This is a genomic window from Solibacillus ferritrahens (assembly GCF_037027585.1).
GTDB classification, from domain to species: Bacteria; Bacillota; Bacilli; order Bacillales_A; family Planococcaceae; genus Solibacillus; species Solibacillus ferritrahens.
Genome location: NZ_JAXCLE010000016.1, coordinates 1 through 57,671 on the forward strand (window position 1 = coordinate 1; position 57,671 = coordinate 57,671).

53 protein-coding genes (1 of these 53 running past the window's edge) are annotated in these 57,671 nt (G+C 38.3%); 41 read left to right on the plus strand and 12 right to left on the minus strand.

Going from position 1 to position 57,671, the window contains the following annotated elements:
* Positions 1-176 precede the first annotated feature (176 nt).
* Both SNE38_RS14630 and SNE38_RS14635 read right to left on the minus strand, forming a co-directional pair.
* Entirely contained in the window at positions 177-1,091 is a 915-nt protein-coding gene (locus tag SNE38_RS14630; protein WP_191704802.1) for an EamA family transporter, read from the minus strand.
* Between the two features lie 16 nt (positions 1,092-1,107).
* On the minus strand, positions 1,108-1,668 hold the full coding sequence (locus tag SNE38_RS14635) for a GNAT family N-acetyltransferase (RefSeq protein ID WP_191704803.1): 561 nt from the start codon (positions 1,666-1,668) through the stop codon (positions 1,108-1,110).
* 150 nt (positions 1,669-1,818) lie between these two features.
* Between SNE38_RS14635 and SNE38_RS14640 the strand changes: the two genes are divergently transcribed.
* The 5 genes from SNE38_RS14640 (at position 1,819) to SNE38_RS14660 (ending at position 5,900) form a co-directional block, all read left to right on the plus strand.
* Positions 1,819-2,766: a carbohydrate kinase family protein gene (locus tag SNE38_RS14640; protein WP_191704804.1), complete on the plus strand. Its 948-nt coding sequence runs from the start codon at positions 1,819-1,821 to the stop codon at positions 2,764-2,766.
* Between the two features lie 145 nt (positions 2,767-2,911).
* Entirely contained in the window at positions 2,912-4,030 is a 1,119-nt protein-coding gene (locus tag SNE38_RS14645) for a helix-turn-helix domain-containing protein (RefSeq protein WP_191704805.1), read from the plus strand.
* A 1-nt stretch (position 4,031) separates the two neighbouring features.
* Positions 4,032-4,232 (plus strand): PLD nuclease N-terminal domain-containing protein, encoded by a 201-nt coding sequence (locus SNE38_RS14650; protein WP_191704806.1) that lies wholly within the window; start codon positions 4,032-4,034, stop codon positions 4,230-4,232.
* Positions 4,229-5,131, plus strand: coding sequence for an ABC transporter ATP-binding protein (locus SNE38_RS14655; RefSeq protein ID WP_336046783.1), 903 nt, complete (start codon positions 4,229-4,231; stop codon positions 5,129-5,131). Before SNE38_RS14650 ends, SNE38_RS14655 begins: the two co-directional genes overlap by 4 nt.
* Entirely contained in the window at positions 5,118-5,900 is a 783-nt protein-coding gene (locus SNE38_RS14660) for an ABC transporter permease (protein ID WP_336046784.1), read from the plus strand. The genes SNE38_RS14655 and SNE38_RS14660 overlap by 14 nt, the downstream gene beginning before the upstream one ends.
* Before the next feature lie 57 nt (positions 5,901-5,957).
* Here the strand turns inward: SNE38_RS14660 and SNE38_RS14665 are convergent, their stop codons facing one another.
* Positions 5,958-6,641, minus strand: a complete 684-nt coding sequence (locus tag SNE38_RS14665) for a YetF domain-containing protein (RefSeq protein WP_191704879.1) — start codon at positions 6,639-6,641, stop codon at positions 5,958-5,960.
* A gap of 107 nt (positions 6,642-6,748) precedes the next feature.
* Between SNE38_RS14665 and SNE38_RS14670 the strand changes: the two genes are divergently transcribed.
* Positions 6,749-7,954: an MFS transporter gene (locus SNE38_RS14670; protein WP_336046785.1), complete on the plus strand. Its 1,206-nt coding sequence runs from the start codon at positions 6,749-6,751 to the stop codon at positions 7,952-7,954.
* A gap of 54 nt (positions 7,955-8,008) precedes the next feature.
* Here SNE38_RS14670 and SNE38_RS14675 read toward each other — a convergent pair whose 3' ends face one another.
* On the minus strand, positions 8,009-8,692 hold the full coding sequence (locus tag SNE38_RS14675) for an adenine nucleotide alpha hydrolase family protein (RefSeq protein WP_191704810.1): 684 nt from the start codon (positions 8,690-8,692) through the stop codon (positions 8,009-8,011).
* Positions 8,693-9,033: 341 nt separating this feature from the next.
* Between SNE38_RS14675 and SNE38_RS14680 the strand changes: the two genes are divergently transcribed.
* The 13 genes from SNE38_RS14680 (at position 9,034) to SNE38_RS14740 (ending at position 19,262) form a co-directional block, all read left to right on the plus strand.
* Positions 9,034-11,445 (plus strand): Na+/H+ antiporter subunit A, encoded by a 2,412-nt coding sequence (locus tag SNE38_RS14680; RefSeq protein ID WP_191704811.1) that lies wholly within the window; start codon positions 9,034-9,036, stop codon positions 11,443-11,445.
* A complete protein-coding gene (locus tag SNE38_RS14685; protein ID WP_191704812.1) occupies positions 11,432-11,854 on the plus strand; it encodes a Na(+)/H(+) antiporter subunit B in 423 nt (140 codons plus the stop codon). Before SNE38_RS14680 ends, SNE38_RS14685 begins: the two co-directional genes overlap by 14 nt.
* Position 11,855: 1 nt before the next feature.
* Positions 11,856-12,194, plus strand: a complete 339-nt coding sequence (locus tag SNE38_RS14690) for a Na(+)/H(+) antiporter subunit C (protein WP_191704813.1) — start codon at positions 11,856-11,858, stop codon at positions 12,192-12,194.
* Positions 12,187-13,671, plus strand: coding sequence for a Na+/H+ antiporter subunit D (locus SNE38_RS14695; protein WP_191704814.1), 1,485 nt, complete (start codon positions 12,187-12,189; stop codon positions 13,669-13,671). Before SNE38_RS14690 ends, SNE38_RS14695 begins: the two co-directional genes overlap by 8 nt.
* Before the next feature lie 15 nt (positions 13,672-13,686).
* Positions 13,687-14,169, plus strand: coding sequence for a Na+/H+ antiporter subunit E (locus tag SNE38_RS14700; RefSeq protein ID WP_191704815.1), 483 nt, complete (start codon positions 13,687-13,689; stop codon positions 14,167-14,169).
* Positions 14,166-14,450, plus strand: coding sequence for a Na(+)/H(+) antiporter subunit F1 (locus SNE38_RS14705; RefSeq protein WP_191704816.1), 285 nt, complete (start codon positions 14,166-14,168; stop codon positions 14,448-14,450). The genes SNE38_RS14700 and SNE38_RS14705 overlap by 4 nt, the downstream gene beginning before the upstream one ends.
* Positions 14,428-14,835 carry a Na+/H+ antiporter subunit G gene (locus SNE38_RS14710; protein WP_191704817.1) on the plus strand — a complete coding sequence of 136 codons (408 nt, stop codon included), beginning with the start codon at positions 14,428-14,430 and terminating at the stop codon, positions 14,833-14,835. The genes SNE38_RS14705 and SNE38_RS14710 overlap by 23 nt, the downstream gene beginning before the upstream one ends.
* Positions 14,836-15,202: 367 nt before the next feature.
* The gene (locus tag SNE38_RS14715; RefSeq protein WP_191704818.1) at positions 15,203-15,574 is read left to right on the plus strand and encodes a GntR family transcriptional regulator; all 372 of its coding nucleotides are present in this window, start codon (positions 15,203-15,205) and stop codon (positions 15,572-15,574) included.
* A 4-nt stretch (positions 15,575-15,578) separates the two neighbouring features.
* The gene (locus SNE38_RS14720) at positions 15,579-16,475 is read left to right on the plus strand and encodes an ABC transporter ATP-binding protein (protein ID WP_336046787.1); all 897 of its coding nucleotides are present in this window, start codon (positions 15,579-15,581) and stop codon (positions 16,473-16,475) included.
* On the plus strand, positions 16,432-17,145 hold the full coding sequence (locus SNE38_RS14725) for a silver transporter (RefSeq protein WP_336046788.1): 714 nt from the start codon (positions 16,432-16,434) through the stop codon (positions 17,143-17,145). Before SNE38_RS14720 ends, SNE38_RS14725 begins: the two co-directional genes overlap by 44 nt.
* A complete protein-coding gene (locus tag SNE38_RS14730) occupies positions 17,142-17,813 on the plus strand; it encodes a glucose-6-phosphate isomerase (RefSeq protein WP_336046789.1) in 672 nt (223 codons plus the stop codon). The genes SNE38_RS14725 and SNE38_RS14730 overlap by 4 nt, the downstream gene beginning before the upstream one ends.
* A gap of 40 nt (positions 17,814-17,853) precedes the next feature.
* Positions 17,854-18,669 (plus strand): metallophosphoesterase, encoded by an 816-nt coding sequence (locus SNE38_RS14735; protein WP_336046790.1) that lies wholly within the window; start codon positions 17,854-17,856, stop codon positions 18,667-18,669.
* Between the two features lie 236 nt (positions 18,670-18,905).
* A complete protein-coding gene (locus SNE38_RS14740) occupies positions 18,906-19,262 on the plus strand; it encodes a rhodanese-like domain-containing protein (RefSeq protein WP_191704822.1) in 357 nt (118 codons plus the stop codon).
* A gap of 51 nt (positions 19,263-19,313) precedes the next feature.
* On the opposite strand, the gene SNE38_RS14745 is transcribed toward SNE38_RS14740, so the two are convergent.
* Positions 19,314-20,489: an alanyl-tRNA editing protein gene (locus tag SNE38_RS14745; protein WP_336046791.1), complete on the minus strand. Its 1,176-nt coding sequence runs from the start codon at positions 20,487-20,489 to the stop codon at positions 19,314-19,316.
* Positions 20,490-20,621: 132 nt separating this feature from the next.
* Between SNE38_RS14745 and SNE38_RS14750 the strand changes: the two genes are divergently transcribed.
* The gene (locus SNE38_RS14750; protein ID WP_191704824.1) at positions 20,622-20,930 is read left to right on the plus strand and encodes a DUF6509 family protein; all 309 of its coding nucleotides are present in this window, start codon (positions 20,622-20,624) and stop codon (positions 20,928-20,930) included.
* A gap of 90 nt (positions 20,931-21,020) precedes the next feature.
* On the opposite strand, the gene SNE38_RS14755 is transcribed toward SNE38_RS14750, so the two are convergent.
* Together SNE38_RS14755 and SNE38_RS14760 are read right to left on the minus strand one after the other, a co-directional pair.
* Positions 21,021-22,622, minus strand: coding sequence for a gamma-glutamyltransferase family protein (locus tag SNE38_RS14755; protein ID WP_336046792.1), 1,602 nt, complete (start codon positions 22,620-22,622; stop codon positions 21,021-21,023).
* Positions 22,623-22,764: 142 nt separating this feature from the next.
* Positions 22,765-23,700, minus strand: a complete 936-nt coding sequence (locus tag SNE38_RS14760) for a Gfo/Idh/MocA family protein (RefSeq protein WP_336046793.1) — start codon at positions 23,698-23,700, stop codon at positions 22,765-22,767.
* A 161-nt stretch (positions 23,701-23,861) separates the two neighbouring features.
* Between SNE38_RS14760 and SNE38_RS14765 the strand changes: the two genes are divergently transcribed.
* The 12 genes from SNE38_RS14765 (at position 23,862) to SNE38_RS14820 (ending at position 37,663) form a co-directional block, all read left to right on the plus strand.
* Positions 23,862-25,193, plus strand: a complete 1,332-nt coding sequence (locus SNE38_RS14765; protein ID WP_336046811.1) for an FAD-dependent oxidoreductase — start codon at positions 23,862-23,864, stop codon at positions 25,191-25,193.
* Positions 25,194-25,642: 449 nt separating this feature from the next.
* Entirely contained in the window at positions 25,643-25,885 is a 243-nt protein-coding gene (locus tag SNE38_RS14770; protein WP_191704830.1) for a spore protein Tlp, read from the plus strand.
* Positions 25,886-26,092: 207 nt separating this feature from the next.
* Positions 26,093-28,684 carry a cation-translocating P-type ATPase gene (locus tag SNE38_RS14775; protein ID WP_191704831.1) on the plus strand — a complete coding sequence of 864 codons (2,592 nt, stop codon included), beginning with the start codon at positions 26,093-26,095 and terminating at the stop codon, positions 28,682-28,684.
* 211 nt (positions 28,685-28,895) lie between these two features.
* Positions 28,896-29,927: a nucleotide kinase gene (locus SNE38_RS14780; protein WP_336046794.1), complete on the plus strand. Its 1,032-nt coding sequence runs from the start codon at positions 28,896-28,898 to the stop codon at positions 29,925-29,927.
* 30 nt (positions 29,928-29,957) lie between these two features.
* Entirely contained in the window at positions 29,958-30,524 is a 567-nt protein-coding gene (locus tag SNE38_RS14785; RefSeq protein WP_191704833.1) for a cupin domain-containing protein, read from the plus strand.
* Positions 30,525-31,076: 552 nt separating this feature from the next.
* Positions 31,077-31,952 carry a LysR family transcriptional regulator gene (locus SNE38_RS14790; protein WP_191704834.1) on the plus strand — a complete coding sequence of 292 codons (876 nt, stop codon included), beginning with the start codon at positions 31,077-31,079 and terminating at the stop codon, positions 31,950-31,952.
* A gap of 106 nt (positions 31,953-32,058) precedes the next feature.
* Complete coding sequence (locus tag SNE38_RS14795; RefSeq protein WP_191704835.1) at positions 32,059-33,351, plus strand: CitMHS family transporter; 1,293 nt, start codon at positions 32,059-32,061, stop codon at positions 33,349-33,351.
* Positions 33,348-34,688 (plus strand): acyclic terpene utilization AtuA family protein, encoded by a 1,341-nt coding sequence (locus SNE38_RS14800; protein WP_191704836.1) that lies wholly within the window; start codon positions 33,348-33,350, stop codon positions 34,686-34,688. The genes SNE38_RS14795 and SNE38_RS14800 overlap by 4 nt, the downstream gene beginning before the upstream one ends.
* Positions 34,675-34,977, plus strand: a complete 303-nt coding sequence (locus tag SNE38_RS14805) for an AtuA-related protein (protein ID WP_191704837.1) — start codon at positions 34,675-34,677, stop codon at positions 34,975-34,977. Before SNE38_RS14800 ends, SNE38_RS14805 begins: the two co-directional genes overlap by 14 nt.
* A 53-nt stretch (positions 34,978-35,030) precedes the next feature.
* Entirely contained in the window at positions 35,031-35,729 is a 699-nt protein-coding gene (locus SNE38_RS14810) for a CoA transferase subunit A (RefSeq protein ID WP_191704838.1), read from the plus strand.
* The gene (locus tag SNE38_RS14815; protein WP_191704881.1) at positions 35,726-36,358 is read left to right on the plus strand and encodes a 3-oxoacid CoA-transferase subunit B; all 633 of its coding nucleotides are present in this window, start codon (positions 35,726-35,728) and stop codon (positions 36,356-36,358) included. Before SNE38_RS14810 ends, SNE38_RS14815 begins: the two co-directional genes overlap by 4 nt.
* Before the next feature lie 522 nt (positions 36,359-36,880).
* On the plus strand, positions 36,881-37,663 hold the full coding sequence (locus tag SNE38_RS14820; RefSeq protein ID WP_191704839.1) for a glucose 1-dehydrogenase: 783 nt from the start codon (positions 36,881-36,883) through the stop codon (positions 37,661-37,663).
* Positions 37,664-37,738: 75 nt separating this feature from the next.
* Here the strand turns inward: SNE38_RS14820 and SNE38_RS14825 are convergent, their stop codons facing one another.
* The gene (locus SNE38_RS14825; protein ID WP_191704840.1) at positions 37,739-38,092 is read right to left on the minus strand and encodes a YbgA family protein; all 354 of its coding nucleotides are present in this window, start codon (positions 38,090-38,092) and stop codon (positions 37,739-37,741) included.
* Between the two features lie 209 nt (positions 38,093-38,301).
* Between SNE38_RS14825 and SNE38_RS14830 the strand changes: the two genes are divergently transcribed.
* The 3 genes from SNE38_RS14830 (at position 38,302) to SNE38_RS14840 (ending at position 41,886) form a co-directional block, all read left to right on the plus strand.
* Complete coding sequence (locus SNE38_RS14830) at positions 38,302-39,663, plus strand: acetamidase/formamidase family protein (protein WP_191704841.1); 1,362 nt, start codon at positions 38,302-38,304, stop codon at positions 39,661-39,663.
* 74 nt (positions 39,664-39,737) lie between these two features.
* Positions 39,738-40,256, plus strand: coding sequence for a hypothetical protein (locus SNE38_RS14835; protein ID WP_191704842.1), 519 nt, complete (start codon positions 39,738-39,740; stop codon positions 40,254-40,256).
* 169 nt (positions 40,257-40,425) lie between these two features.
* Complete coding sequence (locus SNE38_RS14840) at positions 40,426-41,886, plus strand: Fe-S-cluster redox enzyme (protein ID WP_225223865.1); 1,461 nt, start codon at positions 40,426-40,428, stop codon at positions 41,884-41,886.
* Positions 41,887-41,952: 66 nt separating this feature from the next.
* On the opposite strand, the gene SNE38_RS14845 is transcribed toward SNE38_RS14840, so the two are convergent.
* Positions 41,953-43,137 carry a CaiB/BaiF CoA transferase family protein gene (locus tag SNE38_RS14845; RefSeq protein ID WP_191704843.1) on the minus strand — a complete coding sequence of 395 codons (1,185 nt, stop codon included), beginning with the start codon at positions 43,135-43,137 and terminating at the stop codon, positions 41,953-41,955.
* A gap of 346 nt (positions 43,138-43,483) precedes the next feature.
* A complete protein-coding gene (locus SNE38_RS14850) occupies positions 43,484-44,335 on the minus strand; it encodes a CAP domain-containing protein (RefSeq protein ID WP_336046795.1) in 852 nt (283 codons plus the stop codon).
* A 766-nt stretch (positions 44,336-45,101) separates the two neighbouring features.
* Here SNE38_RS14850 and SNE38_RS14855 point away from each other — a divergent pair.
* From SNE38_RS14855 to SNE38_RS14875, 5 genes are all read left to right on the plus strand, one after another.
* On the plus strand, positions 45,102-49,481 hold the full coding sequence (locus SNE38_RS14855) for an S-layer homology domain-containing protein (protein ID WP_336046796.1): 4,380 nt from the start codon (positions 45,102-45,104) through the stop codon (positions 49,479-49,481).
* Between the two features lie 496 nt (positions 49,482-49,977).
* The gene (locus SNE38_RS14860) at positions 49,978-51,096 is read left to right on the plus strand and encodes a DUF418 domain-containing protein (protein ID WP_336046797.1); all 1,119 of its coding nucleotides are present in this window, start codon (positions 49,978-49,980) and stop codon (positions 51,094-51,096) included.
* Between the two features lie 9 nt (positions 51,097-51,105).
* The gene (locus tag SNE38_RS14865; RefSeq protein ID WP_191704846.1) at positions 51,106-52,209 is read left to right on the plus strand and encodes a sensor histidine kinase; all 1,104 of its coding nucleotides are present in this window, start codon (positions 51,106-51,108) and stop codon (positions 52,207-52,209) included.
* Positions 52,206-52,811, plus strand: a complete 606-nt coding sequence (locus SNE38_RS14870) for a response regulator transcription factor (protein ID WP_191704847.1) — start codon at positions 52,206-52,208, stop codon at positions 52,809-52,811. Before SNE38_RS14865 ends, SNE38_RS14870 begins: the two co-directional genes overlap by 4 nt.
* Before the next feature lie 829 nt (positions 52,812-53,640).
* The gene (locus tag SNE38_RS14875) at positions 53,641-55,140 is read left to right on the plus strand and encodes a methyl-accepting chemotaxis protein (RefSeq protein WP_336046799.1); all 1,500 of its coding nucleotides are present in this window, start codon (positions 53,641-53,643) and stop codon (positions 55,138-55,140) included.
* A gap of 171 nt (positions 55,141-55,311) precedes the next feature.
* Here SNE38_RS14875 and SNE38_RS14885 read toward each other — a convergent pair whose 3' ends face one another.
* Positions 55,312-55,866 carry a GNAT family N-acetyltransferase gene (locus tag SNE38_RS14885; RefSeq protein WP_336046800.1) on the minus strand — a complete coding sequence of 185 codons (555 nt, stop codon included), beginning with the start codon at positions 55,864-55,866 and terminating at the stop codon, positions 55,312-55,314.
* A 124-nt stretch (positions 55,867-55,990) separates the two neighbouring features.
* Positions 55,991-57,148, minus strand: a complete 1,158-nt coding sequence (locus SNE38_RS14890; protein WP_191704850.1) for an ROK family protein — start codon at positions 57,146-57,148, stop codon at positions 55,991-55,993.
* 140 nt (positions 57,149-57,288) lie between these two features.
* On the opposite strand from SNE38_RS14890, the gene xylF reads away from it, so the two are divergent.
* Positions 57,289-57,671 carry the 5' end (the start) of a D-xylose ABC transporter substrate-binding protein gene (xylF, locus tag SNE38_RS14895; RefSeq protein ID WP_336046801.1) on the plus strand. The gene runs 700 nt beyond the window's last position, so only the first 383 of its 1,083 coding nucleotides appear in the window; its start codon is at positions 57,289-57,291; its stop codon lies off the right edge, out of view.

The window sequence follows — 57,671 nt, forward strand, 5'->3', positions numbered from 1 at the left end:
AATAGAGGGCATATTCCCTCGAAGAGGAGAACTTTTACAGAACTTCGGGACCTAATTTGATAAAAGAAATGACAAAAGGCATCGAGAGACGAGCTCTCGATGCCTTTTGTCGACAATCTGAGCTGTTGCCTGTAATAATACAGACAACAGCTTTTATAATATGGAGTTCGTTTTATTCAGGTTAGCTTTTCCTTCTTATCTATAGTACGCATTTTCTTTGCAGCAAAATAGGATGGCAATACCATGCCGAATAAAACGAGAATAATTCCACCAACCTGTATAATCGTTAAGCTTTCTTTTAATACAATAACGGATACGATAATTGCTACGGGCAGTTCCATCGCACTTAAAATTGAAACGAGTGCTCCGCCAACTTTTGGTGCAGCAATCGAGAATAGTAAAATCGGTAAAATAATCCCGAATAAACCAAGTGCCATCCCAAACTTCCATAGTCCGGTACCTAATTGCCCGTTCCATATAATTTCAGGTGTTAAAAAGATGGAAATAACAATGAGTGCAATAACGGACAGAATAAATGTTCTACCTATCATTGTCACACCTTCAACTCTGCGGGCATTAATCTGTAGAAATGCAGCAAAAGTAAAAGCAGCAGCCAAGCCCAGTGCCCATCCTTGCCATGCAATTTGTGACAAATCTACATCGATAATACCAGCGGCCAAAATCGTTCCAGCAAGTAAAAAGGCCAAAGAGAATAGCTCAATACGGCTTGGAAGACGTTTGTTCGCGAAGCAATTCATAAAGAGCCCAATCCAAGTAAATTGGAAAAGCATCACGACAGCTAGTGATGCCGGCAAATAATTTAATGATTGTCCGTAAAAAATCCCCGTAACAGCAGTACAGATCCCTGCAATTAAAAGGGTCAATGCACCGGACTTTGTAACTTTCGGTAAAGTTCGTTGTGTTAAGATAAATAATAAAAGCGCCAGTAAAAAGCCAAAGAAGTATTGGCTAGTCACGGCTTCTGCTGATGTATAACCATGCTGCATGGCAACTTTTACAATAGTTGATAGTATGCCATAACTGCTTGCTGCAATGACGATCAGCAGTGAGTAAATCCAATTTTGTTTCATTGTGTTTCTTCCTATTCTATAGCGATTTCACCATATGATGAAATGGCTCGTTAATAATTGTCCAGTTTTCGGTTGTAGAGTAGCCCATCCGTTCATATAAGCGTCTAGCATCAATTTTCTCCAATTCCACATTTAAAGCAATTTTGCTGTAGCCTAATTGCTTACCCTTTTGTTCAGCAAACTGCAAAAGGCGCGTTCCAATACCAAGACCGCGTGCTTCTTTGGAAACACAAATTGTATCAATATAATATTCATCCATATGAGCCTCTACATCTAACGTAATATGGATGCCTTTTCCAGCTAGTTGTTCTTCCAATTGACGATCAAGCTTGTGTCCAAGTAGTCCGTCATATAGCACGACAATCCCCAAGATTTCGCTATTTTTTTCAGCTACATATGTATTTAAATAGCTATGTCGGTTAGTAGTTTCTGTAACTAACTGCTCTAAAGACGCTAATATTTTTGTGGGATCGTCTTGTCCAGTCAAATTATTTGCAATGTCGCCAATAGCGTCATAAATTAAAGGGGCAATAGCGGATGCATCTTTTATTTCCGCATTACGAATAATAATCGTCATCTAAATCCTCTCCTTACCGAAACACAGTATAACAGAAATAAATATAGTTCGCTAAAAAACGATTAGTTTCAGAATAGTACAAAGTTTTATAAATCGTTCTTTTCTATGGTAAATTAGTAAGAACATATTACGTCGGAGGTTAGACAATTAATGAGTCAATTAGACAAAGAATTCATCTTAGTGTATGGAGATGCATTCGTTGATTATATTGCAAATGACAAAACGAATACGTCATTCACGAAGTTTTTGGGAGGCGCTACAATCAATGTAGCCGCAGGTATTAGTCGAATTGGTGCTCCGTCAGCCCTTATTACGATAACAGGAGATGACGAAACATCGGAATTTTGTCGCCAGGAGATCGCAAAAGAAGGCGTCAATTTAGATTTTGCTGTATTTGATGAGAAGAAGCGTGTAAGTGGAGTATACGTTCATTTAACAGAAAACTGTGAGCGTGTATTTAAAGATTATGTCGATGAGACGCCGAATTTACAAGTAACACCTGAGCAATTGAACGAGGAAGCTTTCAAACGCGCTTCCATTTTAAATGTATGTTCGGGAACAATGTTTGAAGAAACAGCCTTAAAAACGACACGTACTGCAGTGGAGATGGCAAAGGATAAAGGAGCGATTATCGCCATCGATGCGAATATTCGTCCTTTACGTTGGGAATCCGAAGATATTTGCCGCGAAACGGTTGCGTCGTTTTTTGAAGATGCCGACATTTTAAAGCTGACAGATGAAGAGTTGTTTTTCTTAACAGAAACAACAACGATTGAAGAAGGCTTACAAAAGCTGGACGAGCTATTAGTACCGATTGTTTTAATTACTGTAGGTGCTGATGGTGCATATGCCGTACTCAATGGTGAAGTGACACATGTCCCTGTTGATCGCGTTGTTCCAGTAGACACAACAGGTGCTGGTGATGCATTTATGGCAGGCGTTCTGCGCTATGTTCATTTTAATGGACTGCCAACAGTGAAAGAGGATTTAGTAGACTGTGTGGCATTTGGTAATAAGCTAGGCGCAATGGCTGCAACAAAAGCGGGTGCATTAACAGCACTGCCAAACTATGAAGAAATAAAACATTTAATTAAATAGTAGAAAATATGCAGGGTGTCTAGTTTTGGACAGCCTGTTTTTTGGTTATTAAGAAACCATTAGTTGACAAAATCATTAAATTGAAACAATTAGTCGCTATAAAAACGTATCATTTCTTCTTATAATTAGGTTAAGAGGTGACGGGATGGATAACTTTCAATTTGCGACCATTTTTATGAATAATAGAAAAAAATTAAATGTAACGCAAGAGGATATTGCCCGTTTTATGGGCGTTTCCAGAGCAGCTGTGTCGAAATGGGAGAAAGGGCAAAGTTATCCCGACATATCATTATTGCCAAAGCTTGCAACGTATTTTAATGTATCGATTGATGAATTGTTAGGGTATAAACCACAATTGACGAATGAGCGGATTATGAATATGTATGCGGAGTTGGCTCGACGCTTTTCTAAAGAGCAATTTGAAGAGGTAGATAGGACTATCGAGTTACTGATTGAGGAATACTATTCCTGCTTTCCTTTTTTGCTGAAGATGGCGCAGCTTTATGTGAATTACTTTAACAAGGCAGGGGATACGGATAAGGTAACCAAAAAAATCCAGGCACTTTGCAAACGTGTAAAGGAATTTAGCGGGGATTATAAACTGACGAATGAAGCCAATTTACTGCAGGCACTTTCGTATATTTTAAAAGGGGAACCTGAGCAAGTAATTGAGCTTTTAGGAGAAGATGCGATTATTCAGCTTGGCAGTGAACAGTTAATCGCGACTGCACAAATGATGCTCGGCAACACGGAGAAGGCGAAGGAAATTTTCCAGGTTAATATGTATCAGCAATTGCTGTGTGTTATTTCAAATGCGAGCGAGGCGTTACTGTTAGAAGTGGACAATGAGACATATTTTGAACAATCGGTCCGCCGTATTGAAACAATGATTGAAATCTTCAATATTGAACGGTTAAACGTTCATACAGCACTGCTGTTTTATATAAGGGCATCGAGCGGATATGCGATGCAAAATAATATAGAGCAGGCTATTCGCTGTATTGAGCGCTATGTAAAAGTTTGTTTGCAAATGGTTTTCCCTCTTCGGCTTACAGGCGACGATTATTTCTATTTGCTGGACGGATGGATTGCTAGGGAAGTAATGCTCAGCTCGCAAACACCCCGTGATGAAGAAACTATAAGAAGCTCGATTTTAGAAGGCATTGCCAATAATCCGATGTTGGCGAATATCCAACAAGATGTACGTTATAAAAATTTAATCGTTAATTTGAAGCATCATTTAAAATTTGAGGAGGAATTGTAAAATGGAAGCTTTATCAAATATTCCGTGGGGGTTGATTGCCCCGCTATTAGTATTACAGTTTGTGTTGGCGACAGTAGCGATTGTTGATATTGTTCGTATTCATGAAACACGCGGACCGAAATGGGTTTGGATTATCGTGTCACTATTTGTCAATACGCTTGGACCGATTGCGTATTTTCTTTTTGGACGTAAAAATCAATGATATGCATTGAAGTGAAAGAATTAACGAAACAGTTCGGCCCAAAAAAAGTAGTGGATGGTTTATCGTTTTCATTACCAATGCATACGTCAACAGCACTAATTGGTCCAAATGGTGCTGGGAAGACAACTGCGCTTTCTATGCTTGCCCATTTAATGGAGCCGACAAGTGGTCAGATTATCATGCCTAATGTAAAAGATATGCGTAGTGCAATTGGGTTTTTGCCGCAATATCCACAATTCTACTCGTGGCTGACAGCACTTGAGTATATGGAAATGGTGGCGAGTTTAAGTAATCTTGACAAACGTGCTTTAAAAAGCGAATGCAAAAAGATGCTTGCGTTTGTTGGGTTAGAGGATGCCATGAATAAGAAAACCGTCACATTTTCAGGTGGAATGAAGCAACGATTGGGCATTGCACAGGCGCTCGTTCATAAGCCAAAACTTTTATTATTGGATGAGCCGGTATCAGCACTGGATCCTGTTGGGCGTCGTGAAGTAATGAATTTACTAAAGGAAGTGCAGGAGCAAACGACGATATTGTATTCAACACATATTTTAAATGATGCAGAGGAAATGACGGATCAGCTATTGTTTTTACGTGACGGGCAATTAGTAGAACAAGGCTCATTGCAGCGAGTCAAGGAGAAGTTTCAGGAGCCACGCTATAAAATCACGTTTTCTCACGAGAACGAAGCGCAGCAATTTACTGAGCAAACGGCACTTCAAACGCAATGGGCAAAAAATATCGTCTATATTGAGATTTTGGAAGATCGACCGACTATGCAGCAGCTGTTGTACCAGCTTGCCATTTCACCATATGAAGTGCTGAAGGTGGAACGACAGACAGCAAGCTTGGAAGAAATCTTTATGAAGGTGGCTGGCAAGAATGCAACAATTTAAAGCACTTTTTTTAAAGGAATGGCGTGAAAGTGTACGGAGCTTTAAACTATTATGGATTCCGCTCGTATTTATATTGCTTGGAATTAGTGACCCAATAATGAATTATTTTATGGAAGATATTTTAAAAGCTGTCGGCAATATGCCGGAGGGTTTTATGATGACATTGCCTGAATTCCAGCCTGCCGACCTTTTGATGGCGTCGACCGGTCAGTTTCAGTCGATTGGTTTACTCGTATTAATAGCGGCTTATATTGGTATATTTAGCCGGGAACGCCAAAATGGAACGGCAACGCTCATCTATGTTCGACCTGTTTCTTTTACGGCAATGTATGCAAGTAAATGGATGGTAGCAAGCATCATCGCTATGATTAGTGCGATTGCCGGCTATGCGGGGAGTATGTATTATACTGCATTGTTGTATGGGACTGTAGACTGGATGAAGTTTTTTGCGATGTTGGGGACGTATTGTCTATGGTTACTATTTGTCATGGCTGTAACCGTTGCAATGAGTGCGGCATTCAACACGTCAATTGCAGCAGCCGTTACGATTGTAATTATATCGTTAGGTTTGTTCATCGATTCGCTGTTTGGTGGTTTTTGGAGTGTAACACCATGGAAGCTTGCGAATTACGGAATAGCGCTTCTAACAGATAGTGTACTTTTGAAAACGTATTGGCTCACAGTACTTATGGTTGTGGGCCTGACGATTTTGTCCATTGTTCTTGGTATAGTAATGAGCCGGAAAAATATGCGCCAACTAAATATTTAATTATTCAGTAGAGACCGATTTTTTTAACCGGTCTCTCTTTTTTATTTTAGGAAAATATTATGAGGAAGGCGGACTGGCATTTTTGACGCTAATATAAAGTGAACCGTTTTCTAAAATTTGTACATAATAAAGGTCTTCAACTGAATGATAGTTTTTCTTGGATAGTTTTTTAAGTAGCCATTCTTCCGTTAATTGGAGCTCATTTAAATTTTCTTTAATAATTTTCCCGTCTGATATAAGCTCTGTAGGTAAATACTGTGGAGTAGGAGCTGAAACATTCACATCTTCTTTTGTTGCAGTACGGGCTAGTGGCTTTTTAAGTACACTTAGTTCGCCATTTGTTTCAAAAACAGCAAACTGTACCTCATCAAATGAGAAAATACTTTGCTCGCGCAGTAGCATGGCAAGTTCATCGGTATGAAGACGTGCTTTTTTTAAGTTGTCATTTAAAATAATACCATTTTGAATGACAATACTTGGCTTATCATCGAATAAAACACGAGCTTTTTTCGATTTTAACGTAATGAAGCTAATAAAAAGAGTAAGGACCGCCCACCATATAAGTGAGACCAGCCCGTCTAGAAAGGGTGTCTCTACTTGTGCGGAGATTTCCGCTGCAATTGAACCGAATGTAATACCTGTTACATAGTGGAAAAAAGTAAGCTGGCTTAATTGTTTTTTGCCAATTATGCGTGCAAGTAGTAATATAGCAAAAAATGCACAGCTTGAACGCCAGAGCATTTCAAATAAGTTTAGTTCCAATTTATAATCACTCCTTATAGCGAATAGCATGGGCAAACATAAAAGGAAATATGCGATTTTATCTAATAGAAAGAATGTGAAAACAGATGTCGGCTACAATTGAAAAACAATCAAATCCTGTCTATCCCATTATGGTAGCGATCGGGATATGTCACTTAATCAATGATACGATGCAGGCAGTTATACCGGCGATGTTTCCGCTACTGGAACGTGATTTAGGGTTAACGTTTACCCAGCTTGGTATGATCTCGTTCGTCCTCAATATATTTGCAAGCCTACTACAACCAGCTGTCGGATTTATGACGGATAGAAAGCCGTTTCCCTATGCATTGCCAATAGGGATGGTCAGTTCGTTTATTGGTCTATCATTGCTCATCTTATCAGGACAGTACTGGATGATTTTAGTGTCGGTCATCTTTTTAGGTATCGGCTCAGCGATTTTTCATCCTGAGGGCTCGCGTGTATCTTTCATGGCTGCAGGGAATAAACGTGGATTGGCACAGTCGATTTATCAAGTAGGGGGAAATAGTGGACAAGCATTGGCGCCATTATTAAGTGCCTTTTTAATATTACCGTTTGGTATGAATGGAGTCGCGTTTATCCTCATTTTTACATCCATTGGTATTTTTCTGTTAACGAAAATTTCGATTTGGTACAAACGTCAGCTTGATGCAGAAAAAAAGTCCAACATAAAGAAGATACTCGTTTCCTCATTGCCGCCCTTAACAAAAAAGCAAGTAACAATGGCACTTATTGTGCTACTGCTCCTCATTTTTGCACGTTCGTTTTACGTGACGAATATAACGAGTTTTTATGTATTTTACTTAATTGAGCAGTATGGAATGAGTGTAGAGCGGGGACAGCTATTTATCTTTACGTTTATGGCATTCGGGGTCGTGGGGACATTTTTCGGGGGTCCTTTATCAGATCGCTTTGGAAGGAAAAACATTATATTGCTATCGGTTATCGCACCTATCCCGTTTTGCCTGGCGCTGCCATTTGTCCCGGTGCAGGCTGTACTACTGTTTTTAATTATTATCGGAATTCTTATCATGATTAGCTTTACGGTAACCGTTGTGTACGCCCAGGAGCTTGTTCCTTCCAAAATTGGCACGATGGCTGGCTTAACAATTGGCGTGGCATTTGGAATGGGGGCAATTGGATCTGTCGTTATCGGAATGGTGATAGACGGGCTGGGGCTAAAGTTTACGATGATCGCTGTATCTGTTTTAACATTATTATTGCTAGTCGCCCTTTTTCTGCCAAGGGACCGAGTTGAGCATGCAAAATAGTATTTCTAAACAAATTAACCCCCTCCCCATAATGGATTGGGGAAGGGGTATGGTTTATTCGTTTTCCAGGCGGCCAGCCAATGGGATACGATCAGGATCAGTTACAAGTGCTTCAGTAATATTTACTTCGTGCATTTTGTTGTCAAAATTAAATTTAAAGATACCATTATCAAAATCTGTGCCGATTTCCTTAAAGAAAATACCTTCGATAAAGGCAATCTTAGGACAAGTGAAGGCGATTTTATAATGGCCGTTTTCTTTGATTAAATAAGCGCGTACGCCTTTTTCGAAAATATCGATCAGTTCATCATCTGATGGATGTTTAACCGAAACGATATGGAAATCAACAAAGGGTACTTCCTTTAAAAGGACATTTAAAAACGAACCTTTCGTAATTTCCTCCCAGCGACTTTGCGCACTTTGACCTACAATGATTTGCGTAATATTATAGTTTGTCGCCACTTCTGTAATTACTTTATGAATTGGGCGTTTTTCGTTATCTTTAATGAAGAACTCTTCTACATCCAACTCATTAGTTAGTTCTTTCCACTGTTCAATGTAACCGGATTTCTCCGCATCAAAAGCGTCAAGCGGCTTTGAGTCAACTGTCAGTACATATAATGGGCAGTCGAGTAATGTCGCAAGTTTGTGTCCACGGCGAATTAATCGCTCACCATTTTGTCCATAATATACACAAACTAAAATACTTTCATCCAATCGGCCTTTAACATGTTTCATTTTAGTTCGCACCTCTTTTTCTTATCCTATAATAATTTATTGAATCGAATATGTTTTGAGAAATTAAGCATAATTGAGATAAAAAGAAAGCTATTACAGTGCATTGCACACTTTATTATTGTATACTTATTTCTGTGATGTTTATTTATATTCAGTAAATTTTACGTGATTTCTCTTACTTGCAGCATTTTATTTTAAAAAATAAATTTGATTAATTTTGAAATATAATCTCTATATGCCACATTATTATGAAGTGAGTTAAATAGATAGTCAAGTGTGATTAATTAAATTTAGTGTGATACATAGTTTTGTTGACTTTATTTTGTAGGAGGTTTTTGCTTTTGATTGTCACGCTATCAATTGTGCTGCCCTTTATTGCTGCAGCATTAATTCCGTTTATATACAGGTATTTTAAGAACATTCACTTAGGGTGGTTTGTATTAGTCGTACCTGTCGTTTTATTTTCGTTTTTAGCTACATATATCCCTCGAGTTGCAAATGGCGAAGTATTCGTCAAGACGTTTGAGTGGATCCCCTCTTTCGGTATTAATATCACTACTTATCTGGATGGATTGAGCATGATTTTCAGTTTGCTCATTACGGGAGTAGGTAGCTTAGTAATACTGTATTCAATTTTCTATTTATCAACGAAAGAATCATTGCATCATTTCTATTGTTACTTATTACTATTCATGGGCGCTATGCTAGGCGTCGTCCTTTCAGATAATTTAATGGTGCTCTATGTATTTTGGGAATTAACGAGTGTTTCCTCATTCCTTCTAATCGCATTTTGGCATCATCGTAAAGCATCTCGTGCAGGTGCGCGCAAAGCAATGACCATCACAGTATCTGGCGGCGTTGCGATGTTAGCTGGTTTTTTAATGTTATATGTTGCGTCAGGCACGTTTAGTATACGGGAAATTGTCGCAAATTTAGAAGTTGTGCAATCCAGTGTATACTTTGTACCCGCGATGTGTTTAGTGCTTTTAGGTGCATTTACGAAATCCGCTCAATTTCCTTTCCATATTTGGTTGCCGGATGCAATGGAGGCGCCGACACCGGTTTCCGCGTATTTGCACTCTGCCACAATGGTTAAAGCAGGCATTTACCTCGTTGCGCGTACAACGCCTATTTTCGGTGGTCACGAAGTATGGTTTTGGGCAGTGAGTGGGGTAGGTCTCCTTACTTTGTTCTGGGGATCATTCAATGCCGTCAAACAGTTCGATTTAAAGGCATTACTGGCCTATTCAACAATTAGTCAGCTTGGATTAATAATGTGTTTATTTGGTCTTGGCTCTGCTGCACTACATTCTGGCTATTCTACGGAATCCGTCATTTATACACAGGCCACTTTTGCGGCTTTGTTCCATTTAATCAATCACTCAACATTCAAAGGCGCACTCTTTATGATGGTAGGTATTGTCGACCATGAAGTAGGGACGCGTGATATTCGCCGTTTAGGTGGATTGATGTCACTTATGCCATTTACATTTACGATAGCTGTTATCGGTAGTGCCTCAATGGCAGGCTTACCACCATTCAATGGATTTTTGAGTAAGGAAATGTTCTTTACGGCAACGTTAAAAATTACTGAGCTGGATCTTTTTTCGCTTAATAGCATCGGTGTTTTATTCCCCATTATCGCATGGGTAGCAAGTATATTCACCTTTATTTACTGTGTCATTATCGTTATGCGTACATTCTTCGGCAAAATTCAGCCAGATCGTCTGGAAAAGCCACCGCATGAAGCGCCATTCGGTATGTTAATTTCACCTTATATTTTAGTTGCATTTGTTGTAGGAATTTTCATCTTCCCGAATGTGCTGGGACATTATATTTTAAGTCCTGCAATGGCAAGTATTTATCCAATGTTCCCGTCGGTAGAAGATATGACGCCTCATATTGCTGCATGGCATGGGCATATAAATCCGGAGCTTATTATGACAGCAGGTGTCATCATAATTGGGGTTCTATTATATCGTGTATTAAAAAAATGGCGTCCAATCTATCAGCTGATTCCGCCAAGTTTCACACTAAATGCTTTGTATGAACGTGTGATTACTTCAGGCGAGGATGTATCAGGACGTGTAACGAATCGTTATATGAATGGTAATCTAACCTATTACTTTGTATATATTTATGTGTTTTTTGTTGCCCTTTTAGCGGGTTATATGATTTATGCGGATGCGTTTAGCTGGGATCCTTCAAAGGACTCCGTAATTGAGCCTTATGAGTTGGTTTTGGTGTTCGTTATGATTATGGCTGCCGTGGCAATTATTTTTGCCAAACAGCGTATTACTGTAGTGCTGTTAAACGGGGTACTCGGATATTCTGTGGCATTTTTCTTCGTTGTATTTAGAGCACCTGATTTAGCGCTCACACAGTTGGTCGTCGAGTCTGTGACAACAGCATTGTTCCTGCTTTCTTTTAAATATTTACCGAAGCTTAAAAACGAGTATTTACCGAAGAGTTGGAGATTTGCGAAAGTAACTATTTCCATAGCAGTTGGTGCAACTGTTACACTTATTGGCTTAGCGGTAATGAATTACGATCGATTTGAGCCGATTTCGAAGTACTTTGAGGACTCGTATAATTTAGCAGGCGGGCAAAATATCGTCAACACGATTTTAGGGGATTTCCGTGCATTTGATACGATGCTGGAAGTAGTTGTACTCTTTATTGCGGGTCTAGGCATCTACACACTTATTAAGCTAAAGGCGAAAAAGGGGGATGCAGACGTTGAAAGTAAATGATGTTATTTTAAAATCAGTTGTACGAGGCGTTGTGTTCATCGTCTTTACGCTTGGTATGTACTTATTTTTTGCAGGACATAATGCCCCGGGCGGTGGATTCATCGGTGGATTAGTACTCGGTTCGGGGATTGTGCTGTTGTATTTGACGTACGATATTGAAACGGTGCATAAAGGCATGCCGTTTGATTTTAAGAAGGTTGCTGCATTCGGTGTATTGCTAGCAACTGGTTCAGCTATTGCCTCCCTTTTCTTTAATGTACCTTTTTTAACACAGGCAGATGGCTATTATAATCTCCCATTATTGGGGGAAAAGCATTTGTCGACTGTTACGATTTTTGAAGCAGGTGTGGCATTGACGGTTGTCGGTACACTCGTAACGATTATTTTAAATATAAGTGAGGATGAATAGTATGGAATCTTTAATGATTGTACTTGTCGGCATTCTGGTAACAGTCGCTACTTATTTAATCCTCTCTCGTAGTGTAATACGTGTCATTGTCGGCACAGCCATTCTTTCGCATGCCGTTCATTTATTACTATTGACGGTTGGTGGTTTAAAGAAGGGGAGTGTTCCGCTTTTAGGCCAGGCGGCAGCTCCGTTTACTGATGCTTTGCCACAGGCTTTGATTTTAACAGCGATTGTTATTAGTTTTGCGGTTACGGCATTTTTACTAGTACTGGCTTACCGGATGTACTTAATGAATGGAACCGATGATCTAGAGGAGCTTGGAGGGTCATCAGATGAATAATATAATTGTTTTACCTTTAATTGTGCCGATTATTACGGCAACGCTATTAGTATTTTTAAATAATAATATTAAGCTTCAACGAATTGTAAGTTTGATTACGATGATTTTTGTAGCATGCATTTCTGTTGTATTGCTGCAGCTTATTCAAACTGAAGGAATACTTCGGTTAGACTTCAGTGGATGGATGCCGCCATTTGGTATTTTATTTGTAGCCGATTCGTTTTCGGTACTGCTCGTATTGACGGCAAGTATCGTAACGGCTGTTTGTTTAATTTATGCATTTTCGACAATAGGTGAGCGTCATGAGAAAATGTACTTCTACCCATTTGTATTGTTTTTAATTGCAGGGGTAAATGGTTCTTTTTTGACAGGCGATATTTTCAATCTATTTGTTTGTTTTGAAGTTATGCTGCTCGCTTCTTATGTCCTAATCGCTTTAGGTGGGGGAAAGATGCAGCTGCGAGAGTCTATCAAGTATGTATTAATTAATGTTGTGGCATCTTGGATGTTCCTAGTGGCACTTGCTTACTTGTACGGAACATTAAAGACGCTTAATATGGCGCATATTGCACAGCGTGTGGCAGAGGCAGGGCAAGATCCATTGCTGACGGTCGTGTCACTTACTTTCCTAGTAGTTTTCGGTTTAAAGGCCGGATTACTATTATTCTTCTGGTTACCTGGTTCATACAGTGTGCCACCGACAGCTGTACAGGCATTATTTGCAGCGTTACTAACAAAGGTTGGTATGTATGCACTGTTCCGTACATTTATGTTGATGTTCCCATTACAGCCGGAAATCACCCATACGATTATCGGCGTGATGGCAGGGGCAACGATTATTGCAGGATGCATGGGCGCGTTTGCCGGACGAGATGTACGGACGATTGCTACCTACAATGTAATTATTAGTGTAGGCTTTATATTAGTGGCACTTGCAGTTGGTACAGAAGATGCGATGGCAGGGGCGGTCTATTACTTAGTACATGACATGCTTGGTAAGGCATTACTGTTTTTACTTATTGGTACGATGATACTTGTAACGGGTGAAGTTGTCGTGAAGAATATGAATGGATTAATCCGGATTTATCCCTTGTTCGGTTGGATTTTCTTTATTATGATGTGCGCGCTTGTTGGTATCCCGCCATTGAGCGGTTTCATCGGAAAAGTACTTATTGGTCAAGGTGCTATTGAAACGGAGTCCTATGTGTTACTAGCGTTGGCATTCGGCTCAAGTATTATCGTAATGTATTCTTTACTGCGTATTTTCCTGGCTTCGTTTTTTGGAGAAACATCCATTAATGAAGAAGATAAAATGCCGATTCCACGGGGCGCAATGGCTTCATTTATAATATTGGCCATTTTCATTATTGGATTAGGCGTTGGCGCAGAAGGTTTGGCAGTTTATGTGAATGATGCAGCTTACACATTATCGAATCCTTCCGTGTACATCGATGCGATTTTAAATACGAATAAATAAAAGGAGGGTGAGCACATGTTAGGTCAGTTTATTATTAATTTATTTATAGCAACGCTTTGGTTTTTACTTAAAGATGATCCGATGGCAGATTTTACGACATTCATGTCAGGATTTTTAGTCGGAACATTGATTCTATATGCCATGCATCGGTTCTTTGGAACACAATTTTATTTGCGCCGTGTGTTAAAGATTATTAAGCTCATCCTTTTATTTATTCAGGAGCTGCTCTTATCAAGTATTTCTGTATTAAAACAAGTGTTGGACCCACAGTTGAAAATAACACCGGGTATTTTTATATATGAAACAAAACTAAGAGGCGACTATCAAGTCACAGCATTAGCGCTGTTATTAACGTTAACACCGGGGTCTGTTGTGATGGAAGTATCAGAAGATAACAGTACGTTTTATATTCATGCGATGGATATAGAGGAATCGAAAGAAACGGTAATCCGTTCAATCGGCAAGTTTGAACGTGCCATTTTGGAGGTGACACAATGATCGATCTGATTTTAAAAGCGGCACTTGTATTATTTATGCTGGCAATCGCGCTGTCCCTTTACCGTGTGATAAAAGGACCTTCACTACCTGATCGCGCAATTGCACTAGATACCATTGGTGTAAATTTAATTTCCGCGATTGCCATTGTCTCTATCGTATTAAATACAAAGGCGTTTTTAGAGGCTATTCTAATTTTAGGTATTTTAGCGTTTATCGGAACAATTGCATTCTCGAAATATATCGAAAGAGGTGTCATTGTTGAACGTAAATCAGCTGATTGAGTTAATGGCGGCACTGCTTATTTTAGTTGGTGCCATCGTGAGTGTGATTAGTGCATTCGGTATGATTCGATTGCCGGACGTGTACACACGCTCGCATGCTGCGACGAAAAGTGCGACACTTTCTGTATTACTTTGCCTATTCGGTGGGTTCGTGTATTTTTGGATTCATGATGGCTATGTAAGTATTCGATTAATTTTAGGGATTATTTTCGTATTTATCACAGCACCGGTATCCGGACACTTAGTATGTCGGGCAGCGTATCGGTCACGCGTACCGCTAGCAGAAGGTTCTGGAGACGATGCCTTAAATGAAATTTTATTTGGCGAGGAAAATATCCAAGTAAAAGAAGAAGTAGAGGCAACATTAAAAGAAATTAAAGAATAAATATATAAGGCATTTTAGAAGTGGGGAATAGACACTTCTAAAATGCTTTTTTGCTGCCTAAATTTTTTTAGTTATCCACAATCTATAATAAATGATATTTATTATAGTAAAAAATTATATAAAAATTGATTTTATATAAAGAAATAGTGGATATTTTTTAATCTCTAATTAAAGTTTTGTGGATAACTTTTGGTCAACCTGTTGAAAAATCGTGATTAAATTGTGTATAACTCAATCGAAAGTGGATAACTTTGTGGATAAATAGTATATGTGGATAATATTTCTCGTTTTATTGACAAAAAAGCTAAGTTTATATATAGTACATTACAACACTAATGTACTGCATAATGCTGAAAGGAGGATTTCCTTGAATTTCAATGGTCAAAATACAGCACCTATTTATATTCAGATTGCAGAATGGATTGAAAATGAAATATTAGCTGACCGGTTGCTTCCTGATGGCAAAGTGTATTCCCAATATCAGCTTGCGGAAATTTTTAATATTAACCCGGCAACAGCAGGGAAAGGACTAACGATTTTAGTTGAAAAAGAGATTTTATACAAAAAAAGGGGTCTTGGGATGTTTGTTGTAACAGATGCGAAACATCGAATTTTAACGACGCGCCGAAGTGAAACATTGACGAAGATGGCCAAGGAAATTGTACAGGAATCAAAGCGGTTGGGCGTACTGGATGAGGATCTGATTAAACTGATTAAGCATATTCAAAAAGAGGGGTGAGGACATGATTACGTGTAAACAGTTGCAAAAGCATTATGGGAAAAAGGAGATTTTGACCGATGTTTCTTTTCAGATTGATGAACCAAAAATTATCGGACTCATTGGGCGAAATGGTGTGGGGAAATCAACTTTATTGAAAATAATAGCCGGTCATGCAAAAGCTTCAAAAGGATACATAGAAGTGGTCGGTCAAAAGCCTTTTCAAAACTTAACTGTTGCGGCAAATGTAATTTTTATAGAGGATGCGATGACGTTTCCGGCAGTTTTGACGTTAAAGGAAATTCTTGAATCCGCCAAAAAGTTTTACGCGAAGTTTGCGACGGCTTTGGCTTTTAAGCTATTGAAGTTTAGTAATATATCGGAGAAAAATTATCATATCCAATTATCGAAAGGTCAAAAGGCTACGTTCAATCTAATTTACGGAATTGCCAGTCGTAGTGCCATTACCTTGCTGGATGAGCCAATGAATGGGATGGACGAAGCGATTCGGAATGATATGTACAGAGTGATTTTAAAGGATTTTATAGCCTATCCACGTGTCATAATAATTTCGAGCCATTACTTAAATGAGATGGAGCAGTTGATTGAAGATATTTTACTGCTTCATAAAGGGAAAGTGGCGTTGTTTGCACCGGTAGAGGAAGTGCAGGAGCTGGCGGTAAAGCTCGTTGGACAAAAGGGAAATGTGGAGCCCGCTTTAGATAAATATGAGGTGCTCACTACATATGAAAATGGTCCGATTTTTGAAGCGATTGTGAGAAAGAATGATTTGCCATTACCGGAGAATGTGCGGATGCAAGGCTTATCCGCAAGTGATGTATGTCAAGTATTAACGGCAACGGAAGGAGGATCCATTGATGACATCTATCGTAAAAGTGAGTCCGGCGCGGAATATTTATGAGCAGGTAAAGTGGAAGTGTAAGGCGTATAGCTCGATGTTTAGTACGGTGCTGATTTTATATATTTTACTGACACTACTTTCAGGTGGTGGAAGTGGCTCTTTAGGGATGGGACGCAGCTTCGTTAGCTATAGGGAACAATATTATACATTGGATTCCCTCTTTATATTTACTGTTTTGACGATGTTCATATTTGGTTGGTTGCTTGCATCAAAGTCCATTTCACGAGATAACTTTTCGATTGTCACGACAAACTATACAGAAGCTATTTCATCTGCATTGTTCCTAGTTGTGCTATGTATTTTTACATTGGTTGCTGCAATCAGTACATTATGGATTTCGATATTGGTCGACATTTTACGTACGGGTGATTTATTTATATTTCATAGCATGGAATACTCATTGCTAACATTTATTAGTTTTACAGTTTGCTCGTTACTGGCAGCGTCGATTGGCTACTTTATCCATGTTGTGTTTGATTTTTCGAAAATTGTGTTTGCGCTTTTATGTGCAGGGATGTTTCTCCTCATTCGCCAGTATACGATTGAACTTTGGGGAATTCTTTTTGGGGGGAGCGCGTTTCAAATTATTGGACGTAGTACAATTTATATTATTTTATTGTGGCTGCTCATTGTATTGATGCGCCAACGTAGAGAGGTGACGCGCACATGAGTATCGCTTTATTGTATTTCTTTTTAGTAATTATAGGGGTAACAATAACAGGTTTTTTCATAACGAAAATCCGTATTTGGAAGCCGAAACGGACATTGGTGTTTGTCGCTGTCTATTTTAGTTGTGGTCTTCTAGCCTTTGTCTATTTAATGTTTCTATCAGGCGATATCGCTAAAGCGCCTTCCAAAGAATTTTTACAAGAGCAGCGTATTGCTAATGAACAACTTTCAAGCGATTTAAAGTTACGAAAATTTGAAAGTTTAAAAGAAGAGCATTTAAAGTTTACGAAGACATTTGAAGCAACAGCAGAGAATATTGAAGTTATTCGCAATGAAGCCGGTCAGTACTTACCTATCCATATTTCATGGGCTGAGTCGGGTGAAAATAAGATAACTGTATCCTATTATGAAACGCCACTTTATTTAAATGGTGTATATATTACGCCATTTGTTGAAGAGCCTCGAATCGAATGGAATGATAATAAGCTTTATATTATAGAGGCAGATACGATGGTAACAGTAAAATCAGTGCACTTTTCTTCGCAACTGTTAAACATTGGTTTTCCTTCCCGGAATGATGATCCACTTTATAATTTAATAGGTCAACGTATTTTACACTTGAATGTTCCGAAACAGTTCAATATTATTGATAAGGATGGGTGGTATTAATCACTACTTAAAACTCACAATGAATTGAGCGAATAATGTGTTGAAAAAGTTATTAAAGTTAATCATTTTTATAGTAGTTGTTTATATATTTTTATATGTTAATAATAATTGGCTTGTAACGACGGAGTATGTCCATGAGTCCGACAAAATTCCAGCGAGCTTTGATGGTTTTAAGATTACGCAGGTGACCGATTTGCATGATGCAAGTTTTGGGGAAAATCAGTCACGTTTAGTGGGAAAAGTTAGGGCTACTAATCCAGATGCGATTTTCATTACGGGTGATTTAGTTGATAGTAGACGCTATGACCTGGAAAATAGCTTGCAGGCTGTTCGCCAATTTGTCGAGATTGCAGATGTTTACTATGTAATTGGAAATCATGAGGTTGCGCTGAATTTGACGGATGAGATTTATGCAGCATTGATAGAAATTGGCGTCCATGTATTGCCGAATGAAGCGTTGTTATTAGAGAGTAATGGGGAACAAATCGTCATTGCAGGTATTGAGGACCCGCTGATGGGGCAGGATGTAGAGCAATCAATTGATCAGGCCATGCAAAATATTAATAAGGATTTGTTTACAATTTTGTTATCGCATCGTCCAGAACAGTTTGAAGCCTATGTGAAAAAGGATATTGATTTAGTGATGACAGGTCATGCCCATGGGGGACAAATTCGAGTGCCTTTTATTGGGGGACTTGTTGCGCCTTCGCAAGGTATGATGCCGAAATATTCAGCGGGAATTTTTGAAGAACAACAAACGAAGATGGTTGTAAATAGAGGGTTAGGTAATAGTCTGTTTCCTTATCGAATCTTAAATCTACCTGAAATCTATGTCATCCAATTAAATAAAAAATAGTTTAAAACGTCACGAAAATGTGGCGTTTTTTTGTTGGGGGTTTTCTAAAATCGGTTTCACATATTCGAAAATACGCTCCAAATCTTCAAAAAAAGTGATATATAGTTCTAATAACGAGTAAAATCTTTCTAATGAATCGTTAAAAAACCATTGCTCAGGCTTGAAAAACGCAAATTGTTCGTCAGCACAGCAACAGTATCGTAAAATAGAGAAAACAAGTTGTAGGAGTATGCAAAATGGAAGGTATTATTACTTTACTGGCAATGGTGGGAATTGTCGTGATGGTAGTGCGTTTTATGCCGAAAAAAGGTGTGAAATATATTACGACAAAAGATTTGCAACCATTATTGGAAGATAAGCAGTATGTATTTGTGGATGTTCGAACAGAGAAGGAATATAAAGAGTCACATATCCCTCAATTTATAAATCGCCCTGTTGGCACGTATTTAGGTGATTTGCCGAAAGATCGGCCTATTGTCGTTATCTGTCAAAGTGGCGTACGAAGCAACAAGAGTTGTAAGGAACTTGTAAAGTTAGGCTATACAGATGTAACGAATGTTCGCCGTGGGATGAATGGGTTGCGGGCTGGCTAAATAGAAAGGGGAGAAGAGATGAGGGTACCCTTCATCCGCTTCTCCCATTTTTTATTGAATTGTCTTTTTCATGGCATCGAGTAATGCTTGTGCGGAAATGGTTTTCTCACCGCCACCTTGAACAAGTGCATCATTGCCCCCGCCTTTACCATTCATAAGTGGTAAAACAGCTGCGGAAATTTCTTTCATTGATTGGGTTTGTTGATTGCCGCGTGCTGCAACAAACTGAAGCTTGTCCTCATTGTTTGCAACGAGAATAGCAATTGCATCATCATTTTGCTGTGTAATGAAACGGGCTAATTTTTGTAAGCTTTGGATAGAGCGGTTTTCAAACATTGCTGCAGCGATTTTTTCTTTAGCTAAAGCCTGTGCTTCAAACTCAAGCAGTGCATCCTGTGCCTCTGCTAAGCTTTTTTCGGTGCTCTTTGCCGTTTTTACAAATTTCCTTAATGCTTCTGCTGCTTCTTCCTCCGGTGCGCTTAGTTGACGAGCGACATCACTTAATACACCTTTGCGCATTGCAAGCTGCTGTAATACACGGTTGCCACAAACGAAATGTATACGAATTTGCTGCTTCATTTTTTCAGTAGCTAAAATTTTCAGTAAGCCAACCTGACCGGTAGATGTAGGGTGGGTACCACCACACCCGTTGTAATCATAGTCCGGAATAATGACTAAACGTATATCCTCATTGACTTTCACGTCTTTTCGCAAGTTATACCGAGCCAACTCATCCTTCGTTACCCATTTTGTTTCAATCGGACGATTTTCCAAAATAATTTCATTTGCCCGCTTTTCCGCTGCTGCTAGCTGTTCTTCTGATATTTCACTCATATTTAAGTCGATTGTGACAAGTTCTGTGCCTAAGTGGAAGCTCACTGTAGCAAAATCAAATAATTCCACAAAAGCAGCTGTTAAAATATGCTGTCCCGCATGTTGTTGCATATGGTCGAATCGGCGCTCCCAATTTAATTTCCCTTTAATTTCCCCGGAAATATTCGACAAATTTCCCGCTATATAATGACGGATTTCATCATCCACTTTCTCGACATCGATAATTTCCATGTCATTAATCCAGCCCGTATCATGAGGTTGGCCGCCGCCTGTAGGATAAAATGCTGTATTGTCTAATACAATAAAATTACGTGTTTCTTCACTGCCTGTTTTTACAATTTGTGCTGTAAATTCTTTCAACATTGCATCTTCATAATAAAATAACTCTTTCAAAATCCATCACTCCTTAAATTCTAGTTTGTCATATGAAAACGTTGCTGTCACGGTAAAATAATGGTTGTTATTTGACGCGCGGAAAATTTCGTTTATGATGAGATAGAAGGATTTTCCGGGAGGAGTACAAATATGAATATTACACAGTTTTCAGTAGAAGAAATTTTAGATCCAACAAATATTATTGAAGGTAAGCGCTACGAGTTTTTGTTAGATGTGGAAGTAGATGAGGAAGACGAGCTATATTCTGCAGCAGGCTTAGAAATCCGTGTCATCGTTGGTGTCATTGAAGAAAATGTTCGCATTGTGAACTACTTTATTATGGATAAAGCAAATAATGAGTTTTTGGATTTCGCATTGGAAGAAGATGAGGAAGCAGAAATTTTGGCCATTTGTAAAGAAGAATTATTCGCTGATTCAACAGAAATAGAAGAGCAATAAAAGTAAAAAAGCACCCCGTCATTGAACTTTACTCCACCAACTGTTGTGTTGGAGACGTTCAAAATGAGGTGCTTTTTTGTTATTTACATTCTACCAAGCGGCAATTGATCCATCTGTACGCGGCTCTGTTCCACCGTACAGCACGCCTGTTTTCTGATTGCGCCAAATGATTTGTCCGCGTCCGAAAATACCGCCGTCAACTGCCACGTGAATATCGTGGCCTTTACGCTGTAATGCCTGAACTAAGTAGTTCGGGAAATTCGGTTCTACTTCAATGCGCTTTTCGCCCATCCATTGCCATCTTGGCATATCAAGTGCTGCCTGCGGATTGAGTGCAAAATCGACTGTGTTCGTCACAACCTGGAAATGTCCTTGAGGCTGCATATAGCCACCCATGACACCAAACGGACCAACAGCCTGATTATCCTTCGTTAAGAAGCCTGGAATAATTGTATGATATGTGCGTTTGCCAGGTTTCAGGAAGTTTGGATGATTTTCGTCAAGCGAGAAATCATAACCGCGATTTTGCAGTGATACGCCCGTTTCTGGAACGACAATACCGGATCCGAAGCCCATATAGTTACTTTGAATATAAGACACCATGTTGCCATCTGCATCGGCCGTTGCCAAATATACCGTTCCACCCTTTGGAATATCAAATGGCTTTGGATCAATGGCTGTATCAGTAATTTCCGCAAATCGGGATTCACCGTAATTTTTTGATAATAATGTTTCTGTATCGACCAGCATTTCATAGCTTTCTGTAACAAATGCTTTCCCATCTGTATAGGCAAGTTTCATTGCTTCGATTTGGTTATGTAAGGTATCGGCATCTTGCCATTTCGCCTCGGCATGCTGATAGATGTTCAATGCCATTTGTGCGACAATGCCTTGGCCGTTCGGTGGGATTTCCCAGACGTCATAGCCTTTATAATGCACTTTAATTGGATTGACCCACTCCGGCTCATAGCTTGCTAAGTCTTCCTTAGAAATAAAACCGTTATGTTTTTTCATAAAGGCATCAATTTTATCGGCGATTTCACCTTTATAAAATGCCTCGCCATTTGTTTTTGCGATTTTACGCAACGTATCTCCATGTGCCGGAGAACTCCATACTTCACCGATTTCAGGCATGCGTCCATCAATTGAAAATGTATCAAACCAGTGTTGGAATTCCTCGGTTGTAAGAGTTGCTTTATATTTTTTATATGCAGACTGCCAGTTTTGACCGAGTGTTGCTGAAATAGGATAGCCTTCTTCTGCGTAGGAAATAGCGGGTGCCAATACTTCGCTTAACGGTAATTTTCCAAAACGCTTCGATAAGGAAGCCCATGCTGCTGGAGCACCAGGTACGGTAACTGGAATTACCCCATGCATCGGAATTTTATCTAAACCGCGTTCAGCTAATGCTTCTTTAGAAATGGACTTAGCAGAGGGTCCTGAAGCATTTAATCCGTATAGTTCATCCTTCATCCATACGAGTGCAAAGGCGTCACCACCAATACCATTTGATGTTGGTTCCACAACTGTTAAGGCTGCTGCTGTGGCAATAGCCGCATCCACTGCATTTCCACCTTTTTTCAAAATATCTAGACCTGCCTGTGCTGCTAATGGCTGAGATGTAGCGACCATTCCTCGATTCGCGATAACAGTATTACGCTTACTCGGAAATGGATAATGTAAAAAGTCCATAAAAATTCCCCCTTACCTAATAGTAATCAATAAAAAATGAATATTATGACTATTTTAGTATAGAAGGGGGTTATTTACAAATAAATATTTCAGATTTCGAAATAAATTAAGGGAATACAATATGCTAAACAGTAACGAAAAATTACTTCAACAGTTCATCAATCCAGCGCTGTACTTTTAAGCCTTCCTCAAATGGGACGATGAATGCTTCCTCACCTAAAAGGATTTTTCGACAAGCATCCAACATGGATTCCGGTGCTACCTTAGCAGGTACTTCTACTTCCGGTTCATAAGCTTTACTCGTATAAACCTGTGACCAGTTTCGTAATGTAACTACTTTTTCTGTACCGAAAATTTTATAGTCAATGCGCTCTTCCTGACCGATGCCGGCAAGTCCGTTTATCACAACAGGTATGCCGCTTGTTGTTTTAGCTAAAGCAGATACACCTGTTTCACATAGCCCCGTGTTTTCCGGATAGGTTGTTTCATGTGCGAGGATGTTGAGATCCCCAAATAAATGGTGAGTCAGCTGTAAATAATGCGGGAAAATCTCACGGATAAAGCCGCCTTGCTCACGTGAGGCAATCCAAGGATTTTGTTGCCATTTACGCGGCCATTCCGGGAAGTATGTATGTAGTTCAATGCGTGTAATATCCCCCATACCAGTTGCAAGCTCTTTTTTAAGCTGATGTACGGCTGCCCCATACATTAATGGGAAGTGCATAGCTGTTTTTACATTTGCGTCATTGGCAACACGTACCATTGTTTCCCCATCTGAAGCATCATGAGCAAGTGGTTTTTCCGATAAAATATGAATTCCCTGCTTCGCGATTTCTTCTGCAAGTGTCGCATGGCTGACAGGGGGCGTCCCGATATACACCCAGTCTGGCTTTAAATTTAGTAATGCTTGCAAATCATTTGTTGTCGGTACATCATATTTCTCTGCCAACTGCGCTGTACGCTCTTCATTCGTGTCAAAAATAGCAGCAATTTCGTAGTGTTCGTTTTGTAATGCCTGGTTAATAATGCGCTCACCGACAACACCTGTGCCGATAATACCAATTGTTGTTTTTGTCATTTAGTTTGTGCTCCTTTATCGAATTGCTAAAAATAAGATTTTTCTGATAGTTAGTGTAGCATATTTCAGGAATACATATATAAAGAAACAAGATTAAGGGAATGGTAAAATTTATATGACACATTAGAAAATAGAAAAGTGAATTGAGGAGCTGAATAATGATGAAAGTTGTAATTATCGGTGGGGATGCTGCGGGGATGAGTGCGGCGATGGAAATTGTCCGTAACGATAAATCCGCACAAATTGTTGTTTTAGAAAAGGGCGATATTTATTCGTATGGCCAATGTGGGTTGCCTTATGTGATAAACGGAAAAGTACCGAATACAGATGAGCTTATAGCGCGGGATGTCGAGGAATTTCGTTCAAAATACGATATTGATGCGCGAATTTTTCATGAAGTGACGGCGATTGATACAAAACTACAAACAGTGAGTGGGCATGATGTAAATAGTAAGGAGCCTTTTGAATTTGCATATGATAAATTGCTGATTGCAACAGGTGCTGCGCCGAAAATGCCTCCATTGGAAAATGCTGATTTACAGGGCATTCATATGATTAAAACGATTCCTCAAATGAATGCACTGATGGAACAATTACCGAATGTGAAGCATGTTACAGTCGTAGGTGGCGGCTATATAGGATTGGAAGTTGTTGAAACGGTTCGTGAGCGCGGTCTGGATGTTCGTCTGATCCATCAAGGGAGTCAGTTAATGTCGATTTTAGATCCAGAGCTTTCAACAATCATTTATGAAGAGGCGATTTCACATGGAGTGGAAGTATTACTGAATGAAGAGACAATTGGTTTTGAAGGGAAACAATGTGTCGAGGCAATCCGTACAAAAACAGGAACATACCCTACAGAACTTGTCATTGTTGCGACCGGTGTAAGTCCCAATACACAATTTGCAAAAGAGTTTGCAAAGCTTGGAAATGGGGCGCTCATCGTTAATGAAAAAATGGAAACATCTATTGCCAATGTATATGCAGCGGGAGATTGTGCGTCACATTTCAACCGGCTTAAGCAGCACGATGACTACTTGCCACTCGGTACTACAGCGAATAAGCAGGGACGAATCGCTGGTTTGAATATTGCCGGTTTTAATCATAAATTTAGTGGAATTGTAGGCACATCCATACTGAAGTTTTTTGATTTACAAATAGGGATGACGGGATTATCCAATGCAGACGCGGATAAGCTACATGCGTTGGTTGAGGCATATGTAATGGAAGTGAACGATATTGCTAGCTATTATCCTCATGCAAGTAAGATGAAACTGCGCATGCTAGTCGAACAACAAAGCCGCAAGCTTGTAGGATTGCAAATTGTAGGAAAGCACGGGGTCGATAAACGAATTGATGTGTTCGCAACAGCGCTTTACAATGAAATGACCTTTGAAGAATTATTGGACTTAGACTTAGCGTATGCCCCACCATTCAGCGGTGTTTGGGATGCGCTCATGCAGGCACCGAAGCGCTACGGAAAAAAGGGTTAAAAACGTCGCAAGCTCCAGCTATTATTGGGAAATAGCTGGAGCTTGTTTTGTGTTTAAAAGAGGTGTTAGTCAAATTTTGTTCAAATGAATTATCAATAGATAAACGTTCGACCATGCTGGCAGCTATGTTTGATCTGCAAGGTGGAATCATGGAGAAGGCTATCTACTTTGCTTTGAACTTATACATACTATAGCGCAAGTTTATGGAGAAAATGTCATTTTAATAAAGTTGTAAAAAATATGTAAAGTAGCCAATTGCTTATGAAAACCCATAGTAGCAAGCGTTTCTAAGGGTTTCTTTATATATTTTTATTATTTTATATTGTTTTTATAACAATAATGTGACATGTATGACGAATATATATACGAATTTATTTCGAAAAATCACTTTGCATAAAAAAATCAAAGAAAAACAAACTAACTTCAATTAGGAATAAGGAGGAATAAGCATGAAAAATGATAGACATGAAGTATTTAATAAAAAATCCAAAAATGCGCTAAGTTTAGGGAAGATGATTGAAAATACGAAAGAAAATATTCAAGAGGCGGAAATTAGTAAAGAATTCGCATTTCCTGAAGAACTGGAAAATTTAGAGGAAAAAAATGCGCGACGTAAAACGGCCATTGCACAAATGGAAGAACAAATAAGAGAAGAAAAAGCCTTTCAAGCTAGAAAAAATTATTATAAATAATGCTTCAGTCAAAACGTTAATCTTAATGGGATTAACGTTTTTTTATTTAGTAAAAAGGCAGAATTTCAACTTTATGAATTTTTTATTGTGAGATATTCATTTTAACAATAAAACTCTCATACAGTGTTCTTGTGAGAGTGCTCATATTTTTCGTGCAATAGCAAAATAAAGTGGTTATCTATACTGAAAACTTGAAGGGAGGTTCTCATGAATTTATCTGACTTTTACCGTAATTCCGTACAGGAAGTTATGAAGAAGCTGGACGTAACACCATATGGACTGACAGACTACGAAGTGCGTTCTCGACATAAAAAATATGGCTATAATGAACTGAAAGAAGGTAAACAAAAGAATATCTTTCAAGTTCTGCTAGAGCAGTTTCAGGATTTTTTGGTCATTATCTTAATTGCTGCTGCCATTATTTCTATGTTTCTTGGTGATGTAGATAGCTCCATTGTTATTCTAATCGTACTTGTTTTAAATGCCGTACTGGGGACTGTTCAGCATGTAAGAGCGGAAAAATCGCTAAACAGTCTAAAGGAAATGGCGGCACCCGTTTCTAAAGTCATCCGTGAAGGAGAAGTAATTGAAATACCGTCAAGAAATGTTATTGTCGGTGACCTGCTCGTTTTGGAAGCTGGCGATTATATTAGTGCCGATGGTAGAGTAATTGAAAGCTATAGTTTGCAAATAAACGAAAGTTCGTTAACCGGTGAATCATTAGCCATTGATAAAATAGCGAACACAATCCATGAAAAAGAGCTTGCCATTGGCGATAAGAGGAACATGGTTTTCTCCGGGAGCTTTGTAACGAATGGTCGTGGAAAAGCTGTCGTTACTTCAATTGGAATGAATACAGAGATCGGTAAAATTGCCACTCTTTTGGACAATGCACAGGAGAAAAAAACACCATTGCAAGTGAGCTTGGATCGTTTTGGGAAGCGTCTTGCACTTGGCATTATTATTATTTGTTTAATTATATTCGGACTTGATCTAATTCGAGGGCGGGAGTTAATTGATTCCTTTATGTTCGCCGTTTCGTTGGCGGTTGCAGCGATTCCGGAAGCACTCAGCTCGATTGTGACGATCGTTCTGGCAGTGGGAACCACAAATATGGCGAAGGAAAATGCCATTATTCGTAAGCTGCATGCAGTAGAAAGTTTGGGGAGTGTATCGATTATCTGTTCCGATAAGACAGGGACACTTACGCAAAATAAAATGACGGTGCAAGAGGTCTATACAGGCGATCAAGTTCTGCCATTTAACGAGCTACAGCTAGTTAATCCAAATCACAAAAAATTGCTCGAATTGGCCATGCTCTGCAATAATTCCGTTGTATTGAAGGATAAGGAAATCGGGGATCCAACGGAATTGGCCCTCGTGAAGTTAGGACGTGAATATGACTTGAATGAACATATTGTACGTGGCCTTCATCAACGCGTTGGTGAATTACCTTTTGATTCGACTCGTAAGGTAATGAGTACAGTTCACCGCATGGGAAATCGTTCCGTCATGATTACAAAAGGTGCAGTTGATGTACTTCTGCCGCGTATTAGCCGCATTCATTCAAGTAATGGTGGGTCTAACATAACGACGCAGCAAGTAGAAAAAATCAATCACGTAAATGAAACCTTCTCAAATGCTGGGTTAAGAGTAATGGCGATTACGTATAAAGATTTATTTTCTCCTACCTTAACTGAAAAAGAGGAGCATAACTTAACTTTTGTTGGATTAATCGCGATGATGGATCCACCACGCGAAGAATCGGCACAAGCAGTGGCAGATTGTATTAAAGCGGGAATCAAGCCGGTCATGATTACAGGAGATCATAAAATTACTGCGATGGCGATTGCAAAGAAACTTGGCATTTTAAAAAATCCGAATGAAGCTATTGAAGGTAAAGAAATCGAAAAGCTTTCAGATAGGGAATTGAAGGCAAAGGTAGAAAAAATCTCAGTTTATGCACGTGTCTCACCGGAACATAAAATACGGATTGTGAAGGCATGGCAAGACAAAGGACATGTAGTCGCCATGACGGGGGATGGTGTAAATGATGCCCCAGCGCTGAAACAGGCCGAAATTGGTGTAGCAATGGGCACAGGGACAGAAGTTGCAAAGGATGCTTCCTCAATGATTTTAACCGATGATAACTTTTTGACGATCGTCAAATCGATTTCGAATGGTCGAAGCATTTACGCCAATATTAGTAACGCTATTAAATTCTTATTATCTGGAAACGCGGGTGCAATTATTGTCGTTTTATATGCAACGCTTTTTGCATTGCCTGCACCGTTTCTACCGATTCATCTATTATTTATAAATTTATTAACGGATAGTTTGCCAGCAATTGCGATTGGGCTAGAGCCGCATAATAAAAAGCTTATGAAAGAAAAGCCCCGTAACATAAATGAGCCGTTGTTAAATAAGAAGTTTGTTTCCCAAGTAGGGTTTGAGGGAGCGATTATTGCGGCAGTCACAATTATCGCCTTCCAAATTGGGTTATCGACAGGTGATACTGCAGTAGCTACAACGATGGCATTTGCGACGCTCTGTTTATCAAGACTGATACATGGCTTTAATTGCCGCTCCGAGGAATCAATTTTTAAACTGGGACTCTTCTCGAATTTAGCCGTGTGGATTGCATTTTTATTAGGATTTTCGATACTGAACTTTGTGCTAATTTCTGGATTATTTGAAGTAGCGCGATTGAACAACTTCCAATATTTAGTTATTTATAGTTTATCATTAGTTCCACTAATTATCATTCAGCTTCATAAACTATTTTTCAAAGCGAGTTAAAGAGAGCTGCTTGAATATAAAGCGCATGCATGAACTAAATTGCATGCGCTTTTCGATTAAATGCTACGCGAGATGGCAACTTTTTTAGGCTTTTAACATAACAATAAAGTTAACAAGGTTATGGAAGGGTGACGTCATAAGTACAACAGTTAAGCATTTCTTCGGTCAGGCAATGACAGGGCAGGGCATAAAAAATATATACAAGGATTTAATGAATGAGGCACAAGCGGTGTATTTACTAAAGGGTGCGCACGGCTTCAAAGTTTCCGAGCTGCTCAAGAACATCGGTGACTACTATGTTAAAAAGGGCGCTAATATCGAGTATTTCCATGATCCGTTATTTGAGGACACAGTTGAAGGCATTTTTATTCAAGCACCACATCGGATTTTAATTCTTCAGGCAACCAATCCTTCTATAGAGCCTACTGTTCTTGGTGGACGGGATCATGTCATTTCCCTTTATGACTGTGTGGATGAAGAACAGCTTTCAGCGAGTGAGGCATTATTCTCTTTAAATGAAAAAAAACAGACCTACTATAATCACTGCTTTGCTGCTCTTTCCAAGGCAATTCATATTCATGATGACTGGGAAGTTGAAACGAGGAAGTATATGAATTGGAGCGGATTGAATCAGCAATTTGCCTATTTGACGAATCAATTATTCGGTGAGACGAAATTGGATAAATCCAGTCAGCTGTCCCACCGGCTACTCGGAACGTTAACACCGGCAGGAGCACGTGATACCGTTCCAAGTATTACGCAAAACCTGGAAAAGAGATTATTCATCAAAGGGTATCCAGGGACAGGGAAATCCTCGATGATGAAGCGATTAGCAAAAGAAGCGCAGAGTCGTGGATATGATGTGCAGCTCGTATGGTGTGGGTTGGATTCTAATTCAATTGATATGGTCATTTTGCCTGAATTAAAGTTCTGTATTTTTGATAGTACTGAGCCACATGTCTATTTCCCGGATGAGAATCGTCCTGGAGATGAAATTTTCGACATTGCCAAGCACTGCCATCCAACAGAAGTAGAGATAAAGAACATTGATAGGCTTGTTGCACAATATAAAGCGACCATGCTGGAAGCGAAGCATTTTTCAAAGCTATATGCAGATGAAGAGCGGAAAGTCCGTGAAGCAGTGGATGTAGCTCTAAACGAGGATGAATTCAATAAACGGACAGTCCCGTTATTTGATCTCGTGGAAGAGTTTAAAGACCATATAAATGAACAACGCATATGATAATAGATGAATTATGAAAGGAATGATCAAATGTATTATCCTTATGGGTACCAATTTCAGCAATACCATTATCCTACGCATATACCGGTCAACCCATATGGGGGTACGCCAGGCAACGTAAATTATCCAATGTGGGTAAATACTACAGCCCCATATTGGCAAGGCGACTCCTCAAGTCATCAGGGAGTGATTTTAAAGGACTATGGAAAAAATCCGTTTGTCATCAATATTGAGGAAGCGGCGAGACAGAACCAGACGTATCGTACCGCTCTTTGGACAGGAAATCATCTACAGCTTACTTTAATGAGCATAAATCCTGGTGAGGATGTTGGGCTAGAGGTGCATCCACATGTGGACCAGTTCATTCGAATTGAGCAGGGCCAGGGGATTACCCAAATGGGGAAAACAAAAGATAACCTGAATTTTAATAGAATGGTATTTGATGGTTCTGCTATTTTTGTGCCTGCCGGAACATGGCATAATGTTACGAATACAGGGCAGACACCATTAAAGCTTTATACAATTTATGCACCACCAAACCATCCATTTGGTACGGTTGAACCTACTAAAGCGAGCCATGAAGAACATAGGAAATAGAATTGAAAAGTAAAGAGCGACTGGATGACCGGTTACTTTTTTTGAAGAAAAAACAATTTTATGACAAGTATTAATATATTTTTGGAGATTTATATTTTAAAATATCAAAACTCAACAATATTGATACTCTCACTCACACCCTAGTAATAACAAGGTATTGGAAGGTGATTACTAGGTTCAAAAGTGGGAGGGTTTTCTTGTGATTTAGGGCTATGTGAGGGTGTCGATCGCTAAATCCTTTGGTAAAAAGGGGTTTAGCGATTTTTTATTTCTCCTTCTGCACTTTTAAAGCTTCATTTCAGCCTGATACTTCTCACGATTTTCATCATATCAACCGATTAAGTACGAAAGCGAATTTAAATGGATAATATAAGATATTTTTATAAAAATAATGATGGATTTAGAATAGGAAGTGTGTAAGGTTAAAGTGAATTAAACTATTATTTTAACTATAAATTGTGATTTTGGAGACCTTAATAAATAAAAATAAAGAAATAAAGAAGGATAAGGCATTAAAGTATAACTCAATCTTACAATTGAAAGGAGTTCGACATGGAAATTAGAGATTTACATAATTTTATTCAAGTAGTAGATCATGATAGCTTTACCAAAGCGGCTGAGGAAATGTATGTTACGCAATCTTCTTTAAGTAAAAGTATTAAACGCTTAGAAAAACAATTGACTTCCGAACTGCTCGACAGAAAATCCAAAAAAGTAAAGTTAACAGATATAGGAATGTTAGTTTACCAACAAGGAAAAGAGATTCTTTATGCGATTGATGATTTACAGTTGCTTATCAAAAAGAGTAAAAATATAGAGGTGGGGCGTTTGAAATTAGGTATGCCCCCTTTAATTGGGACTTTATTTTTTCCAGAAATAGCAGAAACGTTCAATGATAAGTTCCCAAACATAAAAATTGAATTATTCGAACGTGGAGCAAAAAAGCTCGAAGAAATAGTTTTAGATGGAAAGGTAGAAATAGCATTAGTCGTCTCTCCATACTTTAAAAATAACATGTATGATATATACCCTTTTATTGAAGATGAGTTCTTTGTTTTTTTACATAAAGATCATGTACTAGCATCTAAAGCAGAAATTTCAATTAACGAATTAAGAGATGAAAAATTTATTATTTTCACGGAAGAATTTACTTTACATGACTACGTTATTAATGCATGTAAAGAAGCAGGTTTTTCACCAGAAGTTGTATATAAAAGTTCTCAATGGGATTTAATTTTAGAGTTAACAGTCTCTAGTAATGGTGTTACATTACTTCCGAGGTCAATCTATAAAAAGAATCTTAATCCTAATATAAAGTTAATAAAAATTAAAGGCGAACCTTTGTTATGGAAGCTTTCCTTCATAACGTTAAAAGATTCATACAAATCGTTTGTATTAGAAAAATTTATTAGTTTAATAAAAAAATAATTTAATATTCCTGTTAGGAATGATTAATATTCCTATTATTCCTTTTACTAACAATATCGTTTGTAATAGAATTTTCTGTATACAAAACAGAAAAAGGAGGGGTTTTATGGCTTTGTTAGGATTTCTAACAATCGGTGTATTTTTAACATTAATATTTACAAGAAAAGTTTCGGTAATTGTCGCATTAGTAATGGTGCCAGTAATATTTGGTCTAATTGGGGGATTTGGTTTAGAGCTAGGCGAGATGATGTTAAGTGGATTATCAACGGTTGCTCCAACAGGTATTATGCTTGTGTTCGCTATCTTATATTTTAGTCTTATGTTAGATGTAGGATTATTTGACCCAATGATTAAATTCATTTTAAAGGTTGTAAAAGGTGATCCTTTAAAAGTGGTAGTAGGTACAGCTATTTTAGCAATGGTAGTACATTTAGATGGTAATGGTTCAGCTACGTTTATCATTACAATCTCGGCTATGCTACCAATCTATAAAAAACTAGGAATTAATAGATTGGTTTTAGCTGGTGTTGTCGCTTTAGGTGCGGGTGTAATGAATATTATTCCATGGGGTGGTCCAACGGCACGTGCCATGACAACTTTAGGTGCTGAAGCTAAAGATATTTTTAATCCTGTCATTCCTGCAATGTTAGCCGGAATTGTCTGGGTTATTATTGCCTCGGCATTAATTGGATTAAAGGAAAGAAAACGTTTAGGTATTATTCAATTAGACGAGTCAGATTTACAATTTTCAGTTAGTGAAGAAGAAAAGAAATTAAGAAAACCAAAACTATTTATTTATAATCTTTTATTAACTATCGCACTATTAGTTTCTTTAGTAGGCGCATGGTTACCGATGCCAATATTATTTGTATTAGCTTTTGTAGCAGCATTAATGGTTAACTATCCAAAACACGATGACCAACAGGCGCGTATTGCAGCGCATTCTAAGAGTGTGCTTTTAGTTGCTACAATGATATTCGCGGCAGGTATCTTTACAGGAATACTAAATGGTACAGGAATGATTGAAGATATGGCACTTGCATTAGTAAATGTTATTCCTGATTCTATGGGGCGCTTTTTACCTGTAATTGTAGCAATTACTAGTATGCCTTTGAGTCTTGTTTTTACACCTGATGCATATTATTTCGGGGTGTTACCTGTAATTGCTGAAACTGCTTCTTCATTGGGCATTAACCCACATGAAATTGGACGAGCAGCAATTTTAGGTCAAATGACAGTTGGATTCCCATTAAGTCCCTTAACTGCTTCAACATTTATTTTAATTGGATTAGCACAAGTAGATCTAGTAGATCATCAAAAATTCATTTTTAAGTGGGCGTTTATGACAACAATTGTTATGACAATAGTAGCTGTATTGATTGGGGCGATATCTATATGAAAAAAAACACAATTAGAATTGGTGTAGGTACTGGGTTTGCTGGTGATCGTATCGAGCCTGCTGAAATTTTATTAGAAAAAGCTAATTTAGATTATTTGGTTCTGGAATGTTTGGCAGAGCGAACGATAGCGTTAGCTCAAAAAAGAAAAAAAGCGAATTCTTCATTAGGATATGATGTTCTCTTAGAGAAGCGTATGCAAAGTTTACTGCCTAAATTAAAAAACAAAGCAACACGAATTATCACGAATATGGGGGCTGCTAACCCACAAGCAGGTGCGGAAAAAATCTTGGAGATAGCAAACCAGCTAGGAATTTCGATTAAAGTCGCTGTGGTTACTGGAGACGATGTCCTTTCAAAAATTTCATTAGATGAAACGGTGTGGGAAACAGGCAAATCATTAAGTGACTATGGGGAAATTTTGTCTGCAAATGCTTATATTGGCGCAAATGCATTATTGTCTGCCTTACAATCAGATGCTCAGATTATTATCACAGGGCGTGTTGCAGACCCATCTTTATTTCTAGCACCAATGATACATGAATTTAAGTGGCCGCTTAACGAATTAGATTATTTAGCGCAAGGAACAGTGGTTGGCCATTTATTAGAGTGTGCAGGTCAACTTACAGGAGGGTATTTTGCAGATCCAGGTAAAAAAGATGTTACTGATTTAGCAAATCTTGGTTTCCCCTATGCAGATGTATCAAATGATGGAACAGCTATTTTTAGCAAGGTTGAAAATACAGGTGGTCAAATTACTTTACAAACAATGAAAGAACAACTGCTTTATGAAGTTTTGAATCCTACTGCATATACAACACCTGATATCATTGCCGATTTCTCGAAAGTGGTTTTTGAAGAAATTAATCCTGGCACTATTAAAGTAAGTGGTGTTACTGCCGTAGGGAAACCTGAAAAATTAAAAGTAAGTATTGGCTATAATGCTGGCTTTATTGGCGAAGGCGAAATCTCATATGCCGGAGAAAATGCATTAGCACGTGCTGAGTTAGCTGGGGAAATCATTTCTGAAAGAATTCGTCATTTATACACAGATTTTAGGGTAGATTTGATTGGTGTAAATGCTACTCATAGAAAAGCATTTAGACAAATCGAACCTTATGAAGTTCGACTTAGAGTTGCTGGTAAGACACAGAGTTCAAGTTTAGCAGCATTAATTGGTGAGGAAGTTGAAGCGTTATATACAAATGGTCCAGCTGGTGGTGGTGGGGCACGTAAAAATATTGTGGATGTCGTAGGTATCGTTTCTACTTTTATTGAGGAGAACCAAATCGAAATTAGTACTGAAAAGAAGGAGGTTCATTTAAATGAAATTATATGAGGTGGCACACTGTAGAACTGGTGATAAAGGTAATACTTTAACCATGTCAATTATTGCTTTTAAAAAAGAGAACTATCCATTGCTTTTAGAACAAGTAACAGTCGACAAAGTGAAAGATCACTTACAAGGCATCGTATTAGGAGATGTTGAGCGTTATGAACTTCCTTCTCTAGGAGCATTGCAATTTGTTTGTCACGAAGCTTTAGATACGGGAGTTACTACATCATTAGCAATGGACACGCATGGGAAAACCTTAAGTTACAGCATATTAGAATTAGAACTATCATAAGCCTTAAAATTAAGTTCTAAAAAAATAAGAGTTATCTTTTCAGGGGGGTTGAAATGGAGAAAGTATACGATTCATTTGAACATGCAGTAGAGGATATTACGAATGGTTCTACTATTATTGCTGGTGGATTTGGTCTGTGTGGTATTCCTGAGAAATTAATTGCGGCGTTAGAAAAAAAGGATGTAACAGATTTAACCGTTGTGAGTAACAACTGTGGAGTAGATGATTTTGGATTAGGTTTATTACTTAAAAATAAACAAATAAAAAAAATGATTGCATCCTATGTTGGTGAAAATAAAACTTTTGAGCAACAATTTATATCAGGAGAGCTAGAAGTCGAATTAACACCACAAGGTACCTTAGCTGAGAAACTTCGAGCTGGAGGGGCGGGTATTCCCGGGTTTTACACTGCAACAGGCGTTGGAACACCTATTGCAGAAGGCAAAGAAGTGAAAGAATTCGATGGTAAAGCGTATTTATTAGAAACCGCAATTAAAGGGGATTTTGCTTTAGTTAAAGCATGGAAAGCAGATAAAAGTGGTAATTTAGTATTCCGGAAAACCTCTCGTAATTTTAATCCATTAGCTGCCATGGCTGCTAAAATAACTATAGTAGAGGTGGAGGAATTAGTAGAGGTTGGAGAAATAGATCCAGACTTTATTCACCTACCGGGTATTTACGTTCAGCGTATAGTAGTTGGTCAAAATTATGAAAAACGCATTGAACGTCTCGTTGTAAAGGAGAATGCATAGTGTCTAGAGATGTGATTATAAAACGTGCTGTTCAAGAAATTTCAAATGGGATGTATGTAAATTTAGGCATTGGAATGCCCACATTGATAGCGAATAATATACCTTCAGATTATGAAGTGTTTCTACAATCTGAGAATGGTTTGCTTGGCATTGGGGCTTACCCTACGGAAGAGCAAGTAGATGCGGATTTAATAAATGCGGGTAAAGAAACTGTTACAGCTAGCAAAGGCGCTTCATATTTTGATAGTGCAGAAAGCTTTGCTATGATCCGAGGGGGACATATTGATGTAGCGATTTTAGGTGGAATGGAAGTCTCTCAATACGGTGATCTAGCTAACTGGATGATTCCAGGAAAACTAGTTAAAGGTATGGGAGGAGCAATGGACTTAGTAGTAGGTGCAAAAAAAGTTGTTGTGATTATGGAGCATACGAATAAACATGGTGAAACAAAAATTAAACAAACTTGCTCTCTTCCACTTACAGGTAAAGGTGTCGTTCATCGATTAATAACTGAATTAGCAGTTTTTGATTTCAAGGATGGAGAAATGATTCTCATCGAATTACAACCAGAAGTCACATTAGAGGAAGTTAAAGAAAAGACAGAAGCTTCATTTGTTGTGAATTTATAAAAGTGATTAATTGCTCTTTGAAGATAGGAAATAGGTATAAAAAATGTAATATTAGCCCACTTCCCCATAAATGTAAAAAATAGAAGGTTGAAATTTCCACTTATACAATAAAATCAACAAAATCCCCTCTCAATCCTTGTAAGCCAAGGGTTGAGAGGGGGTTTTTCTGCGTTTCAACCATCATAAAAAATTCCATTCGCAAATGTGGAAGAGTGGAATTTTGCAATTTCTATCTACACCGAGGCTACTTCTCAAAGTTTGAGGGAAACTCCCATTTTATATTTGGACTTCTTTTATACGTTTACTCTATGAGAACCACTTGTTCCATATTGTTAAATATTTTTCCGAATTATTAAGAGAACGAACGTTTCCTTATAACATCGCTCGCCTCTCCTGTTTTTCCATCATCGTACTATATTTAATATTTGGAAAACTAAATTCTCTTTTAAGGCTATAAAGTTCAGTTAAAAAGAAAATAATAAGTTGTGATAGAGAGCTTTTTATTATAAAGGAGGACAACTCATGAATCGTTTTGAAGAAAAAGTCGTAATTGTAACGGGTGCAGGCTCGGGATTAGGACAGGCTGCAGCATTACAGCTGGCAAAAGAAGGCGCTAAGCTAGTGCTCGTTGATATAAATCAGGCCGGGTTAGATGACACAAAGAAAAAGGTGCAGGAAGTTGCTTCAAATGCAGAGACGCTTCTAGTAACAGCAAATGTTGCAACGGAAAGTGAAGTAGAGAACTTTGTCAATCAAACGGTGGAACGATTCGGCAAGATTGATGCCTTCCTCAACAATGCTGGAGTAGAAGGGAAGCAAGATTTAACAGAAGACTATGGGGTCGATGAATTCCAAAAAGTTGTCTCGATCAATTTAAATGGTGTATTTTACGGTATGAAGTATGTTTTGAAGGTGATGAAGGAACAAGGCTATGGATCGATTGTTAACACGGCGTCTGTCGGTGGAATCCGGGGGGTCGGAAATCAGTCAGGCTATGCTGCGAGTAAGCATGGCGTAGTTGGATTAACAAGAAACTCAGCGGTTGAATACGGTGAGTACGGGATTTCTGTAAAAGCAATTGCCCCTGGTGCGATTATGACACCAATGGTAGAAGGATCTTTGCGTCAAATAGGCGGCGATAACTGGGAAGAAGCAGGCAAACAATTTGTACAAGGTAATCCGATGAAACGCTTTGGTAAACCAGAAGAAATAGGTTACTTAGTGGCGTTTTTATTATCTACTCAAGCTGACTTCATTAATGGCGCTGTCATCCCAATCGACGGCGGGCAATCTTATAAATATTAATCAATGACTTATAAAAGCGAAGTAAAAAACGCTTTTATAGGTTTTTTATTTTTCAAATGGTCGGTTCTCAGTAATTCAATCCTTCAAAATGCGGCTTTCGATTAAATATTTCACTTCATATTTCCGAGCCAATCCTTTTAGGAACTTTAATAGTCCGCTAAAATTCGCTTCTTCCAATAAACGTTCATACTGCATTTTTTCTTCGGCACTGGCACATTTTTTAAAGTATCCCCACATATGCTGGCATGCATTGCGCATACTGCCGTTTGTTGGTTTTTGGTTAAGTGCATCTGTTATGAGCTGAGCGACCTCGTCATACGATAAATTATCCTTCATTGCTTGCCGGATGGCGTTATAGTGTTTCTGGCTATGAAACATTACATGATATTTTTCCTCCCGCCATAAATGCTCAGTATGCTTTTTGTTCATGCAACGACACCTCCTGCTTTTTTGTCATCATTATATAAGATAAAGAAAAGTTTTACATTTGTTAAGAAATCGCCTCGATATTAGTATGTAAAAAATTGTATAATATATTAAGAGCATATTTTTATGGTTTTTTCATTATGATGGGATATAAAAGAAATACCTTTTAAATTAACTGAATATACTTAAAATTTATAGGAGGAGGATTTTTTATGCTAAACGATCTTGCACCTAGCTTTGAACAACAAGAAGATTTATTGAATCCAGAGCAGCCAGCTGTTCAAGCTGCCGAAACATTATTCGTTAATGAATTTACAGATGGGGTACTAAATCCAAACGCACCGATGTTGGGACCAGTTAAAGATGGTGGTACGATTATTGCCAATACAGCACCGGGGTGTTGGGGACCGATGATTACGCCGATAATACGCGGTGGACATGAAGTGACAAGACCTGTGTATGTGGAAGGCGCGGAAGTAGGGGACGCAATCGTTATACAAATTAAGTCGGTCCAAGTGACATCGATTGCTACATCTTCGGGGACGGATGAAGCGCAGGTGGATCGATTTATCGGAGATCCATTTGTAAAAGTGAAGTGTCCGGGCTGTGGAAAGCTGCATCCGACGACCATCGTACAGGGCATTGGCCAGGAGTCGGTAAAATGTGTTACATGTGGCACAGATACTACACCGTTTAAAATTTCGAATGGCTATACGATGGCGTTTAATCCTAAAGGTGATATCGGCTTGACTGTTGGCAGAGAAGCGGCGCGCCGAATTGCCCAGGATGCCAAGAACTTTATGCGAACACCAGAAAAGTCTGTCCAAAACCCCATTACGGCATTTGGACCAAGTGATTTAATTGGTGTCATGGCAAGAATGCGGCCCTTTGTAGGGCAGCTAGGAACAACACCATCCAAGGCAATGCCGGATTCCCATAATGCCGGCGACTTTGGCTCATTTTTAATCGGAGCACCACACGAATTTACGATGACGGAAGATGAGCTTGATATCCACCGCACAGATGGACATATGGATATAAACCGTGTCCGTGAAGGGGCTGTAGTCATCTGTCCTGTAAAAGTACCAGGTGGCGGTGTTTATGTGGGGGATATGCATGCGATGCAAGGTGATGGAGAAATTGCCGGCCATACGACAGATGTAGCGGGTATTGTGCAGCTACAGGTGAGTGTCCTAAAGAAAGTGAACTTGGAAGGGCCGATTATCCTCCCGAATGTAGAGGACTTACCGTATACAGCTAAGCCATTTTCTAAAGAAGAGAAGCGCATAGCACGTGAGCTGGCGGAAGAGTTTGGTGTGAAGCAGGTGGAAGATAGTTTCCCGTTATCGGTTGTCGGTACAGGGCAAAATTTAAACATAGCAACAGACAATGCACTTGAGCGTATAGCAAAACTGTTTGAACTAACGGTCGATGAGGTGAGAAACCGCGCGACTATAACGGGCTCGATTGAAATAGGTCGCCATCCCGGTGTCGTAACCGTTACTGTTCAAATTCCTAAATCATTTCTAAAAAAGGCTAGACTCTTTAAAACAATCAAACGCCAGTACGATTAACGAGTAATGAAGAGTTTTTATCAATTATTTTTCGGGAAACAGAATTGTAATAGAAAAATAGAAGGGATGATGCTATGCAACCATTAATCAGGAAAATAGAAGCAATTGTCATCTCCATTGGCGTTCAGTCGGGTATGGGCACTATAGAAGCCGTAAGTGAAAAGGACGAAAGTAAAAAAGCGATTTTTCAAATTACATCAAAAACGCCATTAATGACAAAGGACGGATATCAAATCGGTATTTCGGCCATCCCTGTGAAGGCGAAAATTATTGTGTTCGTTGACTCCAAAAGTCCGTCGCCCATGGTTTCACCCCCACATATTACACCACTGCTCGTTATTTTTGATCAGTATGACAAAAAAGGGGAAGTATGTGTAGGTGCATTTGATAAAATGCTCTATTGCGAACAGCTGAATCTGAAGCTCCATATTAATGAATCAACGGAAATAGTGGATTTAACCGGGAAGCGAGTGGATCGGAGCGAATTGACTGAGAAAATGCTATTTGTCTTCTATGACCGGGCAACACGCAGCATGCCTGTACAAGCAAATCCATCAAAACTGATTGTTACATCTATTGAGCATACTAAATAGTGAAAGGGCATATCGATTGCTACTTGAGTTCGTATGAGTACACCACCATTCTAATCCGGACTAGTAGAGCGGTATGCTTTTCTTATGGAAAAAATTAATTTTCTTTTCATGCACTTCTAAATTTTGTTATATTTTTTATAGAGAATAGGCGTAGGGAAGGAGGGTGATATTGTTGTTGCTTTCATTTGATGAGCAGCTCTTTCAACAAACGAATGGACAAATAGGGGAGAGGCTAGAGCAAGCTTTGGAAGAACGATCTCTGTTTGATAAACAACCCCCTATTTGGGGCGCCCCCATGTATAGTGACGACTTTTTGCTAAAGCAGGAGCGTGCGGAGAAATTTTGTTTTCAGCTATTGAAATACTATTGGGGTAAATTTAATTTGTTTTTTTACGATTCTTTTAGCAAGGCCAATATGAATGTCGATATGGCCAATGAAAAGATGGAACAATTTTTTGCAGAACCACAAAACAGTAAACAACTATTCACATTTTTACATACGCAAGGGGAAGTCGAATTTGATCAGCTTATAGAATTTATTTTTGCAAAGCCTATTAGAACACCGAGTTCACAAACAGGGCTTACTAAAATCTATGTATATAAAATCAACAATTGTTTTCTTGTACAGCCCATCTATTGTGAGCACGAAAAGTTCTGGCAGGTAATTGGTGCCAAAAAAATATATTCGCTATTTCTACAGCTTCCTTTGAAGAAAATTTCACGCCCTGCGGAATTAATGACAACCTTTAAAGCACTGCTTGTCGGGCAATTAACCGTTAATCGAGTGGCGACAATCGTTCATAAGCTGGTACAAAAAATCGATTTCGAAAATCCGAAATCTGATGAATTAAAGCAGCTCCATCTATTGAATGTCCGCACACATTTTACGAGTGGGCGCCGCCATATGTTAAAGCTCCGCAAATGCATCTATACACTGCAGCGGAATTGGTCGACCGGGCAGTTTGCGCTCAACAACAAAGAGTACACGCTGCTCGGATACATGCTATTCCAAGAGGCTGTTTTTAAAAAGGATTACAAAAATATTTTGATGCAGGGTATGTACTTGATTGAAGAAGAGCGATTGAATAACCACGCCATTGAGCTTGTCGTAGAATATACGGATGTATTAAGCAGCATGAATCCACAGCCATACGCACTCGTTAAGCATTATCGAAAAAACTATTTAGAGCATGTTTTTTATGAACTCATTGATAGCATAGTAAAAGAGGAGAAATTTGAGCAAGGGATCGAGTTATTGAAAAACTATGAGCTTGTAACTTGTACAGCAATTTTCGAGCTGTTGCAATCTGCTGACTATGAGGATATTCTACATAAAATTGAGGCAACGGTTCAGCGCGATATCGCCATTTTAGTGGACGGCTCTATCCATAAAGTACGGGAATCGCTCGCGACCTGGCAAAGTGAATATTTGAATGCGGGGAGTTCGTATCATGCGATTGCTATAATGTCATCTCAGCATGTTTGTAATCTCCTGAAAATCCTGTTTTATGCAGAGGAAGATAACTTAGTGGAAAAGTTATTGGCCGTATATAAGAAGTATTTACTCGTACCGGCTCATTTTCATAATTTGCGTCAATTTATTGAGCATCGCGTGATGGTAACCCGTTAACTAAAAAAGCATAGTTGAAGAAAGGTGAATCAATGATTCTTTGGAATCGGGATTCACCTTTTACTTTTAATTTAAGACGCCATCTTCTGTGAGTTTTTCGATATCATCTTGACTATAGCCGTAAGATTTTAAAATTTCCGCCGTATGTGCGCCCATTTTTGCCCCGACATATTGATAGGTAGGTTCTACACCGCTAATTTTTAGTGCTGTGCCAATTTGGCGTTGTGTTGAGCCATCTGATTTTTTCACATCAACGAGCATATTGCGTGCCTGGATTTGTGGATGGTTGCACGCTTCATCGAATGTTAGGACGGGTTCAACGCAGCCGTGAAAATCTTCATTGAAAATTTCAAGCCATTGGTCAAATGTTTTCGTGCAAAAGGCGTCCGTTACCGCTTCTTTAAACCGCTGCTGTGTATAGGATGAATCATTGAATGTGCTGTCGATTAGTTCCGGAATTTCAAGTGCTTCGCATAATAGCTTACGGAATTGTGGCTCTAGACTGCCGACCGAAAAATACCGCCCGTCTTTTGTACGGTAATAATCATAAAATGTTCCGCCATTTAAAATTTCCTCTTCTGGTTGAGGAGGTCGCCCGCTTCCAAGGTATTGAGTACCGTATAGAGCATTCATCGCAAACATGGCATCAGTCATGGACACATCAATAAACTTTCCTTCTCCGGATTTTTCGCGATGCAGTGCCGCTGCCAAAATCCCGATGGCAGCATGCATAGTCCCCCCGGCTATATCTGCAATCTGAATTCCCATAGCAACAGGTTTTTTGTCCTTTAAACGCGAATGATTCAACACACCGCCAATTGATAAATAGTTATTGTCATGACCCGGTCGTGTGGCAAATGGACCCGTTTGACCGTAACCTGTAATAGCACAGTAAATAAGGCGCGGGTTGATCTCGCGCAGTGTATCATAATCAATGCCAAGACGTTTCATGACACCTGGTCGGAAACCTTCGATAATAATGTCGTAATCCTTCACCAGCTTTTTAATGATATCAACGGCTTCTTGAGATTTCAGATTCAGTTGCAATGATTTTTTCGAGCGGTTTAAATGCTGATGAATGTAGGATTCTTTCTCATCATCATAAGGCGGCATTATACGCATTAAATCCACTCGTCGATTTGATTCGATATGAATGACTTCTGCTCCTAAGTCTGCAAACATCATCGTTGCAAATGGTCCCGGTAATAGTGAACAAAAATCCAGTATTTTTAATCCATTTAAAATTGTCATGCCCATCCCCCTTATTAATTGCACGTTGTATTAATACAGAAAATTATAAATTTAACAGTATTATAACAGCTTGCGATAAAAATTCCTATATTTATCCTTTTTATTATAAAAGATGTATGTTTTATTTTTGGCTGTACTAATTAGAAAACAGCAACCCCTTTTCAATAGTATTCTATTATTATATTTTAAATACTCTGAAAATTATAGTGCGAAAATAAGCAAATGTAACAAAAGTTGTAGAAAAAAGTGGGTGTTTTAGACAATCATTCACAAATGGGACAAGTAAAAAGTATTGAAAAAAAGGACCGTATTAAAAGTAATGATTACTCTAATACGACCCTGTGAATTATAAGGAATAAAAATTGATAGTAAAGTAAGGCAAGTTTTGACTATTGAATTCTACACCAACAAAAGCGTGGGTAAATTCCTCACGCAAAATGTTCTCCCGGTGAGTCAAGGAATTCATTAACGCTTCATGTGCGTGAATGGCGCTATATTGGCCACATGCTAAGTTTTCTCCCCACCAATTAAATGTCATCCCACCATTTTTCATGCGGGCACCCGCTCGTAACCCCTGCATATCCATATGACCGAAATAGTTGTTAGTGGCCATGTTCATGCTATGGCTGCGGGCAATAACATTATATTCGGGTGTATATTGTAGCGGATGTAATCCTTCAAAAACGCGGGATTCATTCATTAAATCCATCATCAAATCTTCAAACCCGTCCCGTAAAGCTATTGATGGCACAGCAAAGAAGCCTACTTTGGACATCTCTGTCTCGGCATCAATCGCCATAATTGATCGAACTTGAAAATTTTTATGTACATCATAAAAGAATGTCACATATTGGCGATCGATTAAATAAGTACCACTTGTTTCAACATTGTATTTATCATCATAATACTGTCTGAAGCGTCGATTGTTTTTCGTAATATGTGTTATTGGTTCACCGAATAGGGCTTTTACTGCCTGACGCGAGTCGCCGATGGAAATACCGCAGATCACTTGCCCAATGCGAGTTTCATAGCCGGCTACCGCAATGCTATCTTTAATGCCAATTAAATGAAAATCGGTATAGTTTAACGAGGGGTTGTTCCATTCTAAATCATATTCTGATGCAAAAGTTTTGACCGTTGTTGTTTTTGTGACTACCGTAGACTCAGTTGTTAATGGAATAAGAACGTCTGGATTCATCTCTTTCCCCTTTTTCGATTTCAATGAATATCTCACATAATATTATATTTATATTTTATATTTCAAATTCTATTACTCACGAATACTATATTAGCGTAATTCCTCATGAAATTTCATAGGAGATGATTGTATATGGGTGAAATAACTAGTGAAGTCAATATATAATAAGTGAAAAAACACCTATTTTAAAGTTAATTATTTCCTTATTTAACTATTTCGTAATAGAAATATATAGAAATGATAATTAGAATTAAAGTTCATAAATTAAAAATATAAATGTATTAAGGAGTAAAATATAACATTATAGTTTATTTTATTTCAATGTAATTTTGAAATTTACATTTTCGTCATTTCAAACTAGGTAGTTAGAACTGTTTTTGTATGACCTATGAAAAGGTGAACAAATTAATAATAAAATCAATGAAAATAGACAATTATATACGGCGTCTTGCAGCTGTTATCATTTGTGTATCGAAGGCTTGTGATTAGAACTATTTTGGCGGGGGTAAAGTATGAATGGTTGGCTATTTATTAATAGAACGGTTTTGCTTTTTGATTTTTAAGTCGAAAAGCAAAGCCGTTCCTTTTTGTTTAAAGAGAAGAAGAGGATACTTCTTTTAAGTAATATGTGAACGATTTTCCTTCTTTAAAAAGAAAAACTACATAAATTTGATACAGTTTTGTGCACTATCGGCCGATATAAAGAGTGTACGTGCTAAAAAGATGTACCATGATTCGACACTTCAAAAAAGGGGGGTTCTCTAACATGGATTCGAAAAAAGGGAAAAAGCTTTCGAAGGCTACAGTCGCAACAGTTTTAGCAGCGAGTGGTGTCATAGTGGCAATGCCGCAGCAGACAAATGCCTATTCATTTAGCGATTTAAATCCATTTGCAGATTATTATGAGCCCATTTTAGATTTAGCTAGCCGCAAAATTGCGACAGGCTACTCAGATGGCACATTTAAACCAAATCAAGCCATTACTCGGGAAGATGCCGCTAAAATGCTGGCACTAACGATTGATGTTAATATAACAAATCCAAAAAACCCAGGCTTCAAAGATGTACAGATGAGCAATCCAAACTACCGCTACATTGCAGCATTGGCAGAGGCAGGGGTTATTAACGGGTATTCCGATAAAACATTTAAGCCAAAAGAACCGATTACTCGCGGGCAAATGGCGAAAATTTTAACACTTGGTTTCAAATTTGGGGTTTCCTCAAAGCTTAACCATGGGTTTAAGGATGTTAACGCAAAAAATGCGAATGCCTACTTCATCCAAACACTATATGATCTGAATGTGACGAAGGGTAAGACACCTGTTTCATTTGATCCATTTAATACAGTAACACGCGCACAAATGGCAACATTTATTTGGCGTGCGGAAAAAGCAGATCGAGGCAATCCTGTATATGCGATTGGCGATATTACTGGCAATCAAATTTACATAAACGGTGTTGCACATACGATTGCGCCACATTTACGAAGCATTTTAAATGCAGCGAATAAAAATGTATTGCAAGGTGCCTTTATTGAAGGCAATTTTTCAGGAAATACGGTTCAAAACATTTCGAAGCTGACGATTAATGCGAGCGGAAATTCTTCGCGATTATTGGCGCTTGATGGTGGCTATTCTTCTTTTGCAGGAGAGCTTATTGTACATGGTAGCTATGTGCGTTTTAAAAATATAAACTTTACCGGGCGTGTGGAAGTGGCGGAAGCACCGAGACGTTCGCTTGCTTTACTAAGTAATATACGTATTGCAAGTGTTGGCAATGTTGCATCATTCATCGATTGGGAAAAACCGACTGTCCCAAAAAATGAAGAGTTCCTGAACCCAATTGATAAAGAAACATTACAAGAGAAACCAGACCCAACAAAGCCACCTCATTTACAGAAGTATACGGACCGCATGTCGAACTTAAAGAAATATGTCGACTTTGAAAACTCGGATATCCGTCATCTATATGTAACGTCAGATCGTACATTTGTAAAAGCCAATTACGAAATCGACCGTCTGACATTACAAGGAAATGTGGCAAATGTTGAGCTATATGCAAGTCCGAATGCTATGTACATCGACACAGACTACAATGTATCGGTTTTTGGTGTGCATGATATCCAGTATGTATACAAAAACACATTAAAAAATGTGTCGTTTAAAACAGATAGTACATACGACTATTATTACATTACTTCAAGCCATGGCTTTACCGATATTGGCTCACATGTTTATATTACGAACGCAATTATTCCGCCAAACAAAACGGTGAATGATGTTTTTGATGATTATAAAACGGATGATCCGAACATTGGCTATATAAAAGATGAAAATGGGAAAGCAGTAGATCGTGATCCGGTAGAAAATACGATTATTCCGGATGTTACTGGACCAAAGATTACGCAGTTGGATGTGGCTGCTGGAGGATCGACAGCGGACGTAACATTAACGGCTGATGAAGATGGAACTTACTACTATGTTGTAAAACCGGCTAAGGAAAAAGCTCCAACAATTAACGAGATTAAAACAGGCGGCACTAAATACAATGGCAACGGTCCACTCGTAATGGACGAGCCAGTTAAGTTTACAGTAAACGGCTTAGAAACAATGACAGATTATGTTATTTATGCCATTGTCATCGATAAAATGGATAACGTATCGGAAAAAGAGGAGCAGGAATTCTCGACGATTGATAACCGACCACCTACATTCCGCTTGGACAAAGGGGAAACAATGTACGGCGGGAAGCGTGTACAGTTTGTCATTAAAGGAATTACAGAGCCTGGAGAATATTACTATTATATCCGTGAGAAATCACCAGTTACATTACCTGATCCAACTGTTGATGAAATCATGAAACGTTATACAGGTAAAGGTACGATTGCAAAGCCTGACGATGTTGTCATTACCGAAACAAAATACGGTGCAAGCCCAGCGATAGGCGACATTAAGCCAAATACAGAGTACGAAATTTATGCTGTAATGGTGGATAAATCAGGAAATAAAATGCGCAACCCCGCTCCGAAAATTACATTGAAGACGGAAGCGCCTGATACGACATATCCGTATGTACTGGATCCGCCAGAGCTTCAATTGGCAGATAAGGAAAAAGGCTATTTTTATATTAACGTAAGTGAAGAACTGGACAAGGCAACAGCTGAAAATCCGGATAACTATTTATTATCCGGTACAGGTATTGTGAATATTTCCGGACATAAGGAAATGAAACCAGTCGAGGTACAATACTCGAACAAGCGAATTCGCTTAACGATTCCTGCAGTCAGCTCTCTAGTAAACGGCGATACGATTGTCGCGACAGTATTAAAAGGTGTAAAAGACTTAGCTGAAAATGAATTTGAAAATAAAGAGACAGTAGCGGTAGGTGTAGAACCAAGAAACTACGCTCAGTACAATCACACGGATTCGGTGAAACCAGAATTAACAATTAAAAATGTAATTACTGGTCCAAATAAATATGAAGTAGAGGTAGAGGCAAAGAAAGCCGGTACTTATTACTACATGATTTTACCGAATGATTTTGATTTTAAAGATATTACGAGTCGTGATTTTGTAGATGAATTTTCAAATGATTCGGAAGTTGTGACAGGGAAATTCCAAACAACTACACCTTTAGGTAAGCAAAATGCTTATATTGGGAACGGTCAAAACCCTGCGCCATTAGGAACATTTAAGTTCGACGTAACAAAACCGGGAACACCTCCCCGGGACCCGTTTAAAAGCTACAAAATTTACATGGTGTTAAAGGATCGTTCGGGACAGCTTTCGGAGATTATGAATAAAAATTTAATTGATGATGTAAAGCCACCGTTAGTAACAGGTGTCATGATTGAAAATGTGAAAGATAGCGATACACAGATTAAATTCACAGCCAATGTCGATGAGAAAGCAAACTTCTATGTATTACCTGTAAGAAAATATAAAAAAGAAACAGTAGATGGCAAAGAAGTAGATGTATTAAATACTGATTACTTTGATGCATCGGGAATTTTAAAAGATATTACGGCTGTGTTAAGCACAACAGCCAATGCACCAGATTTATTTAATAAGTTTAAATCTTTAGGGGCAAAGGATATAGGTGGTTCAACAGGTAAAGGTACATTTATTGATATTCCAAGGGAAAATCTTCTAAACTTAACAGCTCACGAAGAATATGGCTTCTATATAGGGGTAGTTGATACAATTGGAAACTTTACAATTTTAGAGAAGAGTTCAGCCGTAGTAATTGAGGAAGACGAGCCAAAAGGTCCGCAGATGAAGAAGACGCTTTATATGGATGGCACAAACCCTCATATTAAAAATGATGGATTAGTTACTAGACAAAGTAATTCATTTAACTCATCGTTTATGGAAACCACATTTACAATTACATTTAATGAAGCAATTATGCGTCAGGATGATTTAAGCGGATTATCAAATTATAATAAGACGGCAATACCGGCAAGTGGTACGTTTAATCTATCCTCAATTTTGGAATTTAACGGTGCAGATATTAACGATTATGAATTTGTAAGTTATTCAGTAGGTACAAGTACTACAAGCGAATCTAAGTTAATTATTCGTCCGAAAAATGCACGAGCAGCTATGCAAACGTTCCGAGTGAAGATGAAAGAAGATACTACAGGAGCAACTGTTTACGATTATAAAGATCAAAATGGCTTTGATACGACGAAAATTGGAACTTATATTTATCCAGCGTCTATTATTAATCAAATGTCAATTGCACAATTAAGCACACCTTATGTGTTAGATACAATAGTAGAAACAAGTTCTAAAAAGCTAAATTTATCTGTAGATTTTGATGTAGATTTAGGTTTAGTACAACGTTATTATTATGCAGTTGTTCTCGGAACAACGACGATTAAACCGACTGCTGAAGAAGTGATAAATGCAGTAAGAACTAATACTGTATCATCAAGTAGCCCAATTTATATTTATGGATCCGATATGATTGACGGAAGCGCAGGTAAGAGTCAAGTGTTGCCATTAGAAACAGGTAAAATTAGAGCGTCAGATGTATTCAAAACAGGACATAAAATTTATATGTTTACCGTTGATAAATACGGAAATATTGTATGGGCAAAACATAAAACAATGGCACAAGATTATATTGAAATCACAAAGTAATAAATATTTTATACCTGGTGTGAAAACAGTACAAATAACAACAGATTCAAACCAATCTTACAGTGGCCAAAGCTACGTAGGATTGGTTTTTTATGTTAAAGATCATAAAGGCATAATTTATTAATAAGGTTTTGACGATTCACAAAAGGCGCTTCACTCTGCATTTGGAGTGAAGCGCAAATTTTTTTTAGGATAGTATTGTCAAGTGAAAAGTTCAACTGACTTTGTGTGGATCGGTCGAAATGATATCGAATTGATTAAAATTATATTACTTATAATAGCTACCATTCTATCAATATCTAAACCCCTTTAATATTTGGTAAATTAAAGTAAGATTTAACGCTTCTTTATTATATACAAATCACGGACAGAGCTAACTTAAAAGAATATATCTTAATAAAAATGACAGGTGTCATTAGTATTTATTGACGCCTGTCGATATTTTCGTAAGTGACCTCCAATGTACGATAAAGGTACGGAAATGGAGGGCATGAAGATGAAACGTATTGCATTAATCGATATTTTAAGAGGTATCGCCATTTTAGGGACACTAGGAACGAATATTTGGATTTTTGCCCATTTAGGGGATCTCAAGTATATAACGACCACGGATTTTAGCAGTTGGTCGAATATGGATGATATTTTACGCATGCTTGTACTGTTTGTGTTTAACGGTAAACTGCTCGGCATGTTAACGATTATGTTCGGAGTAGGGATGGCGATAAAATACGAGCAGTCCATCAGACGTAATAAGCCTTGGATTGGGATGTATAAGTGGGTGATTGTATTTTTAATGGTGGAAGGCTTTCTGCACTACGTATTTGTAATGGAATATGATGTGCTTATGAGCTATGCCGTTACTGCCGCAATTATCGCTGTCATACTAAAGCGCGGGGAACGGGCGATGACACGGGCGTTATGGGTTGCTGGAGCTTTACATTTAGGAATGCTTGCTCTTATTTTTACTTCAATGCTGCTTGGTCCCGCATTTTCAATGGCGAGCTCTCCACAGTTAATTGCGATTTATGCAGAAGGATCGTGGCTGGAGCAGGTCCAAAATCGCCTTGCGAATTTTATGCTTTTTAGAGCAGAGGCGATTTTCATACTTCCTTTAAATATATGCTTATTTATTGTTGGGATAAAACTTATGCGCAGCGGTGCTTTCTCCTTTACGGAGCGCGGCATTGCCATTCAGAGGAAGCTTCTTACTTGGGGGCTATGTCTAGGATTGCCCTTGAATGTATTAACTTTTGTACCAGGTGGTTTATTTGATTTGCCTGTCCGATATATATTTGCCCCTGTGCTGGCATTAGGTTATATAGGACTGATTGCTATTATTGTTCGGAAGTGCAGTACATGGGGAATGTGGAAGTGGCTTGAGAAAACGGGGCGCATGTCTTTAAGCTGTTACATTTTGCAAAACCTAACTGCCACAGCTATTTTCTACGGCTGGGGTTTAGGTCTTGGTGGTAATGTAAATAGTGTGGAAATTATAGGTATTTTTTGTATGATAGTAGTGGGACAAATTATATTGGTAAATGTTTGGTTAGCTAAATTTCCGTATGGACCAATCGAATGGCTGCGGAAAGGAATGCTGCAGAGGCTGGAAAGATAGGGGGGCGACATGCTGGAATGGTATCCTAAAAGTCAGGCAAGATATTATTTAATCATTGATGTACTGACGGTCCTGCTGTTTAGCTATGCGGTTGTCGTCTCGGAACAGATTCCGTCACTTGTTTTTAAAATTGTATTTATAGCCGTTTATTTAGGCGCCTATTACATAGCGCTGTGGTATCAGGATGGTCTATTGCTTCCTGCTACCGTGCTTGGTTTTGTCATTACGGCGTATTTGGCCTATATAGGTGGTCCACAGTGGATCTTCTTTCAGTTTGCCTTTGCAGACTTTGTTGGACGCGCTGTCAATCGGCGTGTTTTATGGATTGCTACGTGTATAAATTTTCTCCTTCTTGCCAGTCTCGTCTGGCGCTATCAGGATGTGCTGTTTTCAAACGCACAGTCAATTGTATTGGCGGCTATGGTTTTTATTTTGCTGCTGCCGTGGTTACGCTATTATATTGAGAAATCCAAGCTGCTTCAACGTGAAGTTGATGAAGCGGTAGTACATATTGCAATGCAGCAGGAACGTCAGCGAATCGCCCGTGATCTGCATGATACTTTAGGGCATACGTTAACGGTCATCAAGGTGAAAACAGAGCTTGTTTCCCGGCTGGTGCCAAGTGATGATCACCGGATTCAAAAGGAGCTCGATGACATTATACTGACAGTCCGCACAGCACATAAGCAGGTGCGTGAGATTATATCGGAAATGAACTTTTTATCCTTGCAGGAAGAACTTAAGCATTGTGAGCAGCTACTTAAGAATGCCGGTATTCGTGTGCAGATTGAGTATCAGCTTACAAATATTCTACTGTCCAGTGTGCAGGAAACGATGCTTGCCTATAGTATCCGGGAAGCAGTAACAAATGTTGTGAAGCATAGTCATGCGGCTACTTGCAGAATACACCTTTACCAGATAGAGGACCGAGTGGAAGTAGCTGTTATCGATAACGGAATCGGTTTATCCAATAAACAGCAAGGAAATGGGTTATTTACAATGAAGGAACGGATGAGGTCATTAAAGGGAAATGCCGAAGTGACGTATGATCAGGAGGGAACAAAAGTGTTCCTGACAATACCACTGTACTCAATACAGGAGGATGAAACATGATTAAAATTTGTATCGCCGAGGATCAGCAGTTGTTGAGGGGCGCCTTAATATCCATTATGGAGCTTGAGGAGGATTTACATATTGTAGGTGAGGCAGCAGATGGAGCAGAAGCATGGACTTTAATTGAAAAAGAAAAGCCAGATGTATGCATTTTGGATATTGAAATGCCACATTTATCCGGTTTGGAAGTAGCTGCGAAAATACGCAATCACAATTTTCCATGCAAAATCATGATTATGACAACATTTGCAAGGGCCGGTTATTTGCAGGAAGCTATGGATCTTCATATTGATGCGTATGTGCTTAAAGATGAGCCTATCCAATATGTAATTGGCGCTGTACGTAAAATTATGCAAGGTGAAAGAGTGATCAGCCAGGATCTTGCTGCAACTTTATTTATGAATGAAAAAAATCCTCTAAATGAACGGGAAATCAATGTACTAAAGCTCGTGAAGGATGGCTATACGACAAATGAAATCAGTAAAAAGTTATTTCTTACTAAAGGCACAATCCGCAACTATTTATCTTTATCTATTCAAAAGCTAGAAGTTGAAACAAGGCAGCAGGCTGTGCAAAAAGCGGTTGAAAAGGGCTGGATTTAGTTTTTAAATAGGTAGCTATTTAATTAATAGAAATTAGCAGGGAATATGGAGAACCGTACTATAAAGTAAGTGCAGTTTTTTATTAAAAAACCTGGGACAATATGAGAAATATCGATTTTTCCTTTTGGGAAAATCGATATTTTTCTGCTTCTGCCAGAATTGATTTCCGTTACGGGGACGCTTTCTGGAAGATATTTCTCCTACGGTTACTCGTCTCCAAACAAATAATGCTGTTCTCCCTGGGTTCGCCCCCTCCACTCCAATTAATCTATAGATAGGGTGTAAATTTCTTAATAAGAATCCTTCTCTTATTTAATGAAATTTCTACTTATGTCCCAGAACTTTGTTTATAAGCAAATAAATTTTAGATAGTCTTTAATATCCTGTGTGTAATTAATACACCTGCATCTGTTGCATTATAAATCAAATTAATTTATATAATTTTCCTTTTTAGTTTATTCCTTCAAGTTGAAGATTGAATTTTCTATTTACTTGATATTCTATCAGTAGGTATTTCCTTGTATTTAATTATATGAATATAATGATTTTCTGTTAACTCATCGCAGTATTTTGGGATACCTATTCATATTTTAATAGCTTTTGTTGCTAAAAAAAATTTGGGAACAAGTAGCTAATATTTAAGGGAATAGTCATGGACTTATGGTATATTTAATAAAAATATCTAAAAAATGAGAATCCTCGATTTTAGAATGCTCCAAAACAATACATTTTCGGAAAATAAATTATTTTCTTAAAATTAAAATATATATTTAATTATAATGGTAATATAATAATTGGAACTGGTAATTAATTAGAAGAGGTGATATGAATGGAGGAAAATAATGTTATGGAAAGCAAACCTTTTACATTTAATTTTCAAAGGGTTCATCAGTTAAACTTAAAAATTACATGCTTTCTGTTGGCGATAATCATAATTCCACTAATCGTTGATAATGGATTTAACGGGGCGATATTGTATATTTTAACTGCTGTTGGTGTGATAGCGTGTGCAGGCTTAAATTATTTTTTGAAGCACCCTGATACTGTTAAGGCAGTCTTATTTGCGGCATTACCCGGAACAGCAGTATTTGCATTATTCTTATTAGATGGTTTTACATTAAATAAGCATTACTTAGTTTTTATTACAATTGTAATGGCAGCAATTTATTTTAGTCGAAAGATTTTGTTTACATACGCACTTATTGTACAAATTTGTGTGGTGTTACTTTACGTTTTAGCTCCGGATAAATTTTTAGGGGAAAATCATTCGTTTACGAGCTTTCTTACAGTATTTTTCGTATATAACGGAGTTTTATATATGTTAATTAAACTAAATGAATGGGGTGGCCAATTAGTTTCTGGGTCGCAAAAACGAGAGCAAGAGACAAGTCTGCTACTGCAAGAAACGAAGGAATTAGTAGTAAAGATTGAACAAAGTGCTTATACGTTAGGTACAGAAACGGATGATGTGAAAAGTACATCAAATGCGTTAGCAACCGTGAGCGATACAATTTTAAACTCAACACAGCAAATTGCTGAATCTATACATAGTGAAGCGGATTCAATTTCTGCAATGCATAATATGATGCATGAATCGAAGCTAGAGCTTTCACAAACAGTTGATTTATCTCAAGAAGCAATGGATCATTCACAACAAGTAAATGAGCAGTTATCTAGAAATGCACAAAATGTGGATCAGGTAACGAAGCAGATGGATGTCTTAAGCGAATCGATGAATATGACAGTAATTACGATGGAAGATTTGCAAAGTAGCTTACAGACGGTGAATGATTTACTAGGTGGTATTAAAAGTATTGCCGACCAAACGAATTTGTTGGCATTAAATGCTGCGATAGAGGCGGCACGAGCCGGTGAACATGGGAAAGGCTTTGCGGTAGTGGCAGATGAAGTTCGAAAGCTAGCAGAGGAAAGTGCAGTAACGGCGTCGGAAATTACCGGAGTTACTTCTCAGCTTTTCACAAAATCTTCAGCGGCACAGGAACAATCTATGCACGGTCAAGTGACTGCGTTAGAAGGGCAAAAATTATTACAAGAAATTGCGACTGTCTTCAATAATGTCAAGAATTCAAGTGATATTTCAAACGCCAATATGAAGAAAAGTGCTCTTGCGATTGAAAAGGTTAGCAACCAGTTCACCCAACTATTAAGTGAAATTGATATGCTATCAATTGCGTCCCAGCAAAATAGTGCGGCTACAGAAGAAATTGTTTCTTCTATCTTAGAGGAAAATAAATTACTAGAAGTGATTGGTGAGGCAACAGAAAAACTTCAAACTTTAAATCGAGAGCTAATTGCCTTAACTAAATAATCCATATACCGAGGTACGAGGATGAACCGTTAGCCGGAAAAGGTATAAGGTATATGTTTAAAGGGGAGTTGAACAGTAGGAAAGGCTGACTCTTAAAAAATAAATTCCCTTCATTCTAAGTAGAGAATGAAGGGAATTATTTTTATCTAGTTATTATAACTTCTTCAAGCGTTAAGCCTGTTGATATTCCTCTTTTAAAATAGAGTAATACACACTATCCACCAGTGTTCCGCGGATCATATGATTTTTTCTCATTGTGCCTTCATGGGTCATACCTAAACGGCTCATCAATTTTGAAGATGCTGCATTTCTAGTGTCGGACTCCGAAAATACCCGTTCTAAGCCTAGCTTATTGAAGGCTAAATCGAGTATTAAGTTTCCGGCTTCGTTCATATAGCCTTTTCCCCAGAAACTTCTGTTCATCGTAAAGCCGAGTTCACCGCTTTTGTTCCATTCGTGGACGCGGAACTCGATTGCCCCAATCATTTTATTACTTTCCTTTAACACGAGTGCATACTTGCCAAGAGGCTCTTTCAAAAAATAATTTTCTATCATTTTCTTCGTTTGAGTCAGCTCTTTATGGGGTTCGAATAGGAACTTAACTGTTTCCTCATCCGCCATATATTCATACATATCTTCGGCATCCGTAAGAGAAATCGGACGTAAAAAGAGACGCTCACTTACTAATTCGCTGTGTTCTTCTAGTAATTGATTAATATTTTTCATAGTGTTTTCTCCAATTATTATGTCTTTAATTCGAGAGTGTTTTAGGCTTGTTTATCGTAACATAATATACATTTTTTTACTATAAGTTGATATGTATGTATATACATTCAATTAGAAAACGGAGTTAATCAAATGGAAGTTGAATGAATTGATCAATAATAAAGGAGGCAGCACCGAGAGCAATTGCACGATCCTTTAAAGTTGAAAATTGCACAGAATAGTTATCCCGTTGAAAATGCATAGTATTAGAATTGATTGTATCTAATATAGATTGTTCAATAAATTTTTGCGCTTTTATTATACGATTACCAATAATAATTTTTTCAGGGTTAAATGTTTGAATTAAATTGGTGATACCGAGACCGATATAGTAACCGGTTTCCTTGAATAATTGTATAACATCTTCATGGCCTTCTTCGGCTAGAGTTATTAACTGCTCTAATGAGAGTTCACGTTCTTTTAACATATAAGTTGCATCATGAATAAGGGCATATTCTGAGGCGTATGCTTCCCAACATCCATTACGGCCGCATGTGCATTTACGCCCATTCATATGTATGATGGCATGTCCGCTTTCGCCCGAATAACCGTTAACACCCAAATAAATATTATGATCAATAATAATCCCGACACCTAGCCCGATGCCTATACTTAAATATAATAGGTTTGAAGTTTCTTTATTATTTTCAAAAATATATTCTGCATAAGCACCAGCATTTGCCTCATTCGAAATATAGATTGGGAAGTCAAAGCGATTACGCAAATAGCCTCTGATATCAAAATCTTCCCAACGTAAATTGGGCGCAATAATAATTACGCCATCTTTATTAACAGAACCAGGAACAGCAACGCCTAATCCAACGATTGAGAATGGGCTAGGGGGTACATTTTCCATGAGTAATTCTATTAAATTCAAAATACTTTTTAAATACGCGTCAAGTTGGATGGTTGGTACGAGTTGGAGATTATCGAAAACAATTTCCCCTTTTAGATTAAAGACTGCTCCGTATAAATAGTTAACGCCAATATCAATGCCAAGTGCAAAACCGGCCGTTTCATTGAACCTTAATAATTGAGATCTTCTCCCTCCAGTTGAAAAATCTTTCCCGTCTTCTACGATTAGTTGATCCTCTATTAGTTCAGTTACTAAATTGGCAACCGTTGCTTTTTTTAATCCGATTTCTTCAATGATTTCTCCTCTGGAAACGATCCTTTTAGAGAAAATATAATTTAAAATTTGCTGCTTATTAAATTTTTTCCCTATTTGTTGATTCCAAGACAAAGTAGCGATCCCTCCACAAACTTATAAATTTAATTAAAGTATAACAAAATAACTTTGTTCATCCAATAGACAAACAAATATTGTCATGTTATTCTATTTTTAAATTAAGAATATTACAAATATTAAAAGGGGTGTAGTTCATGCGGAAATGTAAGGGCTTTCTTTTTGGGATTCTGTTAGTAATGTCAATGTTATTGGTGGCTTGTGGGCAGGATGCAGGCGATTCAAGCAAAGATACAGGCAAGGCTAATTCAAGTGATTCAGCAGGGGATAAATTGAAGATTGGTTTATCGGTATCGGACTTAACATTAGAACGTTGGCAGCATGACCGTGATTTCTTCGTAGCTAAAGCGGAAGAAATGGGTGCAGAAGTCGTAGTGCAGTCTGCAAATGGTGATGAAGCAAAGCAATTATCGCAAATACAAAATATGCTGTCTCAGGATTTAGATGCATTAGTAATTATTGCGATTAATTCGGATTCTTTATCTACTGTTGTAGAGCAGGCAAATGCAGAAGACGTTCC

Coding starts and splice junctions, on each gene's coding strand:
- SNE38_RS14630 (WP_191704802.1), bottom strand. CDS start 1,091: ATGAAACAAAATTGGATTTACTCACTGCTGATCGTCATTGCAGCAAGC.
- SNE38_RS14635 (WP_191704803.1), bottom strand. CDS start 1,668: ATGACGATTATTATTCGTAATGCGGAAATAAAAGATGCATCCGCTATT.
- SNE38_RS14640 (WP_191704804.1), top strand. CDS start 1,819: ATGAGTCAATTAGACAAAGAATTCATCTTAGTGTATGGAGATGCATTC.
- SNE38_RS14645 (WP_191704805.1), top strand. CDS start 2,912: ATGGATAACTTTCAATTTGCGACCATTTTTATGAATAATAGAAAAAAA.
- SNE38_RS14650 (WP_191704806.1), top strand. CDS start 4,032: ATGGAAGCTTTATCAAATATTCCGTGGGGGTTGATTGCCCCGCTATTA.
- SNE38_RS14655 (WP_336046783.1), top strand. CDS start 4,229: ATGATATGCATTGAAGTGAAAGAATTAACGAAACAGTTCGGCCCAAAA.
- SNE38_RS14660 (WP_336046784.1), top strand. CDS start 5,118: ATGCAACAATTTAAAGCACTTTTTTTAAAGGAATGGCGTGAAAGTGTA.
- SNE38_RS14665 (WP_191704879.1), bottom strand. CDS start 6,641: ATGCTCTGGCGTTCAAGCTGTGCATTTTTTGCTATATTACTACTTGCA.
- SNE38_RS14670 (WP_336046785.1), top strand. CDS start 6,749: ATGTCGGCTACAATTGAAAAACAATCAAATCCTGTCTATCCCATTATG.
- SNE38_RS14675 (WP_191704810.1), bottom strand. CDS start 8,692: ATGAAACATGTTAAAGGCCGATTGGATGAAAGTATTTTAGTTTGTGTA.
- SNE38_RS14690 (WP_191704813.1), top strand. CDS start 11,856: ATGGAATCTTTAATGATTGTACTTGTCGGCATTCTGGTAACAGTCGCT.
- SNE38_RS14695 (WP_191704814.1), top strand. CDS start 12,187: ATGAATAATATAATTGTTTTACCTTTAATTGTGCCGATTATTACGGCA.
- SNE38_RS14700 (WP_191704815.1), top strand. CDS start 13,687: ATGTTAGGTCAGTTTATTATTAATTTATTTATAGCAACGCTTTGGTTT.
- SNE38_RS14705 (WP_191704816.1), top strand. CDS start 14,166: ATGATCGATCTGATTTTAAAAGCGGCACTTGTATTATTTATGCTGGCA.
- SNE38_RS14720 (WP_336046787.1), top strand. CDS start 15,579: ATGATTACGTGTAAACAGTTGCAAAAGCATTATGGGAAAAAGGAGATT.
- SNE38_RS14725 (WP_336046788.1), top strand. CDS start 16,432: ATGACATCTATCGTAAAAGTGAGTCCGGCGCGGAATATTTATGAGCAG.
- SNE38_RS14730 (WP_336046789.1), top strand. CDS start 17,142: ATGAGTATCGCTTTATTGTATTTCTTTTTAGTAATTATAGGGGTAACA.
- SNE38_RS14740 (WP_191704822.1), top strand. CDS start 18,906: ATGGAAGGTATTATTACTTTACTGGCAATGGTGGGAATTGTCGTGATG.
- SNE38_RS14750 (WP_191704824.1), top strand. CDS start 20,622: ATGAATATTACACAGTTTTCAGTAGAAGAAATTTTAGATCCAACAAAT.
- SNE38_RS14755 (WP_336046792.1), bottom strand. CDS start 22,622: ATGGACTTTTTACATTATCCATTTCCGAGTAAGCGTAATACTGTTATC.
- SNE38_RS14760 (WP_336046793.1), bottom strand. CDS start 23,700: ATGACAAAAACAACAATTGGTATTATCGGCACAGGTGTTGTCGGTGAG.
- SNE38_RS14765 (WP_336046811.1), top strand. CDS start 23,862: ATGAAAGTTGTAATTATCGGTGGGGATGCTGCGGGGATGAGTGCGGCG.
- SNE38_RS14770 (WP_191704830.1), top strand. CDS start 25,643: ATGAAAAATGATAGACATGAAGTATTTAATAAAAAATCCAAAAATGCG.
- SNE38_RS14775 (WP_191704831.1), top strand. CDS start 26,093: ATGAATTTATCTGACTTTTACCGTAATTCCGTACAGGAAGTTATGAAG.
- SNE38_RS14780 (WP_336046794.1), top strand. CDS start 28,896: ATGAATGAGGCACAAGCGGTGTATTTACTAAAGGGTGCGCACGGCTTC.
- SNE38_RS14785 (WP_191704833.1), top strand. CDS start 29,958: ATGTATTATCCTTATGGGTACCAATTTCAGCAATACCATTATCCTACG.
- SNE38_RS14790 (WP_191704834.1), top strand. CDS start 31,077: ATGGAAATTAGAGATTTACATAATTTTATTCAAGTAGTAGATCATGAT.
- SNE38_RS14795 (WP_191704835.1), top strand. CDS start 32,059: ATGGCTTTGTTAGGATTTCTAACAATCGGTGTATTTTTAACATTAATA.
- SNE38_RS14800 (WP_191704836.1), top strand. CDS start 33,348: ATGAAAAAAAACACAATTAGAATTGGTGTAGGTACTGGGTTTGCTGGT.
- SNE38_RS14805 (WP_191704837.1), top strand. CDS start 34,675: ATGAAATTATATGAGGTGGCACACTGTAGAACTGGTGATAAAGGTAAT.
- SNE38_RS14810 (WP_191704838.1), top strand. CDS start 35,031: ATGGAGAAAGTATACGATTCATTTGAACATGCAGTAGAGGATATTACG.
- SNE38_RS14820 (WP_191704839.1), top strand. CDS start 36,881: ATGAATCGTTTTGAAGAAAAAGTCGTAATTGTAACGGGTGCAGGCTCG.
- SNE38_RS14825 (WP_191704840.1), bottom strand. CDS start 38,092: ATGAACAAAAAGCATACTGAGCATTTATGGCGGGAGGAAAAATATCAT.
- SNE38_RS14830 (WP_191704841.1), top strand. CDS start 38,302: ATGCTAAACGATCTTGCACCTAGCTTTGAACAACAAGAAGATTTATTG.
- SNE38_RS14835 (WP_191704842.1), top strand. CDS start 39,738: ATGCAACCATTAATCAGGAAAATAGAAGCAATTGTCATCTCCATTGGC.
- SNE38_RS14845 (WP_191704843.1), bottom strand. CDS start 43,137: ATGACAATTTTAAATGGATTAAAAATACTGGATTTTTGTTCACTATTA.
- SNE38_RS14850 (WP_336046795.1), bottom strand. CDS start 44,335: ATGAATCCAGACGTTCTTATTCCATTAACAACTGAGTCTACGGTAGTC.
- SNE38_RS14855 (WP_336046796.1), top strand. CDS start 45,102: ATGGATTCGAAAAAAGGGAAAAAGCTTTCGAAGGCTACAGTCGCAACA.
- SNE38_RS14860 (WP_336046797.1), top strand. CDS start 49,978: ATGAAACGTATTGCATTAATCGATATTTTAAGAGGTATCGCCATTTTA.
- SNE38_RS14865 (WP_191704846.1), top strand. CDS start 51,106: ATGCTGGAATGGTATCCTAAAAGTCAGGCAAGATATTATTTAATCATT.
- SNE38_RS14870 (WP_191704847.1), top strand. CDS start 52,206: ATGATTAAAATTTGTATCGCCGAGGATCAGCAGTTGTTGAGGGGCGCC.
- SNE38_RS14875 (WP_336046799.1), top strand. CDS start 53,641: ATGGAGGAAAATAATGTTATGGAAAGCAAACCTTTTACATTTAATTTT.
- SNE38_RS14885 (WP_336046800.1), bottom strand. CDS start 55,866: ATGAAAAATATTAATCAATTACTAGAAGAACACAGCGAATTAGTAAGT.